Here is a 54,312-nt window from a genome sequence, read left to right as displayed (position 1 = left end):
GGTGCATGGCCTGCACCATTTTGATGACGCCCGCGACGCCGGCGGCGGCCTGGGTGTGGCCGATGTTGGACTTGATCGAGCCGAGGAGCAGGGGGCGGTCCCGGTCCTGGCCGTAGGTGGCGAGGAGGGCTTGGGCTTCGATGGGGTCGCCGAGGGTGGTGCCGGTGCCGTGGGCCTCGACGGCGTCGATGTCGGTGGTGGTGAGGCGGGCGTTGGCGAGCGCCTGGCGGATCACCCGCTGCTGCGAGGGGCCGTTGGGGGCGGTCAGGCCGTTGGACGCGCCGTCCTGGTTCACGGCACTGCCGCGGACCACGGCGAGCACCCGGTGCCCGTTGCGCTCGGCGTCGGACAGCCGTTCGAGTACCAGCACACCCACACCCTCGCCCCAACTGGTGCCGTCGGCCGCATCGGCGAACGCCTTGACCCGCCCGTCCCCGGCCAAACCGCCCTGGCGGGAGAACTCGACGAACGCCTCGGGGCGGGTCAGAACAGCGACCCCACCGGCCAGCGCGAGCGAGCACTCGCCGGAGCGCAGCGCCTGGGCCGCGAGGTGCAGGGCGACCAGGGACGAGGAGCAGGCGGTGTCGACGGTGACCGCCGGGCCCTCCAGCCCCAGCGTGTACGAGACCCGCCCGGAGGCCACACCGGCCGCGTTGCCGGTCAGTACATGGCCGGCGACCTCGCTGCCGTGCCTCCCGGTCCGGTCGGTGGTCCGGGCCCGGAAGTGGTAGTCGCTGCCGGAGAGACCGGTGAAGACGCCGGTCCGGCTGCCTTTCAGCGAGCCCGGATCGATCCCGGCCCGCTCGAACGCCTCCCAGGAGACCTCCAGCAGCAGCCGCTGCTGCGGGTCCATCGCCAGCGCCTCGCGCGGGCTGATCCCGAAGAACCCGGCATCGAAGCCCGCGACGTCCCGCAGGAAGCCGCCGACCCTCGCGAACTCCGCCTCCGGACCCAAGGCCCAGCCGCGGTCGGTCGGGAAGTCCGACAGACCCTCACGCCCGGTGGTCGCCAGTTCCCAGAGCATCTCCGGGGAGCCGGCATCGCCCGGGTAGCGGCAGGCCATCCCCACGATCACGATTGGGTCGTCCGCCGAAGCGGTGGGTGCGGCGGGCAGTTCGGCCCCGGGCGCCGCCGTCCCATCGGCCAGGTGCCCGGCGAGCGCGGTCGGCGTCGGGTAGTCGTACACCAGACTGGAGGCGAGCGGGCGGCCGAGTGCCTGCCGCAGCCGGTTGCGCAGTTCCACCGCCGCCAGCGAGTCGAACCCCAACTCCTTGAAGGTCTTCCGCGTGTCCACGGCCCCCGTGCCGGAGTGGCCGAGCACGGCGGCCACCTCCCGGTGGACCGCCTCGGCGATCGCCCGGGCCGAGGTGGGAACGGCGCCGCCGGCCGCGGCCGGCTCGTCCCGGAGGGCTTCGACGGCGGCCGGGACACCGGAGAGCAGCGGGCTGCGGCGCTCACCGGTGAAGAGCGGCGCGAACCGCTGCCAGTCCACGTCCGCCACCGTGAGGGCGGCCTCGTCCCGCCGTACCGCCGCGTCGAGTTCGGCGAGCGCGGCGTCCGGGGCCATGGCCCGCAGTCCGGTGCGGGCCAGCTTCTCGCCGATGTCGCCCTCGCCCATTCCGCCGCCCGCCCACATGCCCCACGCCACCGAGGTGGCGGTCAGCCCGCGTTGGCGGCGCTGCCGGGCCAGTGCGTCCAGATAGGCGTTGGCGGCGGCGTAGGCGCCGTTGGTGGCGCTTCCCCAGGTGGCCGCGATCGAGGAGAACAGGAGGAAGGCGTCCAGCGGCTGCTCGCCCAGCAGTTCGTCCAGGTGGGCGGCGCCGGCCACCTTGGCCGCGAGGACGGCGTCGACCTCGGCCACCGTGGTCGCGGTCAGCTCGGTGAAGTCGCTGATTCCGGCGGCGTGCACGACGGCGGTCAGCGGGTACTCGGCGGGGATCCGCGCCAGCAGTGCTGCCACCGCCGCACGGTCCGCCGTGTCGCAGGCCTCGACGGTGACCCGGGCTCCCAGCGTCTCCAGCTCGGCACTCAGCTCGCGGGCGCCGGGCGCGTCCGCACCGCGTCGGCCGACCAACAGCAGGTGCTCGGCGCCGCGTGCGGCCAACCGGCGGGCCACATGGCCGCCGAGTGCCCCCGTGCCGCCGGTGATGAGCACGGTTCCGGTGCAACCCCACACGCGGTCGGCTCCGGTGGGGGCCGGCTCCGCCGGGACCAGCCGCCTGCCCCACAGACCGGTCGGCCGCACCGCCAGCTGGTCCTCGCCCCGGGAATCGGCGAGCACCCGTACCAGGCGTCGCAGCGCGTCCCCGTCCGGTTCGGCGGGCAGGTCCACCAGACCGCCCCAGCTACGGGGCTGCTCAAGGGCTGCCACCCGCCCCAGGCCCCACAGTTGCGCCTGGTCGGGCCGGTCCAGCGGATCGGACCCGTCGATGCCGACCGCGCCCTGGGTGACGCACCACAGCGGTGCGGTCACCCCGGCGTCCGACAGGGCCTGCACCAGCAGAACGGTCGCTCCGACATCGCCGTCGGGCAGGGCCAGTACGCCTGCGACGGCCGGAACGTCGCCGAGCGCCGAGCGGACCGCCAGGGCCGGCCCGGAACGACCGCTGCCCGGGTCCGGCTCCACCAGCCGCACCTGTGCGCCCGCGCGTTCCAGCGCCCCGGCGCAGGCCCGCGTCGGAGCCCGGTCGTGCCCCACGACCAGCCACACACCGTGCAGTCCGGTGTCGGCCGGCTCGGCCAGGAGGCGCCAACTCTCCTGGTACTGCCAGGGAGTGGAGGCGGTCGTGGACGGGGACGGCTCGTCGCCGGCGGCCAGCCAGTAGTGCGCGCGCTGGAAGGGATAGGTGGGCAGCTCGGCCATTCGCCCGCCACTCGGCAGCCAGCGGTCCCAGGCGATCGCCGAGCCCCGCACGAAGGCCCGCGCCATCGCCTCCAGGAAGGTCGTCACCTCGTCGTGGCCGCGACGGCCGGCGGCGATGAACGCCGCGTCCGGGTCGCCCGCCAGGCAGTCCGGGCCGATGGCCGTGAGCACGCTGTCCGGCCCCAGCTCCAGGAAGGTGCGCACACCCGCCTCGTGCAGGGCGCTCACGCCGTCGGCGAACCGCACGGTGTCCTGGACGTGCCGGAGCCAGTACTCCGGGGAGTGCAGCTCGGCGACGGTGCCGATGCTCGGCGGGCTGAACGTCAGGCCGTCCAGGACGGCGCGGAACTCCTCCATCATGGGAGCCATCAGCGGGGAGTGGAAGGCGTGGCTCACCGTCAGCCGGGTCGCCTTGTGCCCGCGCTCGCGCCAGAGTGCGGCGATCCGCTCGACCTCGGCCTCCGCTCCGGACACCACCACCGCGGCGGGACCGTTGACGGCGGCCAGCGCGGTGTCCGGGCCGAGGGTCCGGGCCACCTCGGCCTCCGGGGCGGCGATGGCGGCCATCGCCCCTCCGGGCGGCAGCGCCGCCATCAGCGCGCCGCGGGCGGCCACCAGCCGACAGGCGTCGGCCAGCGGGAGCACGCCGGCCACGTGCGCCGCGGCGATCTCGCCGATCGAGTGGCCCGCCACGAAGTCGGGTGCCGTGCCCAGGTGTTCGGCCAGCCGGAAGAGCGCCACCTGTACGGCGAACAGGCCTGCCTGGGCGAAGTCGGTGCGGTGGAGCAGCTCCAGTTCGTCGAAGAGCACTTCCTTCAGGGGCCGGGGAAGCACCGGGTCCAGCTCCGCGCAGACCGCGTCCAGGGCCTCCGCGAAGACCGGCGACGCCCGGTACAGCGATCGCCCCATGCCGAGCTGCTGCGAGCCCTGGCCGGAGAAGAGCACGGCCAGCTTCCCTTCGGCGGGGACTCCGTGGGCCACCGGCGGCCGGCCGCCGACCAGCTCCCGCAACCCGTCGAGGAGTTCCTCCCGCTCCCGGCCGATGACGACCGCTCGGTGCTCCAGCACCGCGCGCGCCGCGGTCAGCGTGCGGCCGACCTCGGCGACCGGCTCCGGCCGCTCGGTGAGCCGGGTCAGCAGTTGCCCGGCCTGCGCGCGCAGTGCCTCGGGGGTCTGCGCCGAGAGCACCCAGGGCACCGGGCCGGCTTCGGCCGGCTCCGGCTCGGGACGCGGCGGGGCCTGTTCGAGGATCAGATGGGCGTTGGTGCCGCTGAGACCGAACGAGGAGACGCCGGCCCGGCGCGGCTCGCCGGTCTCCGGCCAGGGCCGGTTCTCCGTCAGCACCCGGACGTCGCCCGCCGACCAGTCCACGTACGGCGACAGCTCGTCGACGTGTACCGTGCGCGGCAGCTCGCCGTGCCGGATCGCCTCCACCATCTTGATCACCCCGAGCACCCCGGAGGCGGCCTGGGTGTGGCCGATGTTGGACTTCAGCGAACCCAGCCAGAGGGGCCGTTCGCGGTCCTGGCCGTAGGAGGCGAGCAGCGCCCGGGCCTCGATCGGGTCGCCGAGCGCGGTGCCGGTGCCGTGCGCCTCGACGGCGTCCACCTGGCCGGGCGCCAGCCGGGCGTTGGCCAGTGCCTGGCGGACGACCCGCTGCTGTGCCCGGCCGTTGGGCGCGGCCAATCCGTTGGAGGCGCCGTCCTGGTTGATCGCGCTGCCCCGGATCACCGCCAGCACCTGGTGGCCGTTGCGTTCGGCGTCGGAGAGCCGCTCCACCAGCAGCAGGCCGACCCCCTCGCCCCAGGCGGTGCCGTCCGCCCCGGCACCGAACGGCTTGCACCGGCCGTCGGGAGCCAGCCCGCGCTGCCGGCTGAACTCGACGAACAGGCCCGGGTTGGCCATCACCGTGGCACCGCCGGCCACGGCGAGCGAGCAGTCGCCCAGTCGCAGCGCCTGGCAGGCCTGGTGCAGCGCGACCAGCGAGGAGGAGCAGGCGGTGTCCACCGTGACGGCCGGCCCGCCCAGCCCGAAGTTGTAGGCGATCCGTCCGGACGACACGCTGCCCAGGGTGCCGGTGAGCAGGTAGCCCGCAGCGTGCTCCGGGGCGGCGTACAGGCGCGGTCCGTAGTCCTGCACCATCGCGCCGAGGAAGACCCCGGTGCTGTGGCCGTCCTCCAGGGCCCGCGGGTTCATCCCCGCGCGTTCGAACAGCTCCCAGCAGCTCTCCAGGAGCAGCCGCTGCTGCGGATCCATGGCAGCCGCCTCGCGCGGGCCGATCCCGAACAGGCCGTTGTCGAAGTACCCGGCGTCGTGCAGGAAGCCGCCGTGGCGGACATAGCTGGTGCCCGTCCTGACGCCCTCCGGGTCGTAGAGCGAGCGGGTGTTCCAGCCCCGGTCGGTGGGGAACTCCGAGATGGCGTCGCCGCCCCGGGAGACCAGTTGCCAGAGCTGCTCGGGGCTGTGCACGCCGCCCGCGGCGCGGCAGCTCATCCCGATGATCGCGATCGGCTCGTCCAGCGGCAGCGGCTCCCGGGCCACGACCGTCTCCGCGTCGGCACCGCCGTGCATCTCCGCCAGCAGGTGGTCGGCGATCGCGGCCGGCGTGGGGTGGTCGAAGACCAGGGTGACCGGAAGCGAGAGACCGGAGGCTTCGGCCAGTGCCTTGTGGAACTCGACGGCGGCGAGGGAGTCGAAGCCGAGCTCACGGAAGGTGGAACCGGGCTGCACCGCGTCGGACCGTCCGAGCGAGGAGGCCACCCCGCAGACCAGGTCCAGCACCAGCCGGCGCTGTTCGGGCGCGGGGTGACCGGCGATTCGCTCCGCCAGCACGGCCCGGTCGCCGCTCCGCCCCCGCAGGCGGGTGTAGAGGTCGGCGACCGAGGTGGTGAAGCGGTCCAGTCCGCCCTCGCCGCGCCGCAGCGAGCCGCCGACGGCGGAGCCGGCGCCGCCGATCGCGTCCAGGGTCTCCCGGACCGGCATCACCAGGGTCGGGTGAGGGCTGAGCTCGACGAGGACCGGGTCCTCGACCGCGGCGGCCACCGCCCGCACGGCCTCCTCGAACCGGACCAGACCCTCACCGTTGCGGCACCAGTACTCGGCGTCCAGCAGGGTGTCGGGCGGCAGCAGCCCGCCCACGGTGGAGGCGTAGAACGGAATCCGGGCGGGTCGCGGCTCGATCGTGGCGAGGTCCCGGTGCAGCGCCTCGCGGAGCTCCGTGAAGTGCGCCGAGTGCGCGGCCAGGCCGATCGGGATCTTGCGCGCGCGTACGCCCTCCGCGGTGAAGCGCTGGACCAGTTCCTCGATCGCGGCCGGCTCCCCGGCGACCACCGTGGAACCGGGACCGTTGACCGTGGCGATCACGACTCCCGCCGGGAGCCGTCCCTGAACCCGGTCGGCGGGCAACAGGACGGAGGCCATGTCGCCGCGGCCGACGAGGACTCTCTGCGCCCGACTCCACGCCGTGGTGACCCGTATGCCGTCGGCCATCGACAGCGCCCCCGCCACACAGGCCGCCGGGACCTCGCCCATGCTGGCGCCCACCACGAAGTCGGGTTCCACGCCGTACCAGCGCCAGGCCTCGGCGAGCCCGTACATCACTGCGAACAGGGCTGGTTGCATGACGTCGACGCGGTCGATCGACGGCGCCCCCTCGGCGCACCGCAGGACGTCCAGCAGCGACCAGTCGACCTGGGTCGACAGTTCCTGCTCGCACTGGGTCAGCGCGTCACGGAAGACGGGCAGCGAGTCGTGCAGGCCCACCGCCATGCCGGCCCACTGCGATCCGACGCCCGGAAAGACGAACCCGATCCCGGTTCCTTCGCCACGCGACGGTGGAGCCGCCGGGGTGTCCCCCCGGGACAGCGTCTCCAGGTACCCGCGCAAGTGGCGATCCGGCCCCATTGCGTCGTTGACTATGTCCACCGACTACCCCAATTCGGAACGCACGGATCTCCGCATTATTGCCTGCGCGGAACGCTAGTCCACCGACCTCCCCTAATCCCAACCCCTACGTTCACCCTTACGTGGCCATCCATCGGGAAGAGGTGCGGGAGTACGGGGGGACCTAGGGGTGGGGCGGCAATGGGGCGGCGGTTAGCATCGGGATGACCTGACGACACTCGGTCCGACCGGTGAGAGAAAGGCCAAGGGGCTGCCATGGGAAATGGCGTTGCATTTTTCGAGATCGCATCCGAGGACCCGGAGGGGCTGGAGCGCTTCTACGGCGATGTCTTCGGATGGACGTTCACCGCCGGGCACGGCAATCCGTACAGCATCATCCAGACCCAGGCGGAGGGCCTTCCGCTGGGCGGGCTGTGGGACAGCAAGGCGGAGAAGGACCATCCGCTGCCGGCCAACTACGCGATCTGCATCATCAAGGTCGACGACGTGGCCGAAACCTGTGAGCAGGTGGTCGAGGCCGGGGGCGAGGTGATGGTCGCGGCCATGCCCAGCGATGACGGAGCCGCCGTTTTCGCGCATTTGCGGGACCCCTCCGGGAATCACATCGCCATTTTCCACCAGGTGTTCACCTACGAAAAAGGCGAGTTGCTCTGAGATGGTCGACGACCGGGTGAGCCGGTGGATTCATCGACTCCAACATGCGACCGACCCCGATATCCGGGTGATTGCGTTCCCGCACGCCGGCGGATCGGCCAGCTACTTCTTCCCGCTGGCCGAAGCACTGCGGCGGGCGGCGGTGCCGCTGGAACTGGACATCCTGGCGGTGCAGTATCCGGGCAGGCAGGAACGCCGGCTGGAGCCCTGCATCGGCGATCTGAGGACCCTGGCGGAGCTGGCCGCCGAGGAACTGCTGCCGTTCACCGACCGGCCCCTGGTGTTCTTCGGCCACAGCATGGGTGCGATGGTGGCCTTCGAGGTGGCTCAGCGGTTCGAGCAGCAGCACGGCACGACGCCGCTGATGTTCTTCGCCTCGGGCCGCGGGGCGCCCGCCACCGCCCGCCGGGACGCCCTGCACCGGCTGCCCGACCAGGCCATCATCGACGAGCTCGGTCTGCTGGACGGCACCAACTCGGCGCTGCTGTCGGACCCCGAGGTGCTGAAGATGGTCATGCCCGCGATCCGGGCCGACTACCAGGCCGTCGAGACCTACACCTATCGGCCTGCGCCGCCGCTGCGCTGCCCTGTGCACGTGGTGGTCGGCGATTCGGACCCCAGGGTCTCCGAGGAGAGCGCGCAGGCCTGGGCGCAGCACACCGAGGGCGGGCACCGGCTGAGCGTCTTCGACGGCGGGCACTTCTACCTGAAGGACCAGCAGGACGCCTTGGTGGACACGATCGTGGACCGCCTGAACACGCTATCCGTGCAGAGGAGCGCTCATGGCTAAGGGAATCAGCACGATCGAGCTGGCCGTGACCCCGGAGGAGGCCTGGCAGCTGCTGTCGGACCGCGCTCGGTACGCGGAGTGGCTCAGTGTGCACTCCGGATGGCAGGAGGAGAGCCTGCCCGCACTGGAGGTGGGGCAGAGCTTCACCCAGCTGCTCAAGCTGATGGGCCCGCCGTCCCCGGTGCTCTGGACGGTGACCGCCCACGAGCCGGGCAGCCGGCTGGAGCTGACCGGCAAGGGGCCGACCGAGGTCGGCGCCCGGTTCGCGATCGAGGTGGGCCCCGCCGGGGCCGGCAGCTCGGTGGAGCTGGTGCTGGAGCTCTTCGGCGGCCCGATCGACGGCGCGCTGGGGAAGATGATCGAGCCCGGTCTGTGCACCGAGATGGCCAAGAGCCTCACGAACCTGGCAGGACTGAGCTGAGGCCTGCTGCGGAAGCCCCGTCCCGGTGAAGGGGCGCTGTCGGCGAGTGCAGGCTACTTCGCCCCGCTGGATTCGTCCGGCGGGGCGAAGTGCTTTGCGGCACTCGGCGGAGGCGGCGGCTCTCAACGGACCGTGCACCGCAGCACCGTGATCCTGCCGGGCTGCGGCCGACGGCGGGATGATCGAGCCAATTGGCCGTCAACAGTCCAACGCTAGTGTCGATTTGAGCTCCGCCTCAATGGGTCGGAGAAGTCGTTGCGCCGTGCAAAACGTGTTCGGTCGGGCCTTGACCGGGGTGAACGCGGGGCGGTTCAGTGTGCGCCAACATCCTCCTGCACGGCATCTGCCGGCCGGCCCGGCCCCCACCGGGTCCGTTCGGCGTGTCCGTGGTGCACGAAAGGGAAGCTCGTGCTCAGAACTCGTGTGAAGGCGCTGCTGGTCGGCCTGATGGCGGCCGGGACCCTGGCCGCCACGGCCCTCGTACCGGCTGCGGCTTCTACCGCCACCCCCACTTCGGCGGACGAATGCGAGATCGCACCCACCTGGTCGCAGGGCGCCAACTACCAGGCGCGCGACATCGTCAAGTACACCGACGGCAAGATCTACGTCGCCCAGCGCGACAACCCCGGCTACAACCCCGCGGTGAGCACCTACTACTGGGCTCCGTACACCTGCGGAACCGGTGGCAACCCGTATCCGAACAGCTTCGTGGTGAGCGAGGCCCAGTTCAACCAGATGTTCCCGAACCGGAACCCCGCCTACACGTACCAGGGCCTGGTGGACGCCATGGACGCCTTCCCCGCGTTCGCGCACACCGGTGACAGCACGATGCGCAAGCAGGAGGCCGCGGCCTTCCTCGCGAACATCAGCCACGAGACCGCCGGCCTGTACTACATCAAGGAGGTCAACGAGGCGAACTACCCGCACTACTGCGACGCCGACCAGCCCTACGGCTGCCCGGCCGGACAGGCGGCGTACTACGGGCGCGGGCCGATCCAGCTGAGCTGGAACTACAACTACAAGCGGGTGGGTGATTTCCTCGGCATCGACCTGCTGAACAACCCCTGGCTGGTGGAGACCGATCCGGCCGTCGCGATGATGACGGCCCTGTGGTACTGGAACACCCAGAACGGGCCGGGCCCGATCACCGGGCACGACGCCATGATCAGCGGCGCGGGCTTCGGGCAGTCGATCCGCTCGATCAACGGTGCACTGGAGTGTGACGGCAAGAACCCGCGCCAGGTCGAGAGCCGGGTCAACCGCTACAAGGCGTTCACGCAGCTCCTCGGCGTGCCGACGGGCTCCGGGATCTCCTGCTGATCCTCCGGACAAGGCAGTCGGCTGCGGGCCGGGCGTCCTCGCCCGGCCCGCAGGCGTGTTGGCAGCCCGAACGGGTGGACGAGACGCATCCCGCCCTGCCAGGCGGCTGCTTGTGGCGCCCGTCCGGGAGCTGACAGGATCTCAGTTCGGACACCTCCCGGGCGATGCGGACCGCACCGCACCTCACCCGGGCGGCGCGGAGAGGGGACGGGAGATGCCGCGGCGACGGTCACCGCGATCCATCTCGCGATTCCTGCGGCGCGGTAGTCCTCGGCGGCGCGAGCCGGAGGGCTCAGCCGGACCGGAGGCGGTCGAGGTGGGCGACGGCCAGGTCGCCGAGAGCGGGGAGCGCCTCGGGGGCCAGGACGGGCAGGAGGGGGATCGCCCGGGTCCACTCCCCGCCCGTGAGGAGGTCGTGGACGAGGGTACTGGCGGCTGCTCGGGGGGCGTTCGCGCAGGTGGGGCGGACGGTGCAGGCATGGACGAGGGCGAGGCAGAGACGGAGGGCGCCGTCCACCGGTTCCTCCTCGGTGAGCAGCGGGGCCGGTGCGGCGGACAGCGCGTGCGCGGCGGTGGCCAGTACGTCGGCCCGAGCCGCCGGTGACGGTGCGGCTTCCGCGAGGCGGTGGACCTCGGCGAGGTCGCCGTCCAGCGCGCTCAGCAGGGCGAGGCCGGCACGGGGGAGCCGTTCCGGGCGCAGGGCGCGCAGCCATACGTCCAGCTCGTCCGCCGGGCGGTCCGGGGCGCACGAGAGGCCGAGCCGGCGCAGCACCGCGAGGATCAGCGCCGACTCCGGGTCCCAGGTCTGACGCGCCCGGTGGACGAATCCGGCTGCGAGGTCGAGCAGTTCGCCCAGCTCGGGGGTCGGGCGCCGCGGCTCGGGGGAGGCGAGGAGCAGGGGAGCGACCAGCGGGAGCGGGTTGGACAGATGGCCGATCAGGCCGCGCCACGGCTCGACGGCGGACCGGGACGGCTCCGGATCGTGGGGTGGTGGCGCACTGTGGACCAGTCCGGCGGCGACGACGGCCATCGCACGATGTGTCCGAAGGGTGCTCGGCCCGGCGGACTCCGGCTCGGCCCGCCCGGCCATCTCCGCCGCGCCGTCGGCGTCGCCGGCATGGGCGAGCGCCTGGGCGACGGCCGTCTTGACGGCGAACCGCGCCGTGCGGCCGACGAGTCGGGACGCCGCGAGAGCGTTGGCGGTGGCCGCTGTCCGGTGCCCGCCGAGTGAGCAGCCCACGGACAGCGCGGCGAAGCGGCGCGCCTGCCCGTCGGGCTCCGGAGCGGCCAGGACCAGCCGTTCGGCCTGTTCGAACCCTCCCACCGTGCCGAGGGCCCGGACGAGTTCCCGGGCCCAACGGCCGCTGATCAGGGTCGGCGTCCTGGGGTGCGAGGACCGGAGTACCTGTTCCAGCCGCTCGCGCCCGAGTTCGGGGTTGCCGCTGCGGACCAGGTGCTCCGCGTCCTGGAGCGGTGTCACGGGACAGTACGGTGCCGATTGCTGTTCCCCGCCCCCGCCGGCCTTCGCCGGCTTCCTGTGCGCGGTGTCGGTGGGCCTGCTCTCCTTCGCGACCGGGGACTCGGGCGGCCGGTGTCCCGGGCGCGCGGCAGCGGAGCGCCGGTGTGCTGCCCGTTCGTCGGCGAACCTCCTGGCCTCTGCGTCCCTGGCCCTGCGGGCTGCCAGCTTCTCCTCCCTCCTCGCCGCGGCAGCGGCGGCGTCCTCGGCCGCCAGCCGTTCGGCGACGGAGGCCAGGTAGGTCCTCGCGCGTTCCAGGAGGTCGTCACCGAGGACGCCGGTGCGGACGACCGCGCTGAGCTCCAGCACCAGCTTCTGGGCTTCGAGATGAGGTGCCCGGCCGAACCCGGCCGCCACCTCGGCGCGGACGAAACGTTCCATGGTCCCGGAGAACCCGCGCCCGCGGTGGGCGCGGTCCTCGGGTGACGTGCTCCTCAGTGCGGCGGACAGACAGGCTCTCGCCATCGTGAGTACGTCCTGGGCCTGCTTGGTGCGACCGGTGGAGCTGACGAGCGCGGACGCCGCGAGCGCGAGGACGTCCACCACGGGCAGGCCTTCGGCCGTGGTCAGTCCGCGGCAGAGATCCCGGATGCGGTCCGCGTTCGCGACGCCGCGGGAGGCGGACACGGCGGCGATCGTCGCCCAGATGTCCACGGCGACCGCTTGGGACCGTGGGCCCAGCGTGCCGAGCCGCTCCGCGTGCTCCTCCAACTGCGCAAGATGGTCCGTGCCGTCCGTATCGGACAGGAGCGCCGCCGCCCGGGCCAGGGCCTCGATGTCGGTCGCGCCGCTGAGCGCCACGGCGCGGTACAGGGTCCGGGCTTCCGGCTTCCGGCCGAGCTCGGCCAGCGTGCGCGCGGCCTCCGCGAGTTCGTCGTAGCCGTCTTCCAGACTGCCTGCCGCCGGAGTGAAGTGACCCGCTCGGAGGACGAGGCCGGCTGCCTCGACGACGATCCCGGCGGCATCCGGATGCCACATGCGCGCGGCCTCGACCGCGACCGCCGCCAACCGGGCGGCCCGCAGTACGGGCTCCGGCTCCGAGCGGGCGATGGCGAGGCCCCGCGGGAGGTCGCCCAGCAGTGCGAAGAGCACAGGTGCCCTGGGCGGTACCCGGTTCACCCGGCGGCGCAGGAAGTCCTGTGCGGCGGCCAGCCGGACGGCGGGGCCGAGCCCGTCCGGGCACTCGAAGGCGAAGTCGTGGAGCTGTTGGAGCGGCAGCTCGGGGCCGAAGGCGTCGGCGGCGCGGAGCTGCCACCGCGGGTCGAGCAGCAGCGGGCCGAGCCGGTCGGTGCCGTCCCACAGGCGCGGCTGGTTCGCCAGCAGGTACGGCGGGGTGTCGGCCGGCCAGCCCGCCGCGGCCCACTGCGCCGCCCATGTGTGCAGCCGGTCGCGGTAGTGCTCGGTGGCGGCGCCGTCCAGTTGCTTGCGGATCGATTCCGGCATGCCGGCATGGCTCAGCCTGAACGTTCGCGTCAGGGTGTCGTCCTGGACGACGCACCGGTACTCCCGACCGCTCAGCAGGTGCGACACCTCCTCGTCGGAGGCTCCCGCCAGGTGTGCGAGGTCCGTCATGCGCAGCCCGCCGCCGGTGATCGCGAGCAGGTCGGTGACGGCCCGGCCCAGGTCGACGGCGCGAAGCCGCTCCAGGTCCGCTCGGCCCGCCTGTTCGACCTCGGCGTTCCGGCGGCCGGGTGTGAGCAGGCGGAGGCAGCGGCGGAGGCGCAGCGGATGGTGCGCCGGAAGATCCGCCGGGACCGGTGTGCTCCGCCGGGTGGAGACGATGATCCGCAGGTCCTTCGGCGGCTCGGCCGGGAGCAGGGCGGCGATGCTCTCCGTCGCCGCTCGGTCCGCATCGGTCACGGGCCAGGCGAGGTCCGCGTCCAGATCGTCGATGACCAGCACGAGTTGACGCCTGCGCCGACGGCTGTCGGCCGCGGCCTTGGCGAGCAGTCGTTCGAACTCCTCCTCGGTGGTGCCCCTCCTCCGGCGCCGGGGCACCCGGGCCTGCTCGTGCAGTGCCGCGACGAAGCCGGCGCGGGTGTCGGTGCCCCGTCGACCGGAGATGCCGCAGAACAGGACGTCGGTGCCTTCGGGCGGACCTTCGGCGAACGAGGTGAGCAGCGCGGTCTTGCCGGCGGGGAGCTCTGCGTGCCACCACAGGTACGAGGGGGCGGACGGTTCCTCGTCATTGACGAAGGCGTCGATGATCGTCCGCTCGTCGCGTCCGGCGTTCTGGAGGCGCCGGCCTCGATCGGCTTCCGCCTGCGCGGCGGCGAGTGCCGAGGCCAGGGCCGGGCGGGTGTGCGGCAGCGGGCCCCGGAGGTCCTCCAGCCGCTCGACCAACTCCCAGAAGACGTCCGGGGAAGCGGGAGCCTGCTCACCTCGGCACCAGCGACGGATCGTGGTCTCCGACAGCCTGCCGTCCGGGACGAGTCTCGCGGCACCGCGCCGGCCGGCCCCGCTTGCCGTGAGCAGTTCCTGAACCATCACCCCGAACCGCCTGCGTGCCCCGTCGGGGGTCCCGTCCCGAGCCATTTCCGCTGCCCCTCCGTCAAGTATATGGCGCTGACCTGCGGAAACGTCTTCGGAACATCGCGCCGCACCGGCCCTCCAGCAGATTCTTCCGTCATCGACCAGGCCTCCCAGGCCTCCGACGGAAGGATCCGCTCGTGTCCATGCTCCCCGCGCTCTCCCACGGCGCCACCACGGCCGCCGTCCTGGCCTCCGGCACCGGGCTGCTCTACGGCACCGTTCTCGCCTTCGTCGCCGTGGCCTCCGTCCTGGCCCGCACCCCGGAGCGTCGCCGCGACGCCCGCTCCACCCTGACCACCCTCATCAGGTGGCGTCGTTCCCGCTGAAGGCGCCGTCATATGATGCCGCATCATGCGGTGACGCCCGGGCCCGGTGGAGCATTCCGGCTGATCGGGCCACGGGGCGGATCGCCCGGTGCTACGGTCGGGAGCCCAATGGGCTTCGGGGTCCTTGTCGGATGACCCCGATCACGCGGAGTGAACGGGCGACGCCTTTGCCTCAGTCGAAGTTCCCCGTCCCGGCCGAGGAGCGTCTCGGCTGGGACCCGCGGCACGAGCCGTGCATTCCCGTGGTGACGCTCGACGGCGACCAGGACCTGCTTTCGTTGTGCGAACTCTTCGAGCAGTCGGAGAAGTTGAGCACGATCGACTGTGCGACGCCCGGCGAGACGGTCGCGGTCGTCGAGTTCCTCATCGCGATCTGCTTCGCCTCCGGGACCTCGCCGGCGACCGACGCGGAGTGGAAGCACTGGATCCTCGAACGGCGCGACCTGGTGACCGCGGCACGATGGCTGGCCGATCAGCCGGTCGACAGCTGGGACCTGTTCCACCCGGTCACCCCGCTCGGACAGAACACCATGCTCGCCAAGTCGTTCGGGGAGAGCGGTACCGGAACGGCGCAGCTGGTCATCGAACGGGCGGGCGACTACTGCCAGTTCTTCGACCACCACCACCTGGCGGACGGCGAGACGCTGTCGGCGGCCGAGGCCTTCCGCACCATGCTCACCCAGCACGTGTACGCCACGTACGGCCGGGCGCGGATCACCGGAAAGGAACTCGGTCCCACGGTCACCAACCTGGCGACCGGACGGTTGCAGGGCCGCATCCGCGTGGTCCCGCTCGGCGGTACGCTCGGCGAGACGCTGCGGCTCAACCTGTATCCGCACGAGGGTCCGTCCGGCGCGCTCAACACCTCCTGGCAGTCCGGCACCGTCGACCGCCGGGGCTTCCGTACGAAGGCCCGGCCCCGGCGGCCGGAGGGCCCGGCCGACCTGCACAGCGCGCTCGGCCGCTCCGTCCTGCTGCGGCCGAACCGCGCCGCGGACGGCACGGTCGTTGTCGACCGGGTGCTGATCGGTGCCGGCGAGGTGCTCGACCTCGAACCGGTGCACCTCCAGGACGCCGTGTTCAGCGAGGCTCCCGGCGGGTTGGCCAAGCCTCTCTGGCCGTCGCCCAGCCGTGCGCTCTGGCAGCAGGCCCACGCGCTCTACAGCGCCGTGAAGGACCGCCGGCTGGGCCTGTACGCGAGGCTCGCCTCGCTGCCCTACGAGCGGCGGGGCATGGAGGTGCCCTACCACCTGTGGGCGGTCGGCCTCATCGCCAACAAGACGCTGCCGCTCTCCTGGACCGACGGCGCCTTCCCCTACGCCCCGGGCATGGAAGGACACCTCTACCGGGCCTCCCGGCGCGGCTCGCGCATCGCCGAGTACCTGGCGTGGAGCCTGAAGCGCGCGGCGACCCGTGCCTCGGAGATCGTCCACTCGGCCGCCCACGCGGCGGACGAGGCCCGGCAGGTGGCCAGGTTCGACGCCCGCTGGATGTTCTGGCCCGAGGCGGCCGGGCCGTTCGACCGGCTCCTGCACGGGGTGCTCGACCAACGGTTCGAGACTCCGGAGGACCCGGTGTCCGGCCCCCTCGACCGCTACACCACGACACTGGTGGAGCTGGCCCGCACGCACCTCGCCTACAAGCTCGACTCCCTCCCGCCCAATGAGCGCGGCTACCGGGCGAGGGCCCGCGCCCTGGAGCGGTTCGAGCAGGACATGACCCACGGCAAGGCCCCCGCCGAACTCCGAGGGGAGATCGCCCATGACTGAGGACAGCCTCCCCGACGAGTTCCCCGTCCGGGACACCTTCCCGCACGACAGCTCCGAACTGGTGGACTGGCTCACGACCCTGGTGCGCAACCGTGAGTACGGAACCCTGGCCAACCTGCGCCGAACCGGCACCCGGACCAACGCCCACATCCGGGCCGGCTGGTTCGGCGGCTCCGAGCACCGCGACCTGTTCGAGCGGATGGCCATCCTGTTCGCCCTCTACCACCAAGGGCGTTCGTGCCCCAGTTACGGCTACGGGAGCCTCGGCGCGGCGGCGGCGCGGATCGGCGACGGGACCGGCCGCGGACCGGACAACCCCGGTGCGCAACGGCTGGTGGAGCGGGTGGTCGCCAGTCGCCGGGTGCCGTGGCGGCACCTGCAGCACACCGTGGTCCGGCTCCGGTCCTGCGACCAGGCCCCGCCGTCGTGGAGCCGGCTCACCGAGGACCTGATCCGCTGGAACGACCGCAGGGCCCGGATCGCCTACAACTGGTCGGTCGACTTCCACACCCCGGCCGGCAAGGCCAGGACCCTCATCGGCAAGACGCAGAACGATCAGAAGGACAGGACCGCGTGACCGCGAACGCTCGAAGCCCGTTCCTCTCGCTGCACCTCCTGGAGACGCTCGTCGCGGTGCTCCCGGTCCGCGACGAGAACGGCCAGCCCAAGTCCCTGGTGTACGGCGGGGTGGAACGGCACATGATCACCAGCCAGGCCCGTCGGAGGGCCGAACGGGTCTATGCCCGGAACCGGGCCAACGCCGGGATCGGCGCGCTCAAGGGGCGCAGCATGGGCATCCGAACCCGGGAGTGGGCGCTGCTGACCGCGACCGAGCTGGCCTCCGAGTACGGCTGGGAGAAGGAGGAGGCGCTGGGCACCGCACGGGCCGTGATCGAGGCGAGCGGCCTCAAGTTCGGCGACCCGGCCAAGAAGACCGTGGCCAACCTGACCAAGGTCCTGATCTTCGCTCCCACCGATGCCGGCAGCAGGATCGCGGCGCACATCGCCGGGAACGCGGACACGCTCAGGACGTGGCGGGACGAGTACCTCGCGGCCCAGAACGCGGCGGCGGCGAAGAAGTCCCGGCGCGGGGCGGCGAAGAAGGCCGAGAACCCGGACGAGGGGGAGGAGCCGTCCGCCGAGCCGTCCGCCGAGCCGTCCGTCGCCGGCCTCCCGTCTCTGCCCAAGACCACCCGCGACGCCGTGCTGCTCGCCATCGCGCCCCGGGACGCCGTGGACATCGCCCTCTACGGACGGTTCCTCGCCGAGATCGCGGATTCGCCCAACGTGGACGGCGCGGTGCAGACCGGCCACGCGTTCACCGTGCACGCCGCCGAGCAGGTCGAGGACTTCTACGCCGCGGCCGACGACGCCAAGCTGGACCGCAAGCGCAACGCCCTCAGCTTCCTCGACTCGGCCGACGACGCGGGCGCGGGCATGACCGGGTACCAGTCGTTGATCTCCGGCACGTTCTACCGGCACGCCGTACTGGACCGCGAACTGCTCCGCGCCAATCTGCGGCGGGCCGGCATGACGGCGGAGGAGGCGGAGGACACGGCCGCCGCCGGGGAGCAGGAGTTCGTCAACGCCTTCGTGGAGGCCTTCCCCGAGGCGAAGAAGAACTCCACCGCCTCCACCGGCTCACTCCCGACCCTGGTGCTCGCGTTCGAGGGCGAGCGCCCGTACAACTATGCCGCGGCCTTCGAGAACCCCGTGGACGAGAACCCCGGGAACGGCGGCGGCGAGGGGCCGGCGGGCCTGGCGGCGGTCCGCCGACTCCTGCGGCACCACCTGTTCGTCAGCAGGCGGCGCCCGGACCTGCACTCGGCGCGGCTCCTCACCTACAGCCCGCAGGTCGACGACCTGCTGCAGGAGGCCGATCCCACGGGTGCCGTGGACGTCGTGGACTCCATCGAGGGCCTGATCCGGTGACCGACGGTTCCACCGCGGGCGGCGCACCGCTGGTGCTGCTCATCCGGCTGGCCGGGCCGCTGCAGTCCTGGGGCGTCAGGAGCCGGTTCGCGCAGCGGGACACCCACAGCCGGCCGACCAAGTCCGGCGTGATCGGACTGTGCGCCGCGGCCCTCGGCCTTGAGCGGGAGGAGCCGCTCGGCGAACTCGCGTCGGTCCTCTTCGGGGTCCGTGCCGATCGCCCGGGCACCCCGGTGCGCGACTACCAGACCGTGGGCGGCGGGCGCTATCCGGTCCGTCCGCGCGACCTGGCGACGGACCACCGGCGGGCGGCCGCCGTGCCCGTGGCCGACCGCCCGGCCGGGGCGGAGGCCGGGCCGTTCGGCAGCCACGACCTGGCGTCCTGGTACGGGGCGCCGAAGCGGATCGCGGCCGACCCGGTCTCCGGGGTGCTGGTCTCGGGTGAGGTCGGCCGCCACTCGATGATCACCGAACGCTGGTACCTGTCCGACGCCGCCTTCCTGGTCGGCCTCCAGCACACCGATCCGGGGCTGCTCGAACGGATCGCCCATGCCCTGGAGCACCCGAAGCGGCTGCTCTGGCTGGGCCGCAAGTCCTGCCCGCCCTCGGGCGACCTCTGCCTGGGCATCGTGCCCGGCACGCTGATGGAGGCGTTCGAGGGCCGGGCGCTGCTGCCGTCGGCCGCCGACGGGCCGGTCGCGGGGGACGGCGCGCGCCCCTGGGCATGGATCGAGAGCCCGCGCCCGCTGCCGGGCGTCGGGCCGGTCCGCGACCAGCCCGGGAAGTTCCTCGCGAGCGGTCCGGTCCACCGCCGGCGCTGGGAGGTCCAGCACCGCGTCACCATCTCCCCGTCCGCCGTCGAATGGGACATCATCCCGTGACCACCCCTCGTACCGAGCCCCGTCCCGCCGTCGCGGCGGAGGCCCGGTTCGTCAGCACCCACACGCTGATCACGCTGGACGCGAGGCATCCCTACGCAGCCAGGGCCCTGATCGACGCCCAGGACATGCACAGGAACGTGATGAGCGGTTTCCTGGGCTGGGTCGAGGACGGCAGCAAGGACGCCCGGGCCCAGTTGCGCGTGCTCTCCAGTTGGGCCGTCGACCTCCGCAGCGCCCGTCTCTCCCTGGTGGTGCAGTCCTCGGTGCCTGGCGACTGGAGCCGAGTGCCGCGTGACGCCCTGGTGGAGGAGCCGTCCGGCCTGGTCGTGGACCGTACGTTCCGGACCGGGGAGCAAGTGGACTTCCGAACGGTCCTCAACCCGGTCAGCAGCCGGCCGGCCGCTCCGAAGGCCCCCGGCGCCGAACGCCGGGGCCGGGGTACGCGGATGGCGCACACCGGTCCGGAGCATGTGAAGAAGTGGTTCGCCCGCCGGCTCCAGGCAGCGGGCGAGCCGGCGGTCGCCCCGGACGGCGTGGTCCGGATCGGGGCCGATGCCGACCTCGACCGCCTGGCCCTGCGTGTCCTGCCCAGGGTGTCCAGCCCGCGTCCCCACCAGGGCCTGCGGATCGCCCGGGCCGAGATCCGGGGGTCCCTCACCATCACCGACCCGCAGGCCTTCGTCTCCGCGCTCACCCAGGGCATCGGCCACGCCCGCGCCTACAGCTGCGGCCTGCTCCTGGTCCGCTGATTCCTGACCCGTCGGCGGCCCGCGGCGGCCGACGCGGACCTCGGCCGAGTCGTCCTCCCGCGAGCGGAGACGGCCGTGCGCCTCCCGCGACGGCCGGCCGGCGCGGGAGGCGGGATCGGGCCGGAGGTCAGACGACGGTGAGGAGGGTGCCCTCGTAGGCGAGCCATTGGGAGTAGGCGTGGAGGCCCTTGGGGTGGGGGGTGGTGGGGGTCCAGGCGGGTGGGCGGGGGGTGGTGGCGGGGAGGGGGTGGGTGGGGGTCGGGGGTGCGGGGGTGGGGGAGGGGTGGATGGGGACGGGGCGGACGGCGGTGTGGATGGTGTCGGCGAGGTCGGCGAGGGTGGTGGGCTCCTCGGGGGCGACGGTGAGGGTGTGGGGGGCGGGGCGGGTGCGGAGGACGGTGAGGACGGCGTCGGCGAGGTCGTCGACGTAGACGGGGTGGATCTCGGTGTCGGGGGCGCCCGGGACGGTCATCGGGAGGCTGCGCAGGGCGTCCCACACCATGCGGCCGATGAGGGTGTCGCGGGAGCAGCCGGGGCCGTAGACCTCGCCGACGGCGAGGGTGTAGGGGCGCGGGTCGTCGGGCAGGTGGACCGTCAGCCGGCGGGCGGGGGAGCCCTCGCGCAGGCCGGTCAGGTCGAGGACGGCGTCGAGGGGGGCGTCGGGGCCGGCCAGGTCGGTGAGGCGGCGGGCGAGGTGCTCGCCGAGCGGTGAGGCGCCGCCGCGTACGGTGAGGCCGGCGGGGCGGCGGGGGCGGCGGGGGGACGGGCCGGCGGCGGCCTCGTGGCCGGCGGCCAGGGCGCGCCGGGCGACGTCGGCCAGGATCTCGCGGCGTTCGGCGATCCGTTCCTCGGTGCTGGTGTTGCTGATGCCGCCGGAGCCGATGGTGGCGATCGCCTCGGCGTACACCTCGGGCCGCACGGCGGGTGCGGAGCCGTCGGGGTCCAGGCCGAGGCGGGCGGCCTCGTGGCCCATGGCGAGGGCGGTGAGCCAGGTGCCCCGGACGTCGGACGCGTCGGACTCCGGGCCGGCGGGCGGTGCGAGCAGGGTGCGGGGCAGTTCCAGGCCGCGCAGGTACTGCTCGCAGTCCATGTGCAGCCAGCGCTCGGGGCCGGGGCCGTCGACCCGCACCGTGCAGCGCGCGACGCCGTACTTGAAGAACGGCAGGACCCGCAGGCCGGTCAGGTTCAGCGCCTCGTCGCCGGGGCGGTCGCCGGGCAGGAAGCAGACCGAGCGGCGCGGGCCGCGGAAGGCGTTGCCCGAGATCGAGCCGTGGTCCTGGTGCTCGGCGAGGTTGGGGACGGAGACGTAGCGGGGGACGCCGAGGTCGGTCAGGTAACGGTGCATCAGGATGTCGTCGGGCCAGCCGCCGAGGCGCGCGCGGCCGTAGCGGACGAAGCCCTCGGCGACGGTTCGGGGAAGTACGATCGCGACGCACGGGAAGTACTCGTTGACCGCCCCGACCCAGCGGGCGCCGGCCATGGCGCCGAAGCGGATCGCGGCCCCGTTGCGTGAGTCCCACAATGCGAACAGCGCCAGCGCCGCGTCCGGCATCGCCTCGATGGCGAGGTGGACCCGCTCGAAGAACGATTCGGACAACAGCATGTCGTCCTGGACCACGAGTTGGTGGGTGGCGCCGTCCTCGACGGAGTCCCATGCGGCGAGCGCCGTGCGCAGCACCGAGGGAGTGCCGGTCGGGTCCGGGTCCATGACGACGCGCAGCGCGCCCGGAGGTGCGGCCATGGCCATCCGCTCGGCGGCGTGCCGGCGCTTGGGGTGGGTCATGACCACCCCGCTGAGCTGATGGCGCGTCACGTGGTTTCCCTCTTTCCGATGGGGTGTGGGGGACTTGGTGGCACTCGTGTCGTAATCGGCTACTGCGGGTGCCATCGATTCCGGACAGTACGGATCACGCCGGAGGCTGGCAAGAGTGCCGAATTAGCACTGGTGTAACGGTTGGTGTCCCAAGGATGCTGGACTGGCACACCACCTTGCGTGTGAAGCGTGTGGCTGTGTGTGAGCGCGTTTTGAGAGTTGAGAGCTGAGAGTTGAGAGTTCGCCGTCTTAACGGAGGGAACCCCTATGTCTGCTGGATCGCACGCGCCGTTGAACGAAGCCGGAACCGACGGGGGTGAGAGCGTCGAGGCACGGCTGGAGAAGCTTCGCGACTCCCGCATCGTGGTGACGGGAGGCGGGGGCCTGGTGGGGAGCCGGCTCACCGCCCTGCTGTGCAAGGTCGGTGCCGAGGTGACCGTCCTGGACCGGATGGACGCCTACCCCGAGAACGGGCACGCGATATTCGGGGTGGAGAAGACCGGGGCCAAGCTGGTCGTCGGGGACGTCTGCGACCGCGAGGCGGTCGCCGGGCTGCTCCGGGACGCCGATTACGTGGTCCACGCCGCCGCCTACGCGGATGTCGCCGCCTGCACCCGGGACCCCGACATCGCGTTCCGGGCCAATGTGCAGGGCACCCAGGTCGTCCTGGAGGAGCTGGCCCGGACGGGGGTGCGCCGGCTGGTGCTGGTCTCCTCCGCGTCGGTGTACGGCGACGGCCCCACCGACTCGCCCGGTCCGCACATGTTCCACGAGGACCAGGCGCTGTTCCCGCTGTCGGTGTACGCCAACGGCAAGTTGTGGGCGGAGCACCAGACCCGGCTGATGCTCGGGTCGGCGTCGGGGGCCGAGTACGCGATCGTGCGCTACTTCTCCGTCTACGGGGACCCGCAGATCCCGAAGCCGGGCAGCCACTCCTGGATGGTTCCCTGGCTGTCGCTCCAGGCCAAGCTCGGCCGGCCGATGCGCCTGAACGGCGGCGGTGTCCAGGTGCGCGACATGATCCACGTCCAGGACGTGGCCGAGGCGACCGCGCTGGCGCTCGTCGAGGAGGGGATGGCGGGTCGGACGGTGAACGTGGGGACCGGGCATCCGACGGCGGTCCGGGACGTCGCGGACCTGCTCATGCCCTACTTCCCGGACGCGGAGCGGATCGTCACCCCGCGACCCGAGGGCGACCCGCTCGGCGGCTACGCCTCCACCGAGCGGGCCCGGGAGCTGCTGCGCTGGCAGGCCCGGATCGGCGTCGCGGAGGGCGTCGACCGCTATGTGCGCTGGTTGGAGCGGACGCCCGAGGCGGTGCCGCGCTGGCTCGCCGAGGACCGCGCGTGACAGTCTGTGGCCCCGTGACGTCCGCCGTGGGGGCGGACGTCGGAGGAGGGGGTGCCGGCATGGGCTATGTCGGGTCGTACGTCTGGTCGCTGCGTCAGAAGGTGGGCGGCAGACGGCTGTTGGTGCCGGGTGCGCAGGTCCTACTGATCGACGCGGCGGGCCGGGGGCTGTTCCAGCAGCGGGCCGACAACGGCGTGTGGGAGCTTCCCGCGGGCGCCTGCGAGGAGGACGGGGGCTTCGCCGACGCCGCCGTCCGGGAGGTGGCGGAGGAGACCGGGCTGCGGGTCGACAAGGAGGACCTGGTCGCCTTCGGCTCGCTGTCCGACCCGGCCGTGCACACCGTGACGTACCCGAACGGGGACGTCAACCACTGCTTCGCGCTGTGCTTCGAGGCCCGGCGCTGGTCGGGGGAGCTCTCCCCGGGGGCCGACGAGGTGCGCCGGGCGGAGTTCCGGCCCCTCGACGATCCGCCGGCGCCGCTGCACCCGCCCACGCGGGTCGTACTGGAGATGTACCGCGAGTTCCGCACCGACGGGAGGTTTCGGGCAAGGTGAGCGAAGAGCAAGCGATCCGCGTCGCGGTGCCGTGTCGGGCGTGTCTGTCGGGGGAGGACCTGGACTGGCTGGGCGACGGCCGCTCGGTCAGCCTGGCCCTCGACCTGCCGACCACGGTGGAGGTCCTGCCGGACGGCCCGTCCGGCCCGTCCGGTGCGCCGGAGCGGACGGACGGCGACTGGCCGGAGCAGGTGTGGGCGTTCCTGGGCGAGCGGCTGCCCGGGGCGGCCGGCCCCCCGCCGGCCGTGCGCGTCGGCAGCGAGGCGCCCGCCGCCAGCGGGCTGTCCTCGTCCACGGCGCTGATCGTGGCGCTGTTCCGGGCGTTCGCGCAGGCGGTGGAGCAGGCGGGGCCGGACAGGACGCCGGACGCCGTACTCGTCCAGTGGGCGTACGAGTTCGAGTTCGCCCGCTTCAACGGCGGCGGCATGGACCACCTCGCCGTCGCCGAGGGCGGCGCCCTGCTGATCGACGGGCGCGAGCGCGGCCTGCCGGTGGTCAGGGAGCGGCTGGAGTTCCCGGAGGACTGGGGGGTGGTCGTGGTGGACTCCGGCACCCGGAAGAACACCGCCGACCACATCCGCACGGTGCGGGCGCAGCTCGCGGCGGGCGACCCCGACCTCGCCGCCTACCGGGCGGAGGCCGACCGCGCGTCGGGCGCCGCCTGGGCGGCGCTGCGCGGGCACGACCACGAGGCGCTGGGGGAGGCGATGAGCCGGGCGCACGCGGCGATGCGTGACTTCCAGGGGATGTCGACCCCGCTCCTGGAGGAGCTGCGGGAGCTGGCACTGCGGTCCGCCGCGCTGCCGCTCAAGCTCAGCGGTGCCGGCGGCGGCGGTTCGCTGGTCGGCGTCTGCCCGGCGGCCGACCTGCCCGGGGTGGCCGCGCGGCTCGCCGACGCGCTGCGCGGCCCCTTCCCCGGGGCACGCGTGATCCCCGCCCGGGCGGCTCCGGGGAGCCGGAGTGCCCGGGCGGGGGACCGGGTCGGCGTCAGCACCGGCTGACGCCGACCGCGGCCACGGTCACAGGAACGGGTCGTAGTCCTCTCCGGGGGGGACTGCGCCCGTTCCTTCCGCTATCCGCTCCAGCTCCAGGTTGGAGCGGTGCCGGGCGCAGTGGAAGCGGCAGTCCCGGCTCGGGTCGATGATGCCGCGGTCCGAGGTCTTCCAGATGTCGGGCAGGCTGTCGGTGACGGCGTCGCCGATCCGGGCCAGCGGGTTGCCCCGGTGGTAGGAGCAGATGTACACCCCGGACGGGGTGACCAGGGTGCGCAGCTCGGCGATCGAGCAGCGGTGGTAGTCCTTGGGCTGGACCGGCCCGGTGTGCCGGCGCAGCGAGGTGAGAGTCGAGGAGTTGATGAGCTGGAAGGTGTCGCTCTCCAGCCGGGCGGCCTCGGCGAGCTGGCTGTCGACCGAGTCGAGGAGGTCCTGGGAGACCTGGATGACGTGGTGCTCCTCGTCGAACATCGCCTTGGTCTCGAAGTAGTCGCAGCCGATGTCGTGGGCGAGTTCGGCGGCCTGCAGCACCTCCGTGTGGTTGCTGACGACCCGCCCGTCCGGCTCCTGGCGGGTCATGACGAGGAAGGAGTAGCCGAGGGCGCCGGTCTTCGCCTCGGCGAGCAGCCGCATGTTGGCGACCACCTTGTCGAAGACGCTGCGGCCCTTGCGGTCGGGGCGGAAGAGGCCGTACGTCTCCGAGGTGCCCGCGTCCATGGAGACGCGGACCCAGGAGGCGTAGGCGGCGAGTTCGTCGAGGTTCTTGTCGATCATGGTGCCGTTGGTGACGACCCCGATGGCCAGGCCGGCCTCGCCGAGGATGCGCAGGACCCGGCGGGTGCCCCGGTGGGCGAGCGGTTCGCCGCCCCCGATGAGGACCACGGCGCGGACGGACATGGAGACCAGTTCCTCCGCGAGCGCGGCGAGCCGCTCGGGGGTGAAGCGGCCCTGGTTGAGCAGCTTGCCGCTGATGCACTCGGGGCAGGCGAGATCGCAGAAGGTCGTCGGGTCGAGGTCGACGACGAGCGGAGCGTCCGAGGCGGCCCCTTCGGCCACTTGCAGGACGCGGGGCCAGCCTGATGGCTGGTACAGCTTGGAGACGAGGTCGAGACGGTCGTGCGTCACGGAGTCCTCCTGTGGACGTGAACGGGGTGCGACCGGGGGAGCCGGGTACGGGTGTGCGGGGTCAGCCCTTCACCGCGCCGGCGGCGAGGCCGGAGGCGATCCGGCGCTGGATGATCAGGAAGAAGACCACGACGGGCAGGGCGGTGAGTGTGGCACCCGCCATCAGTCCGCCGTAGTCGGTCCCTCGGCTGGTCGTGAAGGAGACCAGCCAGATGCTGACGGTCTGCTTCTCAGGAGTGGACAACAGGATGTAGACGAGGACGTATTCGTTCCAGGCCTGGACGAGCGCGAAGACCGAGGTGGCGACGATGCCGGGGGCGAGCAGTGGCAGGACCACCCGGCGGAACGCGCCCAGGCGGCCGCAGCCGTCGACCATGGCCGCCTCCTCCAGTTCCACGGGCACCCCGTCGATGAATCCGCGCAGCATCCACACCGTGAACGGCAGGGTGAACACCAGGTAGGTGAGGATCACCCCGCTGAGGCTGTCGGTCAGCCCGGCGTCGTTCAGCAGCAGGTACAGCGGGATGATCAGGGCCGTCAGCGGCACCATCTGGACGACGAGGATCACCACGACGAAGGCCTTGCGGCCCCTGAAGCGGAAGCGGGCGAGGGCGAACGCCGCGAGCGTGCCGATGACCAGCGACACCACGACGGTGCCCAGGCCGATGAGCACACTGGAGCGGACGTTGTCCCAGAAGGTCTCCGAACCCAGGGCCCGGGAGAAGTTGTCCCACGAGGGCCGGCCCGGCCAGAACCTCGGCGGCAGGCTGAGGATCTCGTTGGCGGGCCGGAACGCGGTGAGCACCATCCAGTAGATGGGGAAGCCGATCACCGCGGCGACCAGCAGCCCGAGGAGGTCGTGGCCGAGCGAGCGTTGCCGTCTCAATCGAGCTCCCCCGTCCTGAGCATCTGGCGCAGGTAGACGACCGATCCGGCGAGCAGCAGCACGACGGTCACGATCGCGATCGCGGCTCCGGTGCTGTACCGGTTCACCGCGAAGGACTCGATGAAGGAGTAGACGCCGAGCAGGTAGTACTCCCGCTCGGGCAGGCCGCCGCGCATCAGCCAGATCTGGTTGAAGACGCCGAAGTTCCAGATCGCGTTCAGCGTGGTGACCATGAGCAGGACCGGTCTGATCACCGGGACGGTGACGTGCCGGAAGACCTGCCACGGCCGGGCGCCGTCCAGGACCGCGGACTCCTCCAGTTCGTGCGGGACCTGCGCCAGCGCCGCCCGCAGGGTGATGGCGGCGAACGGCAGCGAGCCCCACACCACGACGGCGACGATGACGGAGAACCCCTGCCAGGGGTTGATGAACCAGTTGTGGTGGGTCATGTCGACCCCCGGCAGTTTGGTGAGCACCCAGTTGGTGACGCCGTAGTCGGTGTCGAAGAGCCAGCGGAAGATCGACGCCGCGACCATCGCGGGCATCGCCCACACGGTGACCAGCACTCCGGAGATGACGGCGCGCACCCAGGGGGAGACCCGGTGCATCAGCTGCGCCGTGAACAGCCCGAGGGCCACGGTGAGCACGACGGTCACCGCGGTGAAGAGCACCGTGCGGCCCACCACCGTCCAGAAGAAGCCGTCCCCGAGGATCTTGCTGAACTGGTCGAGCCCCGCCCACGGCGGCGAGTCGCCGCTGAAGAGCTGCTCACGGGTCATGTCCTGGAAGGAGAGCACGACCATGTCCACGAGCGGGTAGCCGAGGACCAGGACGAGCGCCAGGACGGTGGGGGCGATCAACAGGTACGGCAGCAGCGTGGGACGCCGCCGCCGGCCCCGGTCAGCGCTCATTGATCACTTCGTTGATCCGCTGGTCGGCCTCACGGGCGGCCTCCTCGACGGACTGCTTGCCGTTGGCGATGCGCTCCAGCATCTCCGGCAGGATGTTGGACTTCTCCACCGACGTCCAGCCGGGCGCGAACGGGGTCATCCAGCCCCCGGTCGCCGCGGCCTGGGCCGCCGGGCCGTTGATGCCGCCCGCCGCGACCTCGGCCAGCTGGCCGGTGTTGTTGGGCAGGGTGTTCACCTCGATCAGGGTCTTCTGCGACTCCCGGTCGGTGAACAGCTTGATCCAGTCGGCGGCCAGGTCCTTGCGGGTCGACTTGGCCGGCACCGCCAGGGTGGAGCCGCCGAGGAAGGGCGGCAGGAGGTTGCCGGACGGGCCGGGGAAGGGGAAGGTGCCGAACTTGTCCTTCAGCTTCGGGTCGCCGCCGGAGCGCTCGTCGGAGGCCATGTCGGACTCCCAGGTGTTGCCGTAGAAGACGCCCACGCGGCCCTGGCCGACGACGGCCGGCTGGTCGCTGTTGTCCTTGGCCCGGTCACCGACGTAGTACGTGTCGATCAGCCGCTTCCACTCGGTGAGCCCGGCCACGGACTTCGGCGAGGCCAGCGTGCTCTTCCACTTGTCGCCCTCCTTCACCGCGATCTCGCCGCCCGCGTCCTTCACGAAGGCCATGGCGGCGTACCAGTAGCGGCCGGGGAGGTAGAGCGCCGAGTAGTTGGGGTCCTGGGGGCTCAGGGTGGCCTTCAGCTTGTCCAGTGTGGAGAGCAGCTCGGGGTAGCTCTTCGGGGCGGCCGCGACACCGGCGGCGGCGAACTGGTCGGTGCGGTAGATGGCGATCCGGGCCCCGACGTAGTACGGCACGCAATAGGTCTTGCCGTCGGCACGGCAGGCGTCGGCGAGCGCCGGCAGCCAGGTGTCCGACTGGTCGAACTTCGCCGGGTCCACCGGGGCGAAGGCGTTGTTGACGATGTAGTTGGTGGTCTCGCTGTTGCCCATCTCGACCACGTCGGGAACGTTCTTCCCGGCGAGGACGGCATCCAGCTTCTGGTTCTTCGTCGTCCACTGCTGGTACTGGACGTCCACCGTGACCCCGGGGTGGTCCTTGGCGAAGCGCTCATTGGTGGACTGGACCAATTGCGGCCAACTCTCCTGGGCGTCCACGGCCAGCCACACCGTCAGTTTGCCGCCCGACTCGGAGCCACTGCCCGACCCGGAGCTACAGCCGGTGGCAGCGAGAGACAGGAGAAACGTGAGGACAAGGGGGCGATAGGACATGCGAATGGCCATGAGGTCTCCAAGTTCGCTATGGGGGTACCCATCTGATTACCCGTCTGATCGCCAAGAGTCCCAGAGGTCCAGACATTCGGCCGGAAGATGACGTTCAGTGTCCCGCATAGAGATCAACCCTTGACTCCTCCCGGGCGGTACCCGCAGGTTAGGCCTCTGCACCCACGTGATCCCGATACGAAGGGCTTGTTACGTGACCGAGCAGACGACTACCTCGACCGATGAGACTCCCGACGACTCCTCCCGCCCCGTCCGGGTCAACGCCTGGAACGGCTGGGACCCGCTGCGCCACGTGATCGTCGGCCGGGCCGAGGGCACCGTGGTCCAGGCACCCGAGCACGCGGTGCGCCGGGACTACCCCGAGGACGGCTTCCCCCTGGGCACCTACGGGCCGATGCCCGAGGACATGGTCGCCGAGGCCGAGGAGCAGCTCGACAACTTCTCCGAGATGCTGCGCCGCCGGGGCATCAGGGTGGACCGCCCCACCCCCCTCGACTTCAACCAGCAGGTCTCCACGCCCGACTGGACCCAGGACTCCATGTTCGGCTGCATGCCGCCCCGCGACCTGCTGCTGACCGTCGGCAACGAGGTCCTGGAAGCGACGATGTCCTACCGCAGCCGCTGGCACGAGTACCTCGCCTACCGGCCCCTGCTGCAGAACCTCTTCGACTCCGACGAGCGCATGCGCTGGGAGGCCGCGCCGAAGCCGCGGCTGACCGACGCCTCTTACAACACCAAGTTCTGGGACACCTACAACGACCTGCCGACCGAGGAGCAGCTCGCCCGGGTCCGCGACTACGACCTGGTGCTGACCGAGGCCGAACCGCTGTTCGACGCCGCCGACGTCGCCCGCTTCGGCAAGGACCTCTTCGTCCAGCTGTCCTTCGTCACCAACCGCAGCGGCTACCAGTGGCTCAAGCGCCACTTCCCCGACCACCGGGTGCACGCGGTCACCTCCACCAACACCCACCCGCTGCACATCGACGCGACCTGGGTGCCGCTGCGCCCGGGGCTCGTGCTGCACTGCGGCGAGCGGCTCGCGGACGCCGAGCTGATGGAGTTCTTCCGGCTCAACGACTGGGAGATCATCGAGGCGGTCCAGCCGGCGAGCTGGGACCACCCGCCGAAGCTCTCGTTCTGCAGCCCGTGGCTCGCCGGGAACATGCTGAACATCGACGAGAACACCCTGTGCATCGAGGAGAAGGAGGTCCGGCTGTCGGAGCAGCTGGCCTCCTACGGCTTCGAGATCGTCCCGGTGCCGTTCCGGGCGGTCGGCCCGTTCGGCGGCGGCCTGCACTGTGCGACCGTCGACATCGAGCGGGACGGCGATCTGCAGGACTACTTCCCGCGCCGGCACGGCCGTTACTGAGGCCGGCCCGGATGCCGTCCGTGCCGACGCCGGAGGTCCGCGCCGTCGTCTTCGACTTCTACGGGACGCTGGCGCGGATGGTCGAGCCGCTGCCGCCCGACCACCGCGCGATCTTCGACCGCCGGGGCCTGTCCGCCCAGGGCGCCCGCTGGGGCGACCAGTGGGCGGTGGGCCCCGGTGAGGGAGAGGAGCACGCGGCCCACTCCGCCACGGAAACCGACTACCACCGCTGGGAGTTGGACCGGCTCCGGCGCAGGGCCCTCGACTGCGGGGTGCCCGGGCACGAGCTGGAGGGCCTGGTCGAGGAGATCGACCGGGCCATGAAGGCCGTCCGGCTGGAGCTCTTCGAGGACGCTCGCGCCGTCCTCGGGGAGCTCCGCGCCCGGGGGCTGCTGGTCGGCATCTGCTCCAACTGGTTCTGGAACCTGGAGGACTGCCTGGCGGAGGTCGGCCTCGACGGCCTGGCCGACGTCGTGGTGGGCTCCGCCCGGGCGGGCGCGCGCAAGCCGCACCCGCTGATCTACCGGACGCTGCTGGAGAAGTGCGGACTGCCGCCCCGGCAGGTGCTGTTCGTCGGGGACATGTGGGCGCCGGACGTGCTCGGCCCGCTCACGGCCGGGATGCCGTCCGTCCACCTGTGCCGGCCGGACCCGGCGGTGGTCGGGTCCGAGCCGCCCCTGCCGGAGGGGGCGGCCCGGATCCGCGGGCTGGAGGAGCTGCTCAGCCTCGTGGCGAGCGGTGCCGCAGCCGGTCCAGGAGGTTGCGGGTGACCCGGTCGACGCCGGCGTCCTGGTCGTTCCCGCAGACCACCGGCCAGTCGGTGGTGCCCGCCGAGAACACGGTGCCGCCGGCGGTGTAGAGGCCCATGGTCGCGGCCCGGGGGCTGGTGATGCCCGGCTCCCGGGCCGGGCCGTTCCAGTGGTCCCACTTGAAGTCGTGGAAGTCCTCGTGGACCGGGTGGAGGACGTGGATGCCCAGGATCAGGAAGGAGGCGGGAGTGCCGTCCTCGCCGGTGGCGCGCGCGACGCCGTGCTCGTCGCGGTCGTAGGCGGCGCCGTCGCACTCGTACCCGATGAGCGCGGTGCCCTCGCCCAGCCGGTCGGGCTCACCGCCGTCAGAGCCGTCGCGCAGACCGGTGCCGGCGAAGACCCAGTGGTCGGCGTGCTGCACCGTGTACCCCTCGCGCGGACGGTTCCCGGGCCATTGCGCGCTCGCCCACATACCGCCGTTGCGGAAGCTCACCCCGGTGAGCGAGTTCTCCGGACGGCCCACGCCGTCGGGCTGCGCCGGCCACCACTGGTCGGTCGCGGGAAGGTGCGGGTATTCGTCCCCGACGTGGTGGTCGGTGTCCGACACGAAGGCGGTGTTCCGGTCGGTCGGGTGAATGCGCCACCAGCAGGTGTTGGCACTGAGGAAGGCGATGTTCCCGCCGCCCCGGACGAATTGCTCGGCATGGCCGCGCATGGCCTCGCTCCAGTATTCGTCATGGCCGACGCTGAGCAGTAGATCGTACGAGGACAATAGTTCCCGGTCCTCGTGCAGATCGAGGTCCGTGCAGAATTCGACGGGGTAGTCGTTGCGCTCCAGCCAGCCGATGAAAGGGGCGTCCCAGTAGGCCAGGTCGATGATTCCGCCGGGCCGGTGCAGGCTCAGCCGGTGCCCGCGGGGCTCGCCGTCCGGCAGGTACACGGGGTGGTCGTAGAGGCTGGCGCCGCGTTCCTCGCCCGGGCGGTCGGCGCGGTTGTAGGCGTGCCGGGTGAAGGTGGACTTCTTGTAGAGGATGCGGGAGCGGCTGCCGGGCCGCCGGGGCCGGACGACGAAGAACTCGCGGGCCGGGCCCTCCAGGCTCGCGGCGTCCAGGAGCGGCGGGTCGTCGCCGTCCTCGACGAACTGGACGACGTGCATGCCGGGGGTCCAGTGCTCCGGCACGGGCAGGGTGAGCGGCGGCCAGTCCCAGCCCCGGGCGGGCGAGACCCGGCCGGGGACGCCGTCGGGGTGCGGGGGCGGCAGGTGGAGCGAGCCGGGGTGCGGGCCGGTCTCGGCCACCAGGTCCAGGCCCCCGCCCAGCCGGTAGAACCTCAGCCGGAACCGGGCGGCGTCCGTGGAGACGTGCACGGCCAGCTCCTCCCCGGAGGTGACGCTTTCCCTGCCGAGATATCCCTCTATCATTCCGCCTCCCAGCAGAGCGAACGGCCGGCGAATAGGTGTCCGGCGGCTTCGGCCCGCCATCGTAGGGTGTTCCGCGAATTGCGGGCAACGATGTTGTGGAACCGGTCATTCAGCACCGCCTTTCGGACAGCGAAGCGGACCGGGAGAGTCCTCTACCGCCGGGCCGGGTAGTCGGAATTCAGCGGGACCCGACCGGCCACCGCGAATCCTTCACCTCCGGTCGAGAGCGAGGCTTTGGCATGAGCAATGAATTTCGAGTGAGAGAACTCGTCCTGGGAATCGAGGGCCTGGCGCTGCTGCGGCACGCCCTGGACGGGGACGAGAAGTTCCTCAAGGAGCGCGTCGAGGACATCCGGCGCTTCGTCGCGGGCGACGCGGAGCTGCCGGGAGGGGACAGCGACGTCAGCGAACTCGGCCTGGCCGAGGGCTACGCCTCCTGGTCGGCGGTGTACGACTCGCTGCCCAACTCGTACATCGAGGTCGAGGAGCCGGTGCTGCACGGGATAGTCGACACCCTTCCCGCGGGGACCGCCCTGGACGCCGCCTGCGGCACCGGGCGCCAGACCGGCGCGCTGGTCGCCCGGGGGCACCGCACCATCGGCGTGGACCAGTCGCCGGAGATGCTGGCCAAGGCCCGTGAGCGCGCTCCGCAGGCGGAGTTCCGGACCGGGCGCCTGGAGAGCCTGCCGCTGGAGGACGACTCGGTCGACCTCGCCGTCTGCTCGCTGGCCATGACCCATCTGCCGGACCTGAAGGCCGGCGTGGCCGAGCTGGCCCGGGTGGTCCGGCCCGGCGGGCGGATCATCGTCTCCGACCTGCACCCGTTCGTCATCGCCCTCCAGGGGCAGTGCGTCTTCGTGCACGATTCCGAGCAGCTGGCGTTCATCCGCAACCATGTGCACCTGCCCGGGCGCTACCTGGAGGCGTTCACCGCGGCCGGGCTCCGCGTCCGGGCCTGCCACGAGCCGCTCTTCAACGGCCGCCTGGCGCCCGGCGGTTACGAGGAGTTCATCGCGGACGCGGCCCGCGCGGCCTGGGACGGGCTGCCGATCGTCATCGTCTGGGACGTCGAAGTCCCCGCCTAGGCCCACGAGAAGAAGGAGGAGCTGCCCGATGGCCCTGGTCGTGGTGACCCACGCGGAGAAGCCCGAACTGTGGGACCGCATGCCGGAACGGTTCGCCGGCATCGTGCCCGAGTACAACCTGCACGGAGACGTCAACGACGGCTACTGGGACCGGCTGTTCGCGGACTTCCCGGAGTACCAGTTCGTCCTGTACGACGACGAGCGCGAGCTGGTGGCGGGCGCCGGGCGCTCGCTGCCGCGCACCTGGGACGGCACGGTCGCCGACCTCGGTCCCGGCCTGGACGACTCCATCGCCCGGGCGTTCGCGGACCGCGACGCCGGCCGGACCCCCGGGGCGCTGTGCGCGCTGGGCATCGAGGTCGCGGAGGACTACCAGCGCCGCGGCTTCTCCAGCGTGCTCCTGGACGGGATGCGCCAGGTGGCCCGGCGGGCCGGCCTGGCGACGGTGCTGGTGCCCGTCCGGCCCACCTGGAAGGACAAGTACCCGCTGGTGCCGATCGAGCGGTACGCGACCTGGCGGCGCGCCGACGGCGCTCCGTTCGACCCGTGGATCCGCACCCAGGTGGGCGCCGGCGGCGCGGTCGCCGGCGCCTCCGAGCGCTCCTCGCGGATCACCGGCACGGTGGCCGAGTGGGAGGCCTGGACCGGGCTCGCCTACCCGGAGGACGGCGACTACGTCTTCCCGGACGGCCTCTCCACCCTGCGGATCGAGCGCGAGCGGGACCTCGGCTCGTACTGGGAGCCCGCGGTGTGGATCACCCACCCGGTGCCCCCGGAGGTCACGCCGTAGGCCACTTCTCCCCGGCCCTGACGGCGGTCCAGGCGAAGGCCGACATCAGCCGCACCTCGTCCGGCCCGGCCTCCGGCCGGCGCTCGGGCGGCAGGCCGGCGGGACCGGCGGTGGAGACCGCCGAGTCCCGCAGCCGGGCGAGCGCGGCCGGCGGGACGTCGCCGGGGCCGTCGCCCAGCCGGCGGGCGGCCTCGGCCGCCTGCCGGCCGAGCAGCAGGCAGTGGATCCACAGCTCCTCGGCGAAGCTCCGGCCGAACAGCGCGGCCACCTCCGCCGCCAGGTCGGCGGGCATGCCCTCGGCGACCGCCTCGTCCACCGCGCGCTCGGTGAGACCGGTCTCCGGCAGGGCGTCGCGCCAGCGGTGATGGCCGCGTCCGCCGTCCGGGCCCTTCTCCTGGCCGACGAGCCGGATGTAGCCCTCGCCGTACCGCATGTACGGGATCCACCCCGGCTCCTCCAGGACGCGGCCGCGCGCCAGCAGCGGCCCGGCGTCGAAGGCGTCCGTGGGGCAGACGGCGAGCCGAATCCCCTGTGTGGCATGGCCGTTGATGCTGCTGGTGCCGATGTGCTCGACCACGTTGGGCACGGCGATCAGGCCCATCCGGCCGCGGGCGCGGAAGAAGACGGAGAACAGTTCGTCGTCGTGGCGCTCGGCGCTGCCGTTGGCGAACCGGCGGAACTCCTCCGCAGTGCCGAGCGGCAGGCAGACGGCGAGGGAGGGCGTGAACTCGTCGGGCACGGCCCGCACCCAGGCGGCGCCGGCGAGCGCGGCGAGCCGGGAGGCGGCGCCGTTGCGCGCGTGCCAGTTGGTGTAGTAGACGAGGGCCTCGTCGGGGAACCGGGCGGCCGCGCGGGTGACCAGCGCCACCAGGTCGTCCGGTCCGGTCACGTCGTCCTGGACGACGAGGTGGTGGCTCGCCCCGGCGTCCGCCGCCGCCCAGGCGACCAGTGCCGTCCGCAGCGCCGAGGGCGGACCGTCCGGATCGGGGTCGAGCGCCAGGCCGTCCAGCCCGAGCCGGTCGGCCAGCTCCCGGGCCTGGACCAGGCGCACCGGGTGGGTCATGACCGCCGAACTCACGCGCACCATCGTCACCTTGGCTCTCCCTCGCTTCTGGGGTCTCGCGACATGGTGTCAGGAGCCGCCCAGCTGCGGAAAGGGTGCGCAGTGATCTCGGCCGGATTTGGAGCGGTCGGGCTCACGGCCAGTTGCGGGCCCTCCAGCGCATGGCGGTCCGGGGCTCGCCGGCCGCCCGGTACGCGAGGTCGATTCCGTCGTCCGCCGGACCGTCCGCGGGCCGCCGTCTCGGCACGGCCAGCGCGAGGACCGACAGCCAGGCGATCCCGACGAACACGTCCACACACAGTGCAGGCAGCAGCGGCATCCGGCCGCCGTCGTGCACGGCCACCACCACCCAGGCCCCGGCGGCCGCGGTCACCCCAACGATCAGACAGCGCAAGGCGCTCAGCATTCGCTCTCCCTCATCAACCGGTCGTGCGGCCAGCGAAACCGGCTGCTCTGGGAGACACAGTGAACGGCACGGGGGTGCCGCTTGTGACGACCTATTCAGGACAGAATTGGATTAGACCAATTTTGATCACGCGATCCGCCCCGGCGGGGCGCGGCCGGGGGCCGTCCCACCTGCGGCGGGAGGTGCGGACGCGGTCCGGCCGCCCGGGGTCCTCGCCGGGCGCGCGCAGGGCGAAGTGGGCGGGCGCGCCGATGCCGGGTGTGCTCTCGTCGGCCAACTCCCGTCAGTGGAACGGGAGTCCGCGTCGCACCGTGGCGCCGCACTCGTCGTCGGTGTCGAGACGGCCGCTCACCTGGGCGGTGAACCCGGAGTCGCCCTCCACGCACGCTGCCGGGGCGGGGGCGGAAAGCCGCTCGCGCTCCGGCGCCGGGAGGAGTGCCGAGGCCGACGGCGGGGAGACCTCGGAGACGAAGCCCGGTGTCTCGACGTCGCCCACGGGGCCTTCCCCGGGCGCCTCCTCGGGAGTAGTTCCACGGCCCGCGATCGTTCGCGACCGCCCGTGCCGCCCGTGCCGCCCGTACCGGCCGTGCCGCCCGTGCCGCCCGTACCGGCCGGAGGACCGCCCTCCGGCCGGTACGGGTGTCCGACGGCGGAGCCTAGCGGCGCAGCGGGCCCTCGCAGGTGTAGTCAGCGGTGCCGGCCTGGCCGGTGGGCCAGACCTCGACCTCGCCGAACCAGCAGGTCATGTCGGCGAGGTTGTTGGCGGCCGCGCCGGCGCGGGTGAGCAGGTAGTAGTCGACGGTGTCGGCCATCGACTCGCGGATCCCGCCGGCGCTCAGGGAGTTGGTGAGGTTGGCGGTGATCCGGCCGGTGCAGGTGAAGCGCACGGAGTTGTTCCAGTCCGCGTTGTCCTTGCAGACCGGGGTGTTCTGGGTGGCGCGGGCGAAGGAGTCCCGCACCTCGGAGGCGTAGGCGAAGCTGAGTTGGCCGTTGGGGGTGTAGTCGGTGGCCGGGACGTGGAGGTCGGCGGCCTTCGGGGCCTGGGCGTCGAGGTACGCGGTGTACTCGCGCTGGAGGTCGGCGTCGCGGCCGAGGCGGTCGCGCCAGGCGTTGTAGCCGTCGACGTCGTCGGCGCGCAGCAGGCGGTACATCTCGGCGAACCGGTCGGGGTGGCGCTCGCCGAGCAGGTTGAAGAAGGCGGCCGCGTACGGGTAGGCGCGGAATCCGAGGCTCTGCCAGGTGGCGTGCAGGATCTGGTCGACGGTCAGCCGCGGCGTGCCGTACTGGTCGTCGGCGGCGATCTCCTTGAGCATGTTCTTGCGCGCCTTGACGCCGTCCTTGGCGGTGGCGCCGGCGAAGTACTCGGCGGTGCCCTCGTTCATGGCGAAGGTGGCGTCGGACGGCCAGCGTTCGGTCCCGCCGATCCCGGGGATCGCCCAGCGGCCGTTGAGGTAGTGGGTGTACTCGTGCCGGAAGAGCTCCTCCAGGCTGAGGTACGACTCGTCGCTGGTGCGCTGGTAGGTGTAGAAGGTGGAGTTCTGCTCGATGTACATGCCGCCGTTGTCGACGTCGCCGATCCGGAACAGCAGGTACTGCAGCAGCTGGTAGTTGGCCTTGGTGTCGTACAGCTGCACGGTGAGGACCTGGCTGGGGTCGTCGGCGAGCGGCCGGTCGGTGCCGAGGGTGCGGAAGAACTGGGCCTTGACCTGCTTGGTGGCGTAGTAGAGCTGGTCGGCGGTGGCCTTGTCGAGGGCGGTGCGGACGACCAGGGTGCCGTTGTCGTAGCTGTAGGTGTTCGGGAAGAACTGCCGGTACAGGTCGTCCTGGCAGGCGTCGTACGGCCGGCAGAGGCCGAGGTCGTTGACCGGGGCGGCGACGTTGACCCACGGGCGGCTGAGCCGGCCGAAGTTGTCCCGGACGGCGGTGATGACCCCGCCGATCTCGGCCTTCAGCTCGGGCTGGAGCGCCTCGATGCCGGCGAACCGGGCGTACTCCAGCATGGCGTCGCCGACGGCCCATTCGGTGCCGGTGCCCTTGAGGTGGGTGTAGCCGGCGAAGGCCCGGATCGCCTGCCGGTAGCCGGGGGCGGCGGCCACGGCGGCCTGGAACTTCCCGCCGTCCTCGACGACGTTGCGGATGCCCTGGTAGTTGATCTGGAGCACGGACTGGAGGGCCCAGTTCCAGCCCCGGTCGCCGATGTACGGGCTGGCGGCGGTGGCGTACTGCCGCAGCACGCGCTCGCCGAGCGGCAGGAGGGTGGGGCGCAGCCGGGGGGCGCTGGCGGCGTGGAACACCTCGCCCATGGCGTCGCCCGCCGCCTGGGTCGGCTCGAAGACGCGGGGGTTGGCGGTGTAGGCGGCGACGGCGCGTTCGATCGCGGACGTGGTGGTGTCGTCCTTGAAGTCGAGATCGAGGCGGTAGTCGAAGTCGAAGATGGCGGCGACGTGCAGGAAGTACCAGAGTCCGCGCGGGTTGAGGGCGGTGGTGCCGTCGAACCTCGGCGCGAGGGTGGTGATCCGCTCGGCGACGGTGCGCACGTGGGCCGGGGTGAAGACCTTGGCGAGCTCGGGCCTCCAGGTGCGGAGCAGCGGCAGCAGGCAGTCGTCGTAGCCGTGCGCGGGGTCGCCGAGGAAGTCGGCGAGGGCGGTGGGGGAGAGCGCGGCGAAGGCGGCGGGGTCGCAGGCGGCGACGGCCGTGCGGGCGGCGGGGGAGGACGGGACGGCCGGGTCGGCGACCGGCTGCCCGGCGGTCGGGATCGACGGGCGGTCCGCGTTCTCCGGTGCGCCCTCGGGGCCGACGTCGCCGGCTCCGCTGCCGTGGGCGACGTCGCCGGTGGCGCCGGCCGGGGGCCGGGCGGTTTCGCCGAACGTGGACGAGGGGGCGGAGGCGGTCGGGACGGGGGCGGGCGCGGCGGCCCGGGCGCTCTGTACGAGCGGGGCCGTGAGGGTGGCGGCGAGGGCCGCGGAGAGCAGGACTGTGCGCACACGTGGGGTGGCTGACACGGGAACTCCCGAGGGTGTGGGGGTACTGCCAACCGTCATGGGGAGGGCGGCAGTTGAAGGTGTGGCGTGAGTTCGCGCGGTCGGGAGGCGAGGGGGATCGACCCGGCATTCAGTAAAATAGTAATGTCAAATTGCATTGCGCAAGAGGGTGTCGGAAGGGCCTCGGCGGGGGTGTAACGAGAAGGTCTCGACCGGACGGCGTCGGCTGCACGGGTCTTGACGGAGACTCAGCAAGAGGCGTTTGCTGGCTCCCGCTCGTTCGGCATTGGTTGGTTCTGTTGATTTGCGTGTCATTTGAACGTTCAAATCGACCCGAGAGTGGGGGAGGGGCATGCGTGACTACCTGACGCAGTTCGCCGAACCGTTCGGCTATCTGGACTTCGCCCGGTTCGGGCCGGTCTCGGAGTCGGTCCGCAGGGTTCACGTCCGCGAGGCCGACCGGCTCCACCGCCGGGGTTGGGCGGCGCTGGAGCGCCTCGACGCGGAGGCCGGCGCGAGCGCCCGGACGGCCGGCGGGCTGCTCGGCTGCGCGCCGCACGAGATCGCCTTCGTGAGCTCCACCTCGCACGGACTCTTCGCCGCCGCCCACGCCTTCACCCGCCCGCGCGCCGGTGGGCCGGGAACCGTGCTGGTGGCGCGGACGGACTTCCCCGGTGCCCTCTACCCGTGGCTGCGTGCCTCGGGGAACGGCGGATTGACGGCCCGTCTGCTGGACGGCCCGCTCACCGTCGACACCGTCCGCGCCCGGCTGGACGACCGGGTGCGCGCCGTCGCGGTCTGCGCGGTGGACGCCGCCACCGGCCGCCGGGCGCCGCTGGCCGGGCTCAAGGAGCTGATCGGCCCGGACCGGGTGCTGGTGGTGGACGCCGTCCAGGCCCTCGGCGCCGTGGAGTTCGACGCCGACGCGGCCGACGTGCTCGCCGCCGGCGGCCAGAAGTGGCTGCGGGCCGGCTGGGGTGCGGCGGTCCTGATGGTCCGCGACCGGGTCGCCGGGCTGCTCGGCCCCGGACTCGGCGGCTGGTCCGGCGTCGTGGACCCGCTGGAGGCCCCCGCCCACCCGTGCCCGCCGCGGCCCGGCGCCGTCGCCCACACCCTCACCAACCCGGACGGCGTCGCCGTCGCCGCCCTGGGCGCGGCGCTCGCCCTGCTGCGCGACACCGGCGCCGGGCGGATCGAGGCCCGGATCGGCGAGGTGCTCGGCGGGCTGCTCGCCGCCGCCCGCGCCGCCGGGGCCGAGACCGCCGGCGGGCCGGGGGAGCCGGGAGGGCGCGGCAGCGGCATCGCCCGGCTGCGGCTGCCCGGCGCCGACCCCGCCGCCGTCCACCGCGCGCTCACCGCCACGGGCCTGGCCACCACCCTGCGCGGCGGCTGGATCAGGCTGTCGCCGCACGCCAGCACCGACCCCGCGACCGCCGAGCCGCTCGCCGAGGTGCTCGGCCGCGTCCGGCGGGGCGTCCGCGTCGGCTGAGCGGACCGCCCGCTCCGTCGCCCTCGTCCAGCCCTTCGTCCTTCTCGGAAAGGCATGCCATGTCACACCTCACTCGTCGCGACCTGTTGCGCGCCTCCGGCGCCGGCCTGCTGGCCCTGTCCGCAGGCGGCGCGCTCTCCGCCTGCGGCGGCTCCGGGGGCACCGGCTCCTCCGGCGGGGACGCCGCCACCGGCACCGTCACCGTCTGGTCCTGGACCAACGCCGCCGACGCCCTGCGCGGCGTGGTCCCCTCCTTCGAGAAGGACAACCCCGGCATCAAGGTCGACGTCCAGGACGTCGGCAACCCGGCCATCTGGGACAAGATCACCGTCGGCCTGGCGGCCGGCGGCCAGGGCCTCGGCGACGTCCTCCACATCGGCTGCGACTACCTGCCCGGCTACCTGGAGAAGTTCCCCGACGGCTTCGCCGACCTCTCCGCCCTCGGTGCCGACGCCCACAAGGACGAGTTCACCCCCGGCCTGTGGCCGGTCGTCACCGACAGGGCCGGACGAGCCCGAGCCCTGCCCTGGGAGGTCAACGCCCAGGGCTTCTTCTACCGCAAGGACATGTTCGACCGGGCCGGGATCGACCCGACCACCTTCGCCACCTGGGACGACGTGATCGCCGCGGCCGGCGCCTTCAAGGCCGCCAACCCCGGCGTCGGCCTGGTCGGCCTCAACCGGACCGGCACCCCCGGCCCCGACGTGGACTTCCTCCAGGCCCTCATGCAGCAGCAGGGCGCCTTCTTCTTCGACCTCCAGGGCGACATCAGCCTCACCTCCCCCGAGTGCGTGCGCGCCCTCACCCTCATCAAGCGCCTCGACGAGGCCGGCGTCGTCATCGAGACGGCCGGTGCCACCGCCTGGCGCGCCCAGATGAAGGACAGCAAGCTCGGCGCCGGCCCGCAGCCCTCCTGGGCGGCGCACTTCATCGAGAGCAGGTTCCCCGACCTCAGCGGCAACTGGCGGCTCACCCGGCCCCCGGCGGTCACCCCCGGCGGCAAGCGCACCGCCCTGGTCAACTCCACCCACCTCGCCGTCGCCGCCTCCAGCCCGCGCCGCGCCGCCGCCTGGAAGTTCGTCGAGTACGCGCTCACCCGGCCCGACGCCGTCAACTCCATGTTCAAGGCCGGCAGCGTCTTCCCCGCGCTCACCGCCGCCTACCAGGACCCGGTCTACAGCGCGCCGAGCGCCTACTACGGCGGCCAGCCGGTCCTGAAGACCTTCACCGAACTGCTCGCCGAGGGCGGCGACGCCACCAACTACTCCGGCGACTACGCCCGCGCGCTCAAGGTCGTCAGCGACGCCCAGACCAAGGTGCTGACCAAGGGCGCCGACCCGGCCGGGGCCCTCCGGGAAGCCGCCGAGCAGCTCGCCCAGCAGACCGGGCGCAAGCTCAAGTGACCGCCGCCGCCCCCTCGGTGGCCCGCCCCGGAGCCGGCGGCCGGACCCCGCTCCCCGGCGCCCGGCTCCGGCGGGCCCGGCTGCGCCGCCGGGCCGTTCCCTACCTGCTGCTCGCCCCCGCGCTGCTGCTCTTCGCCGTCTTCAAGGCCTACCCCGTCGTCTCCTCGCTGCTGCTCTCGCTGAGCGCCGGCTCCGGCACCGTCACCCACAGCGCCGGACTCGCCAACTACCGGCGGCTGCTGGACGATCCGCTGTTCTGGACGGCGCTCGGCAACACCGCCCGCATCCTCGTCGTGCAGGTCCCGGTGATGCTCGCGCTCGCCCTGCTCCTGGCGGTCGGCCTCAACGCCGCCCTGGTCCGCTGGCGCGTGGTCTGGCGGCTCGGCGTCTTCATGCCCGCCGTCACCGGCCTGGTCGCCACCGGCGTGCTGTTCTCCTTCCTGCTCAACACCGACAGCGGCGCCGTCAACAAGGCGATCGAGGCGGTCGGCCTGCCCGCCGTCGACTGGTTCGGCAGCGGCTTCTGGTCCCGGACGGCCATCGTCCTCGTCCTGACCTGGCACTACACCGGCTACAACGCCGTCATCTACCTGGCCGGGCTCCAGGGCATCCCGAGGGAGCTCTACGAGGCCGCGACGGTCGACGGCGCCGGAGCGGTGCGCCGGTTCACCTCGGTCACCCTGCCCGCGCTGCGGCCGGTGGTGCTGTTCACGGTGGTCCTCTCCACCATCGGCACCCTCCAACTGTTCGACGAGCCCTATGTGCTGACCCGCGGCGGCCCCGACAACGCGACTCTCACGGTGTCCATGTACCTGTACGACAACGGCTTCCGCTACTTCGACTTCGGCTACGCCTCCGCCATCGCCTACGCGCTCACCCTCATCGTCTCGGTGCTCGGCGCGGTCCAGATGCGCCTGATGGGAGAACGCGAATGACGCCCGTCACGTCCGTGCCGCAGGGGGCGGCAGGCGCGAGGCGCCGGCTGCGCGGCGTGCCGGCGACCCTGGCGCTCGCCGCCGTCACCGGCCTGTCCGTCGCCCCGTTCTACTGGCTGCTGGTCTCCGCCACCCTCAGCGACGCCGAGATCTTCTCCTGGCCGCCCCACCTGCTCCCCGGCGGACACCTCGGCGACAACCTCCGGAACCTGAACGACCGGGTCGGCCTCGGCCGGGTGCTGCTCAACTCCCTTCTGGTGTCCGGCATCCAGACCGTCGGAGCGCTCGTCGTCGCGCTGCTCGCCGGCTACGCCTTCGCCAAGTTCCGCTTCCGCGGCCGCACGGTGCTGTTCGCCGTCCTGCTGTCGACCCTGGTCGTGCCGGACCAGGTGATGCTCGTACCGCTGTTCAGGATGATGATGTCCTTCGGCCTGCTCGACACCTACCAGGCCCTGATCCTGCCCGGACTGTGCGTCCCGTTCGCCATCTTCCTGATGCGCCAGGCCCTTTCGAGCATGCCCGACGAACTCCTCGACGCCGCCCGGGTCGACGGCGCCGGGGAACTTCGGGTGCTGTTCGGCGTCGTGGTGCCGGTCATGCGGCCGGTGCTCGCCGCGCTCGGGATCTTCCTGTTCCTCGGCTCGTGGAACAACTTCGTCTGGCCGCTGATCGCCCTGCGCAGCCCCGAGATGCACACCCTGCCGGTCGCGCTCGCCACCCTCCAGGGCATGAAGAGCAACACCGACTACGGCCTGATCCTCGCCGGAACCGCGCTTTCCACCCTGCCGATGATGGTCCTCTTCCTGGTCCTGCAACGGCAGTTCATCTCCGGCCTGCTGGCCGGCGCCACGAAAGGCTGAATCGGACCATGACGGAGAACGCCGAGAACACGGCGGCCACGGAGATCTGGGAGCCGCACGCCACCGCCCCCACCGCCCGCCCGCGTCCGGTCGCCGTGCCCGGCCTCACCGCCGGGCGGCTGGAACTGCTGGTCGCGGGAACCGCCGAGGTGCGCACCATCGCCCCGGACGTCGTCGAGATCACCGCCGGGGACCCGGGCCGCGACAGCGCGGGTGAGGTCCGGATCGAATGGCGCACCCCCTGCACCGACGCCACCGCCTTCTGGACCCCCGAACTGCGCGGCGCCGACTGGCTGCCCGCCGCCTGGAGCGCCCCGCGCCGCACCACCCTCTCCCGCGGCGCCCCCGTCGCCGCCCTGGTCGGCACCGGGGACACCACGCTCTGCGCCTTCGCCGCCGACCGCGAGGACGCCCTGGCCGGCGCCGGCGTCGTCGAGGAGACCGGGGAGTTCCGCTACTGGGTCCAGGCCGCCGGCCGGCTCACCGTCCGCATCGACACCTCCGGCCGGCACTTCGCGCAGAGCCTCGCCGACCTCGCCGACTGGTGGGCCGCCGGAGCCGACCGCAAGGCCTGCGTCCCCGACGTCGCCCGCCGCCCCGCCTACTCCACCTGGTACGCGCTGCACCAGAACATCACCCCCGAGGCCGTCGAGCACCAGGCCGCCCTCGGCAAGGAACTCGGCCTGGACACGATCATCGTCGACGACGGCTGGATGACCACCGACCGCACCCGCGGCTACGCCCACTGCGGCGACTGGGAACCCCGCTCGCTGCCCGACACCGCCGCCCACGTCGCCCGCGTCCACGACCTCGGCGTGCGCTACCTGCTCTGGTACGCCCTGCCCTTCATCGGCAAGGACAGCGCGGCCTGGGACACCCTCTCCCGGTACGCGCTCGTCGAGGCCGACCACCTCGGCGCCGTCATCGCCGACCCCCGCTACCCGGAGGTCCGCACCCACCTCGCCGACCGGCTCGCCCGCGCCGCCGAGGAGTGGGGCATGGACGGGCTGAAGGTCGACTTCGTCGACTGGTTCGGCGTCCAGGACCCGCCCGCCCCCGGCCCCGAGGCCGACTGCGCCACCGTCGACGAGGGCCTGCACCTGCTGCTCGGCGAGATCCGCCGCCGGATCGACGCCGCCCGGCCGGAGACGATGGTCGAACACCGCCAGCCCTACGTCAGCCCCGGCCTGTGGCCCTACGCCACCATGATCCGGGCCACCGACTGCCCGCTCAGCCCGCACACGAACCGCCGGCTCGTCGTCGACACCCGGCTGATCGCCGGGCCGCTCGCCGTCCACTCCGACATGCTGATGTGGCACCCCGCCGAACCGGCCGAGCAGGTCGCCTGCCACCTCATCAACGTCCTGTTCGGCGTGCCGCAGATCTCCGTCGACCTCGCCGCCCAGAACCCCGGACAGCGCGAGGCGCTCGCCTTCTGGCTGGGCGTCGCCCGCACGCACATCGACACCCTGCAACTGGGCGACCTGCGCCCGTCCCGCCCGGACCTCGGCTACCCGATGGTGACGGCGACCGGCGACGGCGAGGTGGTCGTCGGCCGGTACGCGGCGCTGCCGGTCACGGCGGCCGGGGAGTGGCGTACCCTGCTGGTCGCCAACGCCGACGCCGACCCGGACGTCCGCCTGGCCGGCGGCCACGGCATCGCGCAGGCCACCGTCCAGGACGCCCGCGGCCGGGACGTCACCACCGCGACGGTCCGCCTCGACGGCGGAGCCACCGTCCACGTCCCCCGGGGCGGCCTGCTGACCCTGCGCCGGGTCTGAGCGCCGCCCCCGTCCGCCGACCGAGGAGCGCCGATGACCACCCCGGGACCGCGCCCCGTCCGCCGCGCCACCACCATCGCGGACGTCGCCCGCGCGGCCGGGGTGTCCCGGCAGACCGTCTCCAACGCGCTCAACGCCCCGCACCGCGTCCACCCCGACACCCTCGCCCGGGTCACCGCCGCCGTCGAACGCCTCGGCTACCGGCCCGACCAGTCAGCCCGCTCGCTGCGCACCGGCGAGCGCCGCACCATCGGCTACCTCGCCCCGGTCGACGATCCGCACGACCCCAACCCGCTGATGGCGGGCTTCCTCGAAGCGCTCGTCGACGCCGCCGGCGCCGAGGGCAACCACGTGCTGCTCCTCCGCCCCGCGGCGGGGGAGCAGCGAGCCCGGGCGGCGATCGACGCCGTGGTGGCGGCCCGCCAGGTCGACGGACTGGTCCTCGCCGACGTCCTGCCCGAGGACCCGCGTGCCGCCCACGCCGCCCGCCTCGGCATCCCCTTCGCCGCCTTCGGCCGCACCGGCCCCGACCTGCCGCCGCACTGGGTCGACATCGACAACGCGGCCGCCACCGCCGAGGCCGCCCGCCACCTCGCCGAACGCGGCCACCGCCGGGTCGCCTTCGTCGGCGCCCCCGCGCCGCTGCCCTGGCTGGCCGCCCGCCGCGACGGCTTCCACCGGGAGGCCGCCCGCCTCGGCCTCACCCTGGTCCCGCCGCCCGCCGACGGCGACCTGCGCACCCTCCTGCGCGGCCCCGACCGGCCCACCGCCGTGGCCGCCGACAACGACCTCGCCGCCCTCGACATCTACGAGGCCGCCCGCACCGAGGGCCTGCGGGTCGGCCACGACCTCGCCGTCACCGGCTTCCACGACACCCCCCTCGCCCGCCACCTGCGCCCACCCCTCACCTCCCTGCGCCTGCCCCTCCGCCCCATCGCCACCGCCCTCGTCACCCGCCTCCTCACCCAACTCCGCGGCGACCCCGCCCCCACCGAGGGCACCGAACTCCCCGCCGACCTGATCGTCCGCCCCAGCTCCTCCCACCACCCACCGTCCCCCTGACGCGCCCCCCGACCCCCGCCGCCGGTCCGGCGGGGCGACGGCGCGGTTCCGGCTCCGGGAGCGCCGGCAGGGGCGAGCGTCGATCATTCCCGACCCCGCGACACCTGGGAGGCACCCCCCAGGCCTTCGGCCGGGGCGGCCTACGCCCTGTCCTTCCGGTCCCGCCGCGACCTCCCTACGCCACCAAGCCCAGAGCAGCGGAGCAGCCACCACGGTCGCTCAGGCAGCCCTACCTTCTGAGCTGGGTCGACCGAGCCACTCGTGAGGTCGGGTCGCCCAGGGGTGCCGGGGCACGGCTATCAGGCGGCTGCCGTCTCGTGGCTTCCCTGGCTTCGCCGCCCGGCACCCCACGACGACTCGGCCGCCGCTCCTTGATCCCGATCGCCTCGCCGGTGCGCCCGGCCTGCCAGTAGGAGGCGGCGAGACTGCCGAGGGCGGTGAGGGTGTCGGGGTGCTCATCACCGAGGAGGCGTTCGGCGTCGGCTGCGAGATGCTGCCAGTGGGTGAGGGCGGCGCCGACCAGGCCCGCCGCCGTCAGGCTCTGGCCCGTGGCGACCGGGCCGGCCAGTCCAGGAACGCGGCCCGCGTCGCTCTGCGCGTCCTGCCCGTCCGCCCCCGGAACGCCGGCCTTCGCCGCGGGCCGCGCCTCGGCGCCGACGGTGCTACTTCTGCCAGCCGACGGTCTCGGGCAGCGGGCTGTGGAAGATGGTGGCACCGACGTTGGCGAGTCCCTTCCGGAGGCCGTAGGTGGAGGGTCCGCTGTAGAGCGGCAGCAGGGAGTACTGCTGAAGGGCCTTCTGTTCGAGCTTGTTCACGGCCGCGATCTGCTGGCCGAGGTCGGAGATGTCCCCGGTGGCGCGGATCTCCTGGTCCAGTTCGGGGGTGCCGGCTCCGGTGATGTTCGACTCGCGGTCCGAGCAGTAGAAGTCGCACAGGTACCGCGCGCCGAAGGGGTCCGTCGAGCGGTTGCCGGAGATGAACAGGTCGAAGCGGCGCTCGCTGAGCACCTTGGAGAAGTCGTTCGAGGAGACCTTGTTGACGTTCAGCCGCACGCCGACGGCCTTGAGCATCGCGGTGAACGCTCCGGAGACGGCCTTCTCGACGGGGTCGTCGCCGAGCAGGGTGTAGCCGAGTTCGAGTTCCTTGCCGTCCTTGGCGCGGATGCCGTCGGTCCCGGGCTTCCAGCCGGCCGCGTCCAAGGTCTTCCGCGCCTCCTCCGGGTCGTACTTCAGCACGGCGGAGACATTGTCCTGGTAGCCCTGCTGGAAGCTGTAGAGGACCGCCGAGCCCGGCAGCGGCTCGCTGTAGTTGAGGCCCTGGAACCGGATCTTCGTGATCTGCGAGCGGTCGATGCTCTCCTGCACCGCCTTGCGGACCTGGATGTCACCGAGGAACGGGGACTTGGTGTTGAGGTACAGCGCGTACTCGAAGGGGCTGCCACCACTGCGGACCTCGGCGTCCTTGACGGCCTTCACCTGCTTCAGGTTCTCCGCGTCCCCGACCGGGGCGTAGTCGATCTCGCCGTTCTTGAAGGCGTTGATCGAGGCGGCCCGTTCGAGGTTGACGTAGACGCGCTTGTCGAGCTTGCCCTTGCGGCCCCACCAGTTGGGGTTACGGACGAAGGTGATGTTGCCGGACTGGGCGTCCCAGGTGCCCACGGTGTACGGTCCGGCGCCCCATTCGGGGCGCGCCGTCTTGACGTACGCCTCGTTGAAGTTCTCGACGGTGGCGGCCTGGGGGTGCAGGAAGGTGGTGAACAGCGCGGACCAGGAGGCGTTGACACCCTTGAACGCGATGACCGCCTGCTTGTCGTCCGCGCCCCGGGTGACGGACGTGATGCGGTCGTAGCCGTCGGTGGAGGAGGCCGCGTACTCCTTGTCCGAGCCGTTGTTGGCCTTCCAGGTGGCTTCGATGGCACGCCAGTCGATCGGGGTGCCGTCGTTGAACACGGCCTTGGGGTTGAGGGTGATGACGACCTTCTGGTCGCCGCCCTCGACGGAGACCTTCACGTCGCTGTAGTAGTCCGGGTTGTACTGGACCTCACCGGTGGGCGTGTACGTGATGGCGTCGGCGTTGTACCAGGACCAGATCCGCAGCGCGTTGAGGGTGCCGTTGACGTTGAAGGGGTTGCCCTGCTCGTCGAAGGTACCCGCGGTGGTGTAGGTGCCGCCGTCCTTGAGGTTCTCGTACGGCTGCGGGTTGTAGTCGGTGACCGAGGACGCGACCTTCGCGGCGTTCTCGGTCCCCTTCCCCGAGGAGTCACCCGAGGAGGACGAGGAGGAGCAGGCGGTGGCGGCGACCGAGACGGCCGCGACCAGCGCGAGGGGCAGAGCGAGCTTACGACGCACGGGATGTCCTTGGTGAGAAGGGGGAAGCGGGTGAGAAGGGGGAAGCGGGTGTCAGACCGCGTGGCAGGCGTACCGGTGGTCGGAGCCGTCCGATGCGCCGACCGTCGAAGGCCGTTCGGTGCGGCAGCGCGTCCGCACGCTCTCGTCGGCCTCGCGGTGCAGCGGGCAGCGGTCGACGAACACGCAGCCCGCCGGCAGCCGGGCGGCGCTGGGCTGCTCGCCCTTGAGGACGATGCGCTCGCGGCGGCGCTCGCGCTCCGGGTCGGGCAGCGGGATCGCCGACAGCAGGGCCTTCGTGTACGGGTGCCGCGGCCGGGCGAAGATCTCCTCGGTGGCGCCGGACTCGACGATGTGTCCGAGGTACATCACCGCGATCCGGTCGGAGAAGTAGCGCACCACGGCCAGGTCGTGCGCCACCACGAGGTAGGCCAGGCCGAGTTCCCGCTTCAGCCGGACGAGCAGGTTGACGATCTCGGCCTGCACGGAGACGTCCAGGGCGGACAGCGGCTCGTCCAGGACCAGCAGCTTCGGCTCGCGCGCCAGGGCGCGGGCGATGCCGACCCGCTGGCGCTGGCCGCCGGACAGGGCGGCGGGGAAGCGGTCGCCCACGGCACGGTCCAGCCCCACCAGGTCCAGGAGCTGCGGGACCCGGGACCGGACGGCCGTCCGGTCGGCGCCGGCGGCCTGGAGCGGTTCGGCCAGCAGGTCGAAGACGGTCAGCCGGGGGTCCAGGGCGTCCGTCGGATCCTGGAGGACGATCTGGATCTCGCGCCGCAGCTCCCGCACCTGGGCCGCCGAGCGCAGCGTCGCGACATCGGTGCCCGCCACCTCGATCCGGCCGCCCTCGGGAGCGCGCAGGCGCAGCACCTCGCGCAGCGTGGTGGTCTTGCCGCTGCCGGATTCCCCCACCAGGCCGAGGGTTTCGCCCGCGCGCAGCTCGAAGCCCACGCGGTTGACCGCGTGCAGGGTGCCCACCCGGCGCTTGAGGAGGGTGCCCTTGGTGACGGGGAATGTTTTGACCAGGTCCTCGACGCGCAGGACCACGTCGCCGACGGTCCGCTCAGCGGCGCGGGCCGGCGGTACGGGAACGGCGTCCCCGGCCGGGTCCAGGCTGCCGTCGGCGATCTCCTGCGCGCGGTGGCAGGCCACGCGGCCGAACCGCCCGGCGGGTGCGGTCAGATTCGGTTCGGCGGTCCGGCAGACGTCCCGGGCCACCGCGCAGCGCGGCGCGAAGGCGCAGCCGTCGGGCAGGCCGACCAGGGAGGGCGGTTCGCCGCCGATCGGGATCAGGGGCCGTTCGACACCGCTGTCCACGGTGGGGACGCCGGCCAGCAGCCGGGCGGTGTAGGGCATGGTGGGACGGCGAAAGAGCTCGTCGACGCCCGCGTGTTCGACGATCCGTCCGGCGTACATGACGGCGACGTCGTCGGCGTAGCCGGCCACCACGCCCAGGTCGTGGGTGATGAGGACGAGACCGGCGCCGGTCTCGCGCTGGGCCAGCCGCAGCACGTCGAGGATCTGGGCCTGGACGGTGACGTCGAGCGCGGTGGTGGGTTCGTCGGCGACGAGGACCGAGGGCTTGTTGGCGATGGCCAGGGCGATGACGACGCGTTGGCGCATGCCGCCGGAGAACTCGTGCGGGAACGCCTTGGCGCGTTCGCGCGGGTCGGGGATGCCGACCAGGTCGAGCAGTTCCACCGCCTGCTCCCAGGCATCCTTCCTGGACAGGTCCCGGTGGACGCGCAGGGCCTGGGTGAGCAGCCGGCCGACGCTGAAGATGGGTGTGAGCGCGGACATCGGATCCTGGAAGACCATGCCGATGTCCTTACCGCGGACCCGGGACAGTTCCGCGTCGTCCATCGCCGCGAGGTCACGGCCACCCAGCAGGATCCGGCCGCCGAGCCGCGCGGTGGGCGGCAGCAGGCCCATGACGGCCAGGGCGGTGGCGGACTTTCCCGAGCCGGACTCGCCGACGATGCCCAGGGTGCGTCCGGGCAGGAGGTCGAAGTCGACACCGCGCACGGCCTCCACCGGTCCTTCCTCGGAGGGGAAGGAGACGTGCAGGTCGCGTACGGACAGGACGGGTGCGGGCCCGGCCTCGGGCCCGGTGCGGCGGGTGGGTGCGGGGGTCATCGTCGGCCTCCTGCCGCGCCGGTGGTGGACGTGGGGTCGAGGGCGTCGCGCAGGCCGTCGCCGACGAAGGTCATCGAGACGGTGAGCAGCACGGTCAGCCCGGCGGGGAAGGCGAAGAGCCAGGGGGCGCTGGTGATGGTGCCCGCGCCGTCGGCGAGCATCGTGCCCAGCGAGACGTCCGGGGTCTGGACGCCGAAGCCGAGGAAGGACAGGGCGGTCTCGCTGAGGACGGTGGAGACCACGCCCAGGGTGAGGTTGACGATGAGCAGGGAACCCAGGTTGGGGATGATGTGGCGCAGGACGATGCGCAGGGGGCGCACGCCCATGAACTCCGCGGCGAGCACGTAGTCCCGCTCGCGCAGGGACGTCGACACCGACCAGACCACGCGGGTAGTGGACATCCAGCCGAACACCGTCAGGACGAGGATGAGGATCCGCCAGTCGCCTGCCAGCCGGTGCGAGACCAGCGCGAGGATGAGGAAGGAGGGCACGATCAGCAGGAAGTGGATGAGGGCGAGGGTGGCCTTCTCCACCCGGCCCCCGAGGTAGGCGGCGCCCGCGCCCACGACCGCGGAGACGGCGACGGTCAGGACGGACACGGTCACCGCGATCACCAACGAGCGCTGGAGACCGTGAACGGCCGAGGCGTAGATGTCGTTGCCGCCCTGGTTGGTGCCGAACCAGTGCTCGGCGCCGGGTGGCTGGGTCAGGGCCGAGAAGTCGGCGTCCGAGAAGTGATAGGGGGTGAACAGTCCGCCGAACGCGCTGAACAGCACGAGCAGCAGGAGGATCACCACGCCGGCGACGGCGGTGCGGTTGCGCCGGAAGCGGCGCAGGTAGAGGCGGCGCCTGCCGAGGTAGCGTCCGTCGTGCCCGGTGGGCGGCTGCTCGGCGGCCTGCCCGGCGGTGGTGTCGAGGACGCCGTCGGGGGTCGTGTCGGGACTCACAGGGGTGCCCATCTCAGCTCACCCGCACTCTCGGGTCGAGAAGAACGGTGGTGATGTCCGCGAGGATCGCGCCGATCGCGGTCAGGGCGGCGGCGAAGGCGGCGGTCGCCACGGTGCCGTGTACGTCGTTCTTGTTGATGGTCTGGATGAAGTACTGGCCCATGCCGTTCCAGCCGAAGACGGTCTCGGTGAGGACGGCGCCGGTGAAGACGGCCGGGATGCTGAAGGCCACGGACTGGGCGGTGGGGATCAGGGCGGTGCGCAGGGCGTGCCGGCGGATCGCCTGGGCGCGGGTGAGCCCGGTGGCCCGGGCGGTGCGCACGAAGTCGGAGCCGATCACGTCCAGCAGCAGGGAGCGCTGGGTGAGGTGGTAGCCCACGTACCCCGTCAGGGTGAGCGTCAGCGTCGGCAGGATCAGGTGCGCCAGCCGGTCGCCGAGCGTCGCCCAGAACCCCTCCACGTCCGGAGACTTCTCGCCCGCGACGTACAGGAAGTGCCAGCCCGCCTGTTCGTTCAGCCGGATGGCGAGCAGTACCAGGGCGAGTGCGGCGATGGAGACCGGGACGTTGAAGAGCGCCATGGACAGGGCCTGGGCGGCCCGGTCCCGCCAGCCGTACTGGCGCGAGGCGGTGTGGACGGCGAGCGCGACACCGGCTACGACGGACAGGACCGTCGCGCCGATCACCAGCTGGGCGCTGACGAGGGAGCGGTAGCCGATCTCCCCGTTGACCTCCACCCCGACCGGGGAGCGGCCCCAGTCGAAGTGCAGGACCACCCCGGTCAGCCAGTCCCACCAGCGGTGGAGCAGCGGCTCGTGCGGGTCGAGGTTGTAGGGGGCCAGGGCCCGGGAGATCTGTTCGTCGGTACGGACCGGGCGCAGCTCCTTGAAGTTCGAGCGCGGGTCGAGGAACGAACTGGCGAGGAAGTACGTGGCGTTGGTGGCCACCGCGATCACAAGGAACCATCCCGCCGCCCTGCGTGTCACGTATCGGAGCACGGACGCCGCCTCCCCACGGGATACGGAGGGTGCGGCTGGGAGGCGCCGGGGCTGGCGGAGCTGAGCATGGGGATGGAGCTCTTTCGGTCCAGGGGGGTGCTTGCACTGTGGTGCAGAGGCCAAGTCTGTGTGCGAGCGACAGGTGACACCAGTGGTCCAGACATTTGGACACGAAGACGAAACAGTCCTGAAGTACACGGATGTGTCCGCGTCACACTTTCGTCAATTCGCAGGTGGGAGCGGGTACGGAGGCTGCGAGGGCGTGTAGCCGGGCAGCGCGGCCGGAGTGGTGGGTGTGCCGGTCGTCGGCGCGGCGGCGGCGTCGCCGTCGGCCGCGGCCGACAGGCGGTTCACCGGAATCGGGCCGGCGCTTCGCGGCGCCCGGGCGGTCCCGGGCCGGGGGGCGGTGGTCGGGTGCCGTCGTACCACCGCCGACCGGTGGCCGGGTGCTTCCCCCGGCCCGCAAGCTGTACGAGACGCACGCGACCGCTGCGCGGGCTGCACCGTACCTCTCCGTACCTCTTCGCTTTCGCTTTCGAAGCGATGGGAGGCCGCCGCCCCGCGCGGGCGGGGGGCGGCCTCCGGCCGGTCAGGCAGCGCCGTCATCGCGCTCCCGCGCCGGCTGATACGGCGCCCGGACGACGGACGGACAGCACCACCACCTGGGCAGGCATGTCGGCCGGAGGAGAGTCTCCAGGTGGCTGACACGCTACGGTGCAATCGTCAACTGCTTGCGATAACTCCCCCCTCCCACTCCGAGAGATCGTTCCGGAACCGGCGCCCATCGACCCATTTTCCTTCGGGAATGGAAACCTCCAGACTCAGCCACCACTTGAAGCGCGAAAACGAGAGGATGACCTCTCCGCGCTCAATCAGATTAATGAAATCGATGATCCGATGAGTCGGGACATCCTCGAACGCATATTCCTCGAAGAGGACTCTGGCCTCCCCTAGATCTTCCCTCAGTAGCACGATGTACTCATTGCCGGTCAACGCCTCCAAATGAAAGTCAACCAGCCTTGGCTCCGATGTTTGTTCGATCATCTCAATGTCGGCGAAGCAGCCGGACCGATTGCCCTCAGTGACGACCTTCTCCGCAGACCACTTCAACCCTGAATCATCTGGTCCCAACGACTACCTCCACGGCCCGTTCCAGAGGTCGAGCTTCTTACTCCCGACTCGGATCCGGAAGACAGCCCGCGCCTTCCGCTTCTTCTTCGACTTGGACTGCCCGGGATGCTCCTTCCATCGGGATTTCTCACTCTTGAGGTTGGTCCGGGGACCTCGCCGTTGACCTGGTCCTTGCTGCCCTGGGCCAGGGCGGCGCGGCGGACCTTGAGCAGGCGGCCCGGGTCCTGGTCGGCCGCGGCCGTGCCGTAGTCGAAGTTCCACGGCAGCTGGCCGGCGGGGGTGATCCGGGTGACCCGGCCGTCCGCGTCGTAGCTGTACGTGGTCTTCAGCGGCTGGGCCAGGCGCGGGTCCCAGACCTGGGCGATGCGGCCCTTGTCGTCGTACACGTAGTGCGTGACCTCGACGGCCTCCTGCTTCGACGTGGCCGGGTTCCACGACCAGACCTTCGCCGAACGGATGCGGTCCGCGTGGTCGCCGGGCGTCGTCGCCGTCGCCGTGGTGACCTTCGCGTAGTCGTACTCCATGACCTCGCAGCCGCGCGGCAGCGGGTTGACGGTGCAGTGGTTGGCGTCGTCGACGCCCGGCTCGACCGGCGGGATCACGCGCTTGACCAGCGAACGGCCGTCGGCGGTGTCGTACTGGTACCGGGTGGCGGAGGCCGCCTCCGGGCCGATGTCACTGACGACCTGGTAGATGTTCGAGCCGGCCTGGCGGGCGAAGACGGTCTTGGAGCCGTCCAGCTCGCTCAGCTCGTAGGTGGTGGCGTTGGTCTGGACGTCCCAGACCTGGTTGGCCCC

The 54,312-nt window shown here is 72.3% G+C and carries 42 protein-coding genes; 23 read left to right on the top strand and 19 right to left on the bottom strand.

Annotated elements, in window-relative coordinates; all coding sequences use genetic code 11:
• The coding region (locus tag ACFU74_RS09770; protein ID WP_380754422.1) for an SDR family NAD(P)-dependent oxidoreductase at positions 1–6,631 on the bottom strand (6,631 nt) is incomplete at its 3' end.
• Positions 6,632–7,021: 390 nt separating this feature from the next.
• Here ACFU74_RS09770 and ACFU74_RS09765 point away from each other — a divergent pair.
• The 4 genes from ACFU74_RS09765 (at position 7,022) to ACFU74_RS09750 (ending at position 9,951) form a co-directional block, all read left to right on the top strand.
• Positions 7,022–7,420, top strand: a complete 399-nt coding sequence (locus tag ACFU74_RS09765) for a VOC family protein (protein WP_380754420.1) — start codon at positions 7,022–7,024, stop codon at positions 7,418–7,420.
• 67 nt (positions 7,421–7,487) lie between these two features.
• The gene (locus tag ACFU74_RS09760) at positions 7,488–8,210 is read left to right on the top strand and encodes a thioesterase II family protein (RefSeq protein WP_380754417.1); all 723 of its coding nucleotides are present in this window, start codon (positions 7,488–7,490) and stop codon (positions 8,208–8,210) included.
• Positions 8,203–8,631, top strand: a complete 429-nt coding sequence (locus tag ACFU74_RS09755) for an SRPBCC family protein (protein WP_380754415.1) — start codon at positions 8,203–8,205, stop codon at positions 8,629–8,631. The genes ACFU74_RS09760 and ACFU74_RS09755 overlap by 8 nt, the downstream gene beginning before the upstream one ends.
• Before the next feature lie 408 nt (positions 8,632–9,039).
• Positions 9,040–9,951 carry a glycoside hydrolase family 19 protein gene (locus tag ACFU74_RS09750; protein ID WP_380754413.1) on the top strand — a complete coding sequence of 304 codons (912 nt, stop codon included), beginning with the start codon at positions 9,040–9,042 and terminating at the stop codon, positions 9,949–9,951.
• 292 nt (positions 9,952–10,243) lie between these two features.
• On the opposite strand, the gene ACFU74_RS09745 is transcribed toward ACFU74_RS09750, so the two are convergent.
• Positions 10,244–13,957 carry a hypothetical protein gene (locus ACFU74_RS09745; protein WP_380754410.1) on the bottom strand — a complete coding sequence of 1,238 codons (3,714 nt, stop codon included), beginning with the start codon at positions 13,955–13,957 and terminating at the stop codon, positions 10,244–10,246.
• 185 nt (positions 13,958–14,142) lie between these two features.
• Here ACFU74_RS09745 and ACFU74_RS09740 point away from each other — a divergent pair, with 185 nt between their 5' ends.
• From ACFU74_RS09740 to cas6e, 6 genes are all read left to right on the top strand, one after another.
• On the top strand, positions 14,143–14,325 hold the full coding sequence (locus ACFU74_RS09740; protein WP_380754429.1) for a hypothetical protein: 183 nt from the start codon (positions 14,143–14,145) through the stop codon (positions 14,323–14,325).
• 167 nt (positions 14,326–14,492) lie between these two features.
• The gene (locus ACFU74_RS09735) at positions 14,493–16,094 is read left to right on the top strand and encodes a type I-E CRISPR-associated protein Cse1/CasA (protein ID WP_380754407.1); all 1,602 of its coding nucleotides are present in this window, start codon (positions 14,493–14,495) and stop codon (positions 16,092–16,094) included.
• Entirely contained in the window at positions 16,087–16,671 is a 585-nt protein-coding gene (gene casB, locus ACFU74_RS09730) for a type I-E CRISPR-associated protein Cse2/CasB (RefSeq protein WP_380754404.1), read from the top strand. Before ACFU74_RS09735 ends, casB begins: the two co-directional genes overlap by 8 nt.
• The gene (locus ACFU74_RS09725) at positions 16,668–18,026 is read left to right on the top strand and encodes a type I-E CRISPR-associated protein Cas7/Cse4/CasC (protein ID WP_380754400.1); all 1,359 of its coding nucleotides are present in this window, start codon (positions 16,668–16,670) and stop codon (positions 18,024–18,026) included. Before casB ends, ACFU74_RS09725 begins: the two co-directional genes overlap by 4 nt.
• Positions 18,023–18,907, top strand: coding sequence for a type I-E CRISPR-associated protein Cas5/CasD (gene cas5e, locus ACFU74_RS09720; RefSeq protein WP_380754397.1), 885 nt, complete (start codon positions 18,023–18,025; stop codon positions 18,905–18,907). Before ACFU74_RS09725 ends, cas5e begins: the two co-directional genes overlap by 4 nt.
• The gene (gene cas6e, locus ACFU74_RS09715) at positions 18,904–19,656 is read left to right on the top strand and encodes a type I-E CRISPR-associated protein Cas6/Cse3/CasE (RefSeq protein WP_380754394.1); all 753 of its coding nucleotides are present in this window, start codon (positions 18,904–18,906) and stop codon (positions 19,654–19,656) included. The genes cas5e and cas6e overlap by 4 nt, the downstream gene beginning before the upstream one ends.
• Positions 19,657–19,783: 127 nt before the next feature.
• Here cas6e and ACFU74_RS09710 read toward each other — a convergent pair whose 3' ends face one another.
• Positions 19,784–21,469, bottom strand: a complete 1,686-nt coding sequence (locus ACFU74_RS09710; RefSeq protein WP_380754391.1) for a hypothetical protein — start codon at positions 21,467–21,469, stop codon at positions 19,784–19,786.
• Between the two features lie 291 nt (positions 21,470–21,760).
• Between ACFU74_RS09710 and ACFU74_RS09705 the strand changes: the two genes are divergently transcribed.
• The 3 genes from ACFU74_RS09705 to ACFU74_RS09695 are packed head-to-tail and all read left to right on the top strand — an operon-like array spanning position 21,761 to position 24,374.
• On the top strand, positions 21,761–22,819 hold the full coding sequence (locus tag ACFU74_RS09705; RefSeq protein WP_380754388.1) for an NAD-dependent epimerase/dehydratase family protein: 1,059 nt from the start codon (positions 21,761–21,763) through the stop codon (positions 22,817–22,819).
• A 59-nt stretch (positions 22,820–22,878) separates the two neighbouring features.
• Positions 22,879–23,373 carry an NUDIX domain-containing protein gene (locus ACFU74_RS09700; RefSeq protein WP_380754385.1) on the top strand — a complete coding sequence of 165 codons (495 nt, stop codon included), beginning with the start codon at positions 22,879–22,881 and terminating at the stop codon, positions 23,371–23,373.
• Positions 23,370–24,374 carry a galactokinase gene (locus ACFU74_RS09695; protein WP_380754382.1) on the top strand — a complete coding sequence of 335 codons (1,005 nt, stop codon included), beginning with the start codon at positions 23,370–23,372 and terminating at the stop codon, positions 24,372–24,374. Before ACFU74_RS09700 ends, ACFU74_RS09695 begins: the two co-directional genes overlap by 4 nt.
• A gap of 18 nt (positions 24,375–24,392) precedes the next feature.
• Here the strand turns inward: ACFU74_RS09695 and ACFU74_RS09690 are convergent, their stop codons facing one another.
• From ACFU74_RS09690 to ACFU74_RS09675, 4 genes are all read right to left on the bottom strand, one after another.
• A complete protein-coding gene (locus tag ACFU74_RS09690) occupies positions 24,393–25,490 on the bottom strand; it encodes a radical SAM protein (protein WP_380754379.1) in 1,098 nt (365 codons plus the stop codon).
• A 61-nt stretch (positions 25,491–25,551) separates the two neighbouring features.
• On the bottom strand, positions 25,552–26,376 hold the full coding sequence (locus ACFU74_RS09685; RefSeq protein WP_380754376.1) for a carbohydrate ABC transporter permease: 825 nt from the start codon (positions 26,374–26,376) through the stop codon (positions 25,552–25,554).
• Positions 26,373–27,287, bottom strand: coding sequence for a carbohydrate ABC transporter permease (locus ACFU74_RS09680; protein WP_380754373.1), 915 nt, complete (start codon positions 27,285–27,287; stop codon positions 26,373–26,375). Before ACFU74_RS09680 ends, ACFU74_RS09685 begins: the two co-directional genes overlap by 4 nt.
• Positions 27,277–28,440: an extracellular solute-binding protein gene (locus tag ACFU74_RS09675; RefSeq protein ID WP_380754370.1), complete on the bottom strand. Its 1,164-nt coding sequence runs from the start codon at positions 28,438–28,440 to the stop codon at positions 27,277–27,279. Before ACFU74_RS09675 ends, ACFU74_RS09680 begins: the two co-directional genes overlap by 11 nt.
• 319 nt (positions 28,441–28,759) lie before the next feature.
• Here ACFU74_RS09675 and ACFU74_RS09670 point away from each other — a divergent pair, with 319 nt between their 5' ends.
• Positions 28,760–29,935: a serine/threonine protein kinase gene (locus tag ACFU74_RS09670; protein WP_380754367.1), complete on the top strand. Its 1,176-nt coding sequence runs from the start codon at positions 28,760–28,762 to the stop codon at positions 29,933–29,935.
• An 11-nt stretch (positions 29,936–29,946) separates the two neighbouring features.
• Complete coding sequence (locus tag ACFU74_RS09665; protein WP_380754364.1) at positions 29,947–30,705, top strand: HAD family hydrolase; 759 nt, start codon at positions 29,947–29,949, stop codon at positions 30,703–30,705.
• Here ACFU74_RS09665 and ACFU74_RS09660 read toward each other — a convergent pair.
• Positions 30,656–32,104 (bottom strand): N,N-dimethylformamidase beta subunit family domain-containing protein, encoded by a 1,449-nt coding sequence (locus tag ACFU74_RS09660; protein WP_380754361.1) that lies wholly within the window; start codon positions 32,102–32,104, stop codon positions 30,656–30,658. The genes ACFU74_RS09665 and ACFU74_RS09660 overlap by 50 nt on opposite strands.
• Positions 32,105–32,361: 257 nt before the next feature.
• On the opposite strand from ACFU74_RS09660, the gene ACFU74_RS09655 reads away from it, so the two are divergent.
• Together ACFU74_RS09655 and ACFU74_RS09650 are read left to right on the top strand one after the other, a co-directional pair.
• Positions 32,362–33,189: a class I SAM-dependent methyltransferase gene (locus ACFU74_RS09655; RefSeq protein WP_380754358.1), complete on the top strand. Its 828-nt coding sequence runs from the start codon at positions 32,362–32,364 to the stop codon at positions 33,187–33,189.
• A gap of 28 nt (positions 33,190–33,217) precedes the next feature.
• Positions 33,218–33,979 (top strand): N-acetyltransferase, encoded by a 762-nt coding sequence (locus tag ACFU74_RS09650; RefSeq protein ID WP_380754355.1) that lies wholly within the window; start codon positions 33,218–33,220, stop codon positions 33,977–33,979.
• Here ACFU74_RS09650 and ACFU74_RS09645 read toward each other — a convergent pair.
• From ACFU74_RS09645 to ACFU74_RS09630, 4 genes are all read right to left on the bottom strand, one after another.
• Positions 33,969–35,066, bottom strand: coding sequence for a hypothetical protein (locus ACFU74_RS09645; protein WP_380754427.1), 1,098 nt, complete (start codon positions 35,064–35,066; stop codon positions 33,969–33,971). The two genes, ACFU74_RS09650 and ACFU74_RS09645, sit on opposite strands and share 11 nt — an antisense overlap.
• Positions 35,067–35,175: 109 nt before the next feature.
• Positions 35,176–35,448: a hypothetical protein gene (locus tag ACFU74_RS09640; RefSeq protein ID WP_380754352.1), complete on the bottom strand. Its 273-nt coding sequence runs from the start codon at positions 35,446–35,448 to the stop codon at positions 35,176–35,178.
• A gap of 283 nt (positions 35,449–35,731) precedes the next feature.
• Positions 35,732–35,944 (bottom strand): hypothetical protein, encoded by a 213-nt coding sequence (locus ACFU74_RS09635; RefSeq protein ID WP_380754349.1) that lies wholly within the window; start codon positions 35,942–35,944, stop codon positions 35,732–35,734.
• A gap of 160 nt (positions 35,945–36,104) precedes the next feature.
• Complete coding sequence (locus tag ACFU74_RS09630; RefSeq protein ID WP_380754346.1) at positions 36,105–38,432, bottom strand: collagenase; 2,328 nt, start codon at positions 38,430–38,432, stop codon at positions 36,105–36,107.
• 349 nt (positions 38,433–38,781) lie between these two features.
• On the opposite strand from ACFU74_RS09630, the gene ACFU74_RS09625 reads away from it, so the two are divergent.
• The 6 genes from ACFU74_RS09625 to ACFU74_RS09600 all read left to right on the top strand — a co-directional run bounded on the left by ACFU74_RS09625 (position 38,782) and on the right by ACFU74_RS09600 (position 45,959).
• The gene (locus ACFU74_RS09625) at positions 38,782–39,918 is read left to right on the top strand and encodes an aminotransferase class V-fold PLP-dependent enzyme (protein ID WP_380754343.1); all 1,137 of its coding nucleotides are present in this window, start codon (positions 38,782–38,784) and stop codon (positions 39,916–39,918) included.
• 59 nt (positions 39,919–39,977) lie between these two features.
• Positions 39,978–41,321 carry an ABC transporter substrate-binding protein gene (locus ACFU74_RS09620; RefSeq protein WP_380754340.1) on the top strand — a complete coding sequence of 448 codons (1,344 nt, stop codon included), beginning with the start codon at positions 39,978–39,980 and terminating at the stop codon, positions 41,319–41,321.
• Between the two features lie 80 nt (positions 41,322–41,401).
• Positions 41,402–42,256 carry a carbohydrate ABC transporter permease gene (locus ACFU74_RS09615; RefSeq protein ID WP_380754424.1) on the top strand — a complete coding sequence of 285 codons (855 nt, stop codon included), beginning with the start codon at positions 41,402–41,404 and terminating at the stop codon, positions 42,254–42,256.
• Positions 42,253–43,116, top strand: coding sequence for a carbohydrate ABC transporter permease (locus tag ACFU74_RS09610; RefSeq protein WP_380754337.1), 864 nt, complete (start codon positions 42,253–42,255; stop codon positions 43,114–43,116). The genes ACFU74_RS09615 and ACFU74_RS09610 overlap by 4 nt, the downstream gene beginning before the upstream one ends.
• Positions 43,117–43,124: 8 nt before the next feature.
• Positions 43,125–44,897, top strand: a complete 1,773-nt coding sequence (locus tag ACFU74_RS09605; RefSeq protein WP_380754334.1) for a glycoside hydrolase family 36 protein — start codon at positions 43,125–43,127, stop codon at positions 44,895–44,897.
• A gap of 33 nt (positions 44,898–44,930) precedes the next feature.
• The gene (locus tag ACFU74_RS09600; RefSeq protein WP_380754333.1) at positions 44,931–45,959 is read left to right on the top strand and encodes a LacI family DNA-binding transcriptional regulator; all 1,029 of its coding nucleotides are present in this window, start codon (positions 44,931–44,933) and stop codon (positions 45,957–45,959) included.
• Positions 45,960–46,188: 229 nt separating this feature from the next.
• On the opposite strand, the gene ACFU74_RS09595 is transcribed toward ACFU74_RS09600, so the two are convergent.
• The 7 genes from ACFU74_RS09595 to ACFU74_RS09565 form a co-directional block, all read right to left on the bottom strand.
• The gene (locus tag ACFU74_RS09595; protein ID WP_380754332.1) at positions 46,189–46,674 is read right to left on the bottom strand and encodes a tetratricopeptide repeat protein; all 486 of its coding nucleotides are present in this window, start codon (positions 46,672–46,674) and stop codon (positions 46,189–46,191) included.
• Entirely contained in the window at positions 46,622–48,307 is a 1,686-nt protein-coding gene (locus tag ACFU74_RS09590) for an ABC transporter family substrate-binding protein (RefSeq protein WP_380754329.1), read from the bottom strand. Before ACFU74_RS09590 ends, ACFU74_RS09595 begins: the two co-directional genes overlap by 53 nt.
• A gap of 51 nt (positions 48,308–48,358) precedes the next feature.
• Entirely contained in the window at positions 48,359–50,440 is a 2,082-nt protein-coding gene (locus ACFU74_RS09585) for a dipeptide ABC transporter ATP-binding protein (RefSeq protein ID WP_380754327.1), read from the bottom strand.
• On the bottom strand, positions 50,437–51,399 hold the full coding sequence (locus tag ACFU74_RS09580) for an ABC transporter permease (RefSeq protein ID WP_380754324.1): 963 nt from the start codon (positions 51,397–51,399) through the stop codon (positions 50,437–50,439). The genes ACFU74_RS09585 and ACFU74_RS09580 overlap by 4 nt, the downstream gene beginning before the upstream one ends.
• Before the next feature lies 1 nt (position 51,400).
• Entirely contained in the window at positions 51,401–52,384 is a 984-nt protein-coding gene (locus ACFU74_RS09575; RefSeq protein WP_380754322.1) for an ABC transporter permease, read from the bottom strand.
• A gap of 723 nt (positions 52,385–53,107) precedes the next feature.
• Entirely contained in the window at positions 53,108–53,494 is a 387-nt protein-coding gene (locus tag ACFU74_RS09570; RefSeq protein ID WP_380754320.1) for a hypothetical protein, read from the bottom strand.
• Positions 53,491–54,312: RHS repeat domain-containing protein (locus tag ACFU74_RS09565; protein WP_380754317.1), on the bottom strand; the 822-nt coding region annotated here is incomplete at its 5' end. The genes ACFU74_RS09570 and ACFU74_RS09565, both read right to left, overlap by 4 nt.

Origin of the sequence: Kitasatospora sp. NPDC057500 (genome assembly GCF_042802195.1) — a bacterium.
GTDB lineage: Bacteria > Actinomycetota > Actinomycetes > Streptomycetales > Streptomycetaceae > Kitasatospora.
Note: the sequence above shows the minus strand (reverse complement) of the source record. Positions and strands in the feature narration are given on the sequence as shown.

What these genes read in the sequence shown, in the direction of transcription:
- ACFU74_RS09765 (WP_380754420.1), top strand. Translation starts at nt 7,022, where the DNA reads ATGGGAAATGGCGTTGCATTTTTCGAGATCGCATCCGAGGACCCGGAG.
- ACFU74_RS09755 (WP_380754415.1), top strand. Translation starts at nt 8,203, where the DNA reads ATGGCTAAGGGAATCAGCACGATCGAGCTGGCCGTGACCCCGGAGGAG.
- ACFU74_RS09740 (WP_380754429.1), top strand. Translation starts at nt 14,143, where the DNA reads ATGCTCCCCGCGCTCTCCCACGGCGCCACCACGGCCGCCGTCCTGGCC.
- casB (WP_380754404.1), top strand. Translation starts at nt 16,087, where the DNA reads ATGACTGAGGACAGCCTCCCCGACGAGTTCCCCGTCCGGGACACCTTC.
- ACFU74_RS09700 (WP_380754385.1), top strand. Translation starts at nt 22,879, where the DNA reads ATGGGCTATGTCGGGTCGTACGTCTGGTCGCTGCGTCAGAAGGTGGGC.
- ACFU74_RS09680 (WP_380754373.1), bottom strand. Translation starts at nt 27,287, where the DNA reads ATGAGCGCTGACCGGGGCCGGCGGCGGCGTCCCACGCTGCTGCCGTAC.
- ACFU74_RS09665 (WP_380754364.1), top strand. Translation starts at nt 29,947, where the DNA reads ATGCCGTCCGTGCCGACGCCGGAGGTCCGCGCCGTCGTCTTCGACTTC.
- ACFU74_RS09660 (WP_380754361.1), bottom strand. Translation starts at nt 32,104, where the DNA reads ATGATAGAGGGATATCTCGGCAGGGAAAGCGTCACCTCCGGGGAGGAG.
- ACFU74_RS09650 (WP_380754355.1), top strand. Translation starts at nt 33,218, where the DNA reads ATGGCCCTGGTCGTGGTGACCCACGCGGAGAAGCCCGAACTGTGGGAC.
- ACFU74_RS09645 (WP_380754427.1), bottom strand. Translation starts at nt 35,066, where the DNA reads ATGGTGCGCGTGAGTTCGGCGGTCATGACCCACCCGGTGCGCCTGGTC.
- ACFU74_RS09640 (WP_380754352.1), bottom strand. Translation starts at nt 35,448, where the DNA reads ATGCTGAGCGCCTTGCGCTGTCTGATCGTTGGGGTGACCGCGGCCGCC.
- ACFU74_RS09625 (WP_380754343.1), top strand. Translation starts at nt 38,782, where the DNA reads ATGCGTGACTACCTGACGCAGTTCGCCGAACCGTTCGGCTATCTGGAC.
- ACFU74_RS09620 (WP_380754340.1), top strand. Translation starts at nt 39,978, where the DNA reads ATGTCACACCTCACTCGTCGCGACCTGTTGCGCGCCTCCGGCGCCGGC.
- ACFU74_RS09610 (WP_380754337.1), top strand. Translation starts at nt 42,253, where the DNA reads ATGACGCCCGTCACGTCCGTGCCGCAGGGGGCGGCAGGCGCGAGGCGC.
- ACFU74_RS09605 (WP_380754334.1), top strand. Translation starts at nt 43,125, where the DNA reads ATGACGGAGAACGCCGAGAACACGGCGGCCACGGAGATCTGGGAGCCG.
- ACFU74_RS09600 (WP_380754333.1), top strand. Translation starts at nt 44,931, where the DNA reads ATGACCACCCCGGGACCGCGCCCCGTCCGCCGCGCCACCACCATCGCG.
- ACFU74_RS09585 (WP_380754327.1), bottom strand. Translation starts at nt 50,440, where the DNA reads ATGACCCCCGCACCCACCCGCCGCACCGGGCCCGAGGCCGGGCCCGCA.
- ACFU74_RS09580 (WP_380754324.1), bottom strand. Translation starts at nt 51,399, where the DNA reads ATGGGCACCCCTGTGAGTCCCGACACGACCCCCGACGGCGTCCTCGAC.